We start from the raw sequence: 57,671 nt of genomic DNA on the forward strand, positions 1-57,671 counted from the left end.
AGCGCCGATGGTACTGCACTCGACAGGGTGTGGGAGAGTAGGACACCGCCGAACACCCGTTAACCGGAAGGCCCCCACCAGCATTGGTGGGGGCCTTCCGGCATTTCAGCACCTCTTTCACCGATCCACGCGCGATACCGCCGGCACACACGAGTGCAGGATTCGAAGACGCCAGAAATCCAGGAAGCCCGCCACGACAGCGTCGGGCGCGGCCCTCGCCGTCGACGGTCAGTGCTTCTCGTTGATCTGGAACGGAGCCCGTCGGCCCTGCTCTCTGCCGAGGGCGACCAAATGAGATCAGACGTCTGAGGTCTGTAGACTCCCTGTGGGAGGTGACGGTGATGGCCGGACAGATGCTGCGAAACGGGCCGTTGGTGCCGCAGCTCGAGCAGGTTCTGCGCGGGCGGATCGACTCCGGTGAATGGCCGGTGGGCCGTAGGCTGCCCAGCGAGGCGGAGTTGGCCGCGGAACTCGGGGTGGGGCGTTCGTCGGTTCGGGAGGCGGTGCGTCTGCTGGCGCGGGACGGGTGGCTCGACGTCCGGCACGGCGTCGGAACATTCGTCGCAGAGCCGCCTGCCGCGGCGGCACTCGAGCAGCTGCTGCGCCGTTCCCGGGTTCTCGAGGTGCTGGAGGTCCGTCGTGCCCTCGAAGTCGAGGCGGCGCGGCTGGCCGCCGAGCGCGGCCACTCTGAGGCTCTGGCCGACCTCCGCCGGCAGGTCGAGGAACGGCACGCGAGCCGGTCCGCGAGTGCCTCCGAGTTCGTGTCGGCGGATCTCGACTTCCATAGATCCGTCGTCGTGCTCGCCGGCAATTCGGTACTCACGGCATTGTTCGACTCGGTTCGGCCTGTTCTCCACGCCGCTCTGGTCGACATGGTGGAGAACGAACCGGCGCTGCCGGACACCGGCGGCGCCCACGACCGCCTCGTCGCCGCGCTGGAGCTCGGGGACGGTGCGGCCGCGGTCGACGCGACGACAGCAAACCTCGACCCTATGATCGCGAGCCTGCGTGACGGAAGGAACGGCCAGTGAGTACCGGTACGGATGACAAGGTGGTGCTGAGCACCGAGGGCGTCGATCTGATCCGCGACGGGCGAAAGATCCTCAGCAGCATCGACGTCCGCATCGAGCAGGGGCAGCACTGGGTGCTCCTGGGCGCCAACGGAGCCGGCAAGAGCACGCTGCTGAGTCTGCTCGGTGCCGTCACGCATCCCACCCATGGAACGGTCCACGTGCTGGGGCATCGGCTCGGCCGGGTGGACATGCGTGAGCTGCGATCGCACATCGGGCACGTCAATCCGCGGCACGCGATCGAGCGTCCGCTGACGGTGCACGACGTCGTGCTCACCGGACTGACGAACACTCCCGAGTTCGCGCAGCGGTGGCAGCCGACCGACGCGGACCGGGCGCGGGCCGCGGAACTGATCGCGATGATGGGAATGACGTCGCGTATCGAGGCACGCTGGCCCGTTCTGTCTCAGGGCGAACGCGGCCGGGCGTTGATCGCGCGGGCGCTGATGCCCGATCCGCCGGTGCTGCTCCTCGACGAGCCGGCCACCGGCCTCGACCTCGCGGCCCGCGAGCAACTTCTCACCGCGCTCGACGAGATGCGGGCGCAGCACCCGTTGATGGCGAGCATTCTCGTCACGCACCACATCGAGGAGATCCCGACCACGACCACGCACGCTGTGCTGATTCGGGAAGGTCGCATCACCGCGCAGGGGGATGCGGAGTCGGTGATCACCACCGCGCGCATCAGTGAGTGCTTCGACCACCCCATCAAGATCGTGCGCCACGGCGGCCGGTATTCCGCGCAGTCCCGCACGGCCGTCCCGCCGTCCGCGGACTGACCCCGCCCGCAGGCAGATCTTTCGCAAGGCGTATAAATACATCTTGTGTCTAAGTTGTACTCAGCAGCCGAGTCGGCCTACCGCGAGGTCAAGGAACTGATCCTGTCCGGCGCACTGCCGGGCGGCGAGCTGATCAGCGAGGGCGAGATCGCGTCGCGCATGGGATCGAGCCGAACGCCGGTGCGAGAAGCTTTCCTGCGACTCGAGGCCGAAGGTTGGATGCGCTTGTACCCGAAGCGTGGTGCGTTGATCGTTCCGATCGCCGACGGTGAGGCCGAGCACGTCGTCGATGCCCGCCTGCTCGTCGAGGTGCATGCGGTGGAGGCCGTCGCGTCGAACCCGCGGGCGCGGGATGCGCTGGTCGCGGCACTACGGGAGAACCTGGTGCGCCAGCGCGAGCTGGTGTCGACAGGCGGCGACGCGCCGCAGTTCAGTGCGCTCGACGCGGACTTCCATCGGACGCTTGTGCGTGCGGGAGGAAACCCGTTGCTCGAGACTTTCTACGACGGCCTGCGGGAGCGTCAGCGCCGGATGACGGCGTCGTCGCTCGCTCGGGACCCGGAACAGATCACCAAGATCGTCGAGGACCACTCCCGGCTGACGGACCTGATCGCGGCCGGCGACGCGGCCGGCTTCGCGGCCGCGGTCCGCCGCCACATGCGAGAGGTCCACGCGCTCGGAGAGGGGAGCCGGCGATGACAGCCGTCAGGGAAGACGCAGTCGTCGACCCGCGCTCCGCCGCCCGCCTGCGGCACTGGACGCTGGTCGCGGCGGGGATGTTCGCGGTCGCGTGGGGCGGCAACGAGTTCACGCCCCTGCTGGTGATGTACAAACTGGACCACGGCTTCACCCAGGTGGTGGTCGACACCTTCCTGTTCGCGTACGTGCTCGGCATCGTGCCGGCGCTGCTGATCGGCGGTCCGCTGTCGGACCGGTTGGGGCGGCGTCCGCTGATGATTCCCGCGCCGTTCATCGCGGTCGCCGGTTCACTGGTGCTGGCGACGGGGCCGGACTCGGCGGCGTGGCTGATCGTCGGACGCGTGTTGTCGGGTGTCGCGCTGGGGCTGGGGATGGCCGTCGGCGGGAGCTGGCTCAAGGAACTGTCCACACCGGATCGCGATCCGGCTGCCCGGCCGGGGGCCGGTGCCCGCCGTGCCGCGATGAGCCTGACGGCCGGTTTCGGCATCGGTGCAGGTGTGGCCGGTATCCTGGCGCAGTGGGCGCCGTGGCCCAGTGCGCTTGCGTACCTGGTTCATTCGGCGCTGTCACTGGCGGCGGGCCTCGCGCTGCTGCGGGCGCCGGAGACCCGGCCCGCAGTACCGAAGGCCGAGCGTCGTTCGCTGGCGCGGGATCTGAAGATTCCCGCCGTGGGGCACCGGCGCTTCCTGTACGTCGTCGCGCCGGTCGCGCCGTGGGTGTTCGGGGCGGCCGCATCCGCGTACGCCGTGATGCCGGCGCTCATGACCGGCCGCAGCGGCAGTGCCCCCGTGGCGTTCTCGGCGTTGCTGTGCATGATCGGGCTCGGATCCGGCTTCGCGATCCAGGCCGTCGGCCGCAGGATCGACACCCCGTCGAACGCCCGTGCCGTCGCGGTCGCTCTCGCGGTGCTCGTGCTGGGAATGTCGGTGGCGGCCGTCGCATCGAACGTGCTGACTGTGCCCATGTCGATGATCGCGGCCGCGATCCTGGGCTGCGGTTACGGACTGGCGCTGGTGTCGGGTCTGCAGGAGATCCAGCGGATCGCCGGCCCGGACGATCTGGCCGGACTCACCGCCGTGTTCTACTCGCTGAGCTACCTCGGCTTCGCGGTGCCGGCCGTGATGGCGATGATCGCCGAATCCACCACCTCGCTGACCTATCCGATGATGTTCGTGTTCGGTGCTGTGGTCGCCGCAGCCAGCCTGGTGCTGGTCCTCGTCAAGTGGCGCCGGCACCTGCCCGAGGTGTCAGAGCGCGGGTAGCGGTTTCGCCCCGAGCCAGCTGTCCCACAGCGCCCGCAGCGGCCTGTCGGTGAAATGCGCTGCCAGATCGGTGAACTGCTCGGTGGACACCGTCGCGTGCCGATACTTCGCGGTCCACTGCTGCAACAGGCCGAAGAATGCGTCGTCCCCGAGGTGCTGCCGCAGCGCGTGCAGTGTGAGGGCGCCGCGCTTGTAGATGCGGTCGTCGAACATCAGTTCCGGTCCGGGGTCGCCGAGCAGGATGTCCTGCGGCTTGCCGGCCAGACCTCGATGCGCCTGCGCGGCGTGGGTGTGGGCGTCGGGCCCGCCGGAGTTCTCCGACCACAACCATTCGGCGTAGCAGGCGAAACCCTCGTGCAGCCAGATGTCCTTCCACTGCCCGAGCGTGAGGCTGTTGCCGAACCACTGGTGCGCGAGTTCGTGGGCGACCAGACGTTCCGAGCCCCGTCGGCCGTCGCAGTGGTTGGCGCCGAAGATCGACAGGCCCTGCGCCTCGATCGGGATCTCCAGGTCGTCGCCGGTGACGACTACGGAGTAGTCCTCGAACGGGTAAGGGCCGAAGAGCTTCTCGAAGACCTCCATCATCTGCGGCTGCCGGCCGAAGTCGTGGTCGAACCGGTCACGCAGATCGGGGGGATGCACGGCGTGGATCGGGACCCGGCCGTGGCCGACGCGTCGGCGCTCGTACGGGCCGATCTGCAGCGTCGCCAGGTACGTCGACATCGGCTCGGTCTGTTCGTACACCCACGTGGTGTGGCTGGCCTTGGTCTGCTTGCGGACGAGTTTGCCGTTGGCGAGGGCGTGATACGGCGAATCGGTGGTGATCGAGATGCGGTAGCTGGCTTTGCAACTCGGGTGGTCGTCGCACGGAAACCAGGACGGCGCGCCGTTGGGCTGGCTCGCCACGAGTGCGCCCTCGGTGAGTTCCTCCCAGCCGACGTCGCCCCACTCGGTCACGATCGGTTGCGGGTTGCCCGAGTACTGCACGGAGATCGTGAGCACGCCGCCGGCCGGGATCTTCTGCGCCGGCGCGATCGTGAGCTTCCCGTCGCGGTGGGTGTACTTCGCGACGCGGCGTCCGTTCACCGACAGCTTGGCCACCTGCATCGTCGGCGCGAGGTCCAGCGAGACGCGGGGGCGCACGTCGGTGGTGGTCGCGGTGATCGTGGCCTTGCCGGACAGTCGGTTGCTGTGCACCTTGTAGGTGAGTTCGAGGTCGTACCGGGACACCCGGTAGCCGCGGTTGCCGTTCCGCGGCAGGTAGGGGTCGAGCGGCCCCTCGGACGTCTTGCCGGGCTTCACCTTGCGGCTCCGTCGGCCGCCGAATCGTTCCACGGCATCGAGTCGTTCCACGGCGCAATCGGATTACCCTGCCATCGGGTGGACGCCGGGACGACGTCGCCGCGCATGACGAGCGACGCGGGGCCCACGGTGGCGCCGTCGCCGAGTCCGGCGGCAGGCAGCGCGACGCAGTGCGGGCCGAGGGTGGCGCCCGCGCCCAACGTGACGGTGTCCATGGACATGATCCGATCATGGAACAGGTGCGTCTGCACGACGCACCCTCGTTCGACGGTGGCGCCGTCACCGAGCGTCACCAGGTCGGCCTCGGGCAGCCAGTACGTCTCGCACCACACGCCGCGGCCGATGGTCGCGCCGAGACCGCGTAGCCACACGTTCATGACGGCCGTGCCGTTCGCGGCGCGCGCGAACCACGGGGCGGCGACGGTCTCGACGAACGCGTCGGACACCTCGTTGCGCCATACGAAAGAACTCCACAGCGGATGCTCGACGGCGCCGATCCGGCCGACGACGAGCCACTTCGCGGCCACCGACACCGCGCCCGCCACGGCGCCCGCGAGCATCAGGACCACGCCGCCGCACACAGCGGCGAGCGGGAAACCGCCCACCGAGACCAGCCACGCCAGCGTGAACAGGACCCCGAGGCCGATCCCGAACGTCACCATCACCGGGATCAGTCGGCACGTCTCGACGAACGCGCGGGCGACCTTCAGCCGCAGCGGCGGCTCGAAGGTGCGGGACGCGTCGGACTCGGTGGCGGCCCTGCGCAACCGGACCGGCGGGCTGCCCAGCCACGACGACCCCGACTTGGCCTTGCTCGGAGCGGCCGACAGCACCGCGACGAGCCCGTTCTTGGGGACCCGTCGGCCGGGACCGGCCATGCCGGAGTTGCCCAGGAACGCACGCTTGCCGACCTTGGCGGGTTCGATGCGCATCCAGCCGCCGCCGAGTTCGTAGCTCGCCACCATGGTGTCGTCGGCGAGGAACGCGCCGTCCGCGACGGTGGTGAACTTGGGCAGCACGAGAGCCGTGGAGATCTCGGTGTCGCGGCCCACCTTGGCGCCCAGCAGTCGCAACCACAGCGGCGTCAGCAGACTCGCGTACAGCGGGAACAGGAACGTCCGCGCCGAATCCATGAGGCGCTCGGTGGCCCACGCCTGCCAGCCCACCCGGCTGCGGACCGGGTGGTAGCCCTCGGTCAGCCCGATCGACAGCAGGCGCACGGCGATCACCGTCAGTGCCGCGAAGACGAACAGACTCGCCAGTGTCGCCACCGGCAGGATCACCAGCGCGCGCCGGAAGGCGTCGCCGAGATCGGCGGCGCCGCGGACCCGCAGGCCGACGAGGAGCAGACCGGCGGCCAGACCGAAGATCGGCATGCCCGCCAGGACGACGGAGGTGACACCGAAGATCGGTACCCAGTGCGCGGCGCGGCGCGGCGGGTGATCCGGCCACGGGTGCGTGGCCTTGCCGACCTTGACGGCGGGCGATCCGGCCCAGTGCTGGCCCGCCTTGACCTTCCCGAACACCGCGGAGCCCGGTGCGACCTCGGCGCCCCGGCCGATCCGTGCGCCCGGCAGCAGTGTCGACCGGGCGCCGACGGCGGCACCGGCGCCGATCCGGATCTCGCCGATGTGTACGACGTCGCCGTCGATCCAGTGCCCCGACAGGTCCACCTCGGGCTCCACCGAGCAGCCGTCGCCGAGCACGAGCATGCCGGTGACCGGCGGCAGAGTGTGCAGGTCGACGCCGCGGCCCACCCTCGCGCCGAGGGCGCGGGCGAAGTACAGCATCCACGGCGCGCCGGACAGATTGTCGGCGCCGCTGGCCTCCACGAGTCGCAGCGCGATCCACAGGCGCAGGTGTTCGGGGCCGCCGCGCCGGTACGTGCCCGGTTCCAGGCCGCGCAGCAACAGCCGAGCCCCGGCGACCGCGATGGTCATCCGGCCGAGCGGGGTGATGAAGAGGACGAACGCCAGCGCCACCCACCACCAGGACAGTGTCGGCGCCCAGTCGACGTCGAACCACGCCAGCACGTTTCCGGTGATCGCCAGCCACGTCACCCACTGCAGTCCCGTGAGCGTCATGAGCGGCACCGTGACCGCGATCTGGGCGGCCTGAGCACGGCGGGACATCGGTGCGACATGCCGGGGCGCGGTACTCGCGGCGGGGGAGAGTTCGTCGAGGAAGGCGGCGAGGGAGCCCAGCCGCGGATGGTCGTACAACTGCGCGACGGTCACCTCGGGGAAGCGCTCGCGCAGCGCCGTCACCAGTTGGGCCGCGGACAGCGATCCGCCGCCGAGCTCGAAGAAGTCGTCGCCGGGTCCGGTGATGCTCGCGCCGAGGATCGACGCCCACAGACCCGCGACCCAGGCCGCGGTGCCGTCGAGGCCCAGTGCTTCGCCCGGATCCTCCGCCGCGCCGGGCAGCGGCCACGGCAACGCGTTGCGGTCGACCTTGCCGGACGTGCGGGTGGGGAGTTCGTCGACCAGCGCGAGTCGGGGGACCAGGGCGGCCGGTAGCTGCTCGGCCAGCTGGTCGCGAGCCGCCTTCAGGTCGAAGTCGGGGTCGGTGCTGGCGAGGTAGCCGACGAGGACCGATGTCCCGGCCGCCGTCTTGCGGACCGCGGCGGCGGCGCCACTGACACCGGGAAGGTGCTGCAGCGCGTTGTCGACCTCGCCGAGTTCGATGCGGCGTCCGCCGAGCTTGACCTGGTCGTCGGCGCGGCCCTGGAACAGCAGACCGGAGGTGTCGAGGCGGACCAGGTCGCCGCTGCGGTACGCGCGGTCCCAGCCGAGCGTCGGCATCGGGGCGTACTTCTCGGCGTCCTTCGCCGGATCGAGATACCGGGCCAGCCCGACGCCGCCGATGACGAGCTCGCCGACCTCTCCTTCGGCGACCGGTTCACCGGACGCGTCCACCACCGCCAGATCCCAACCGTCGAGCGGCAGGCCGATCCGGACCGGACCGGTGCCGTTCATGCGCGCTCCGCACGCGACGACGGTGGCCTCGGTGGGGCCGTACGTGTTCCACACCTCGCGGCCGGGGACGGCGAGACGTTCGGCGAGCTCCGGCGGGCACGCCTCGCCGCCGAAGATCAACAGCCGCACCGCCTCGAGTGCCTCCGCCGGCCACAGGGCAGCGAGCGTCGGAACGGTGGAGACGACCGTGACGTCGCGGGAGACCAGCCACGGTCCGAGATCCATGCCGCTGCGTACCAGCGAGCGTGGTGCGGGCACCAGCGTGGCGCCGTGCCGCCACGCCAGCCACATCTCCTCGCACGACGCGTCGAACGCCACCGACAGCCCCGCCAACACCCGGTCGCGGGGGTTGATCGGATTGCCCTGCAGGAACATTCGTGCTTCCGCGTCGACGAATGCGGCGGCGTTGCGGTGCGTGACCGCGACACCCTTCGGGGTGCCTGTGGAACCCGAGGTGAAGATGATCCAGGCGTCGTCGTCGGGGGTGGGCGGGCGGACCTGCGGCACCTCCGTGCGGCGGGGGGCGGTGCCGGGCCGCACGCCGTCGGCGGTGAGGATCGCCGCCACCCGGGCCTCCCCGAACACCAACTCGGCGCGCTCGTCGGGGTCGTCCGCGTCGACCGGCACGTACGCCGCGCCGGCCGCCAGGACCGACAGGATCGCCACGTACAGATCGCGCGAACCCGACGGCATCCGCACGCCGACCCGGTCGCCCGCGCCCACTCCTGCGTCCGCGAGGCCGCGGGCGCCGGCATCGATCTCTGCGAGCAACTCGCGATAGGTGAGGGGGGCCGCGCCGTCGTCGATCGCGGTCGCGTCCGGGTGTTGCGCGGCCGTCGCCTCGAGGATGTCGACGAGGGTGCGGGGTGCGGGCGCGAGGCCCGCCCGCAGGAACTCGGCGGGTATCCGGTGCGACAACTGCTGGTCCGACTGGTCTGTTGCTTGCTGGGCAGACAATCCGGGACGTCCCTCTCTGTGCCTGGTCGGGCGGACATCAGGTTCTCTCACGTCCAGGTGTCCGGAGGATGAACACCCGCCCGGCCGGGCGAATCGCTTCTTCCCGGAGATTCTCCCCCGGATGTGTCGAAATCGGCGCGCCCCCGCACGTCGTGTTGACGAAAGCGGGGTACTCGGCCCCGCGTCGGAGGGAGGATGACGACATGTACTACTTGGCACTGCTCGCCGCCGAGGAGGGCGGACCCGCGTCGGTACCCGGGACCGACGAGTACGCCGCGTCGATGCAGCGGCATCAGGAGTTCTGGACCAGGGCGCAGGAGGCCGTCGCAGGTGGCGGGCTGTATCCGGGTTCGGAGGCCGCGACGATCCGGCACGACGGCGGCGGGAACGCGGTGGTGACGGACGGGCCGTTCGCCGAGGTCACGGAGGTGGTCGGCGGCTACTACGTGTTCGACGCCGCCGACCTGGACGCCGCGCTGAGCATGGTGCGGCAGATTCCCGAGGTCTCGACCGGGCACGTCGAGTTGTGGCCGATGGTGTTCTGGAACTCCCAGGACGAGCCGATGGACACGTGGTGGGCCGCACTGCTGCGCGAACCGTCCGGAGCCGCGAACGAACCCGGATCGGCCGAATGGGAGACGCGGGTGACCGAGCACAAGCGGTTCGTTGAGATCGCGGGCGACCGAATCAAGGGATCCGGCGCACTGTTCCCGCCGGCGTCGGCGACGACCGTGCGGCTGCGCGACGGGGAGATACTGCTGACCGACGGACCGTTCACCGAGGCCGACGAGATCGCGAACGGTATCTACGTGCTGTCCGCTCCCGACCGGGACGCGGCGATCGCGCTCGCCTCGCAGATTCCGGTCGGATCCAAGGGGTGCGTCGAACTCCGGCAGATCGTTGCCGGCTGACCGAGGCACGGCCGAGGTGGCGACGGTGGATCTCACGCGCCCGAACGGCTGCGCGGCGACCGCGAGGTGGACGTGTTCCGGCAGAAGTTCGAGGAGGTCGACGAGGAGATGCCGTCCGTCGCGGACGACCAGTTGCGGTTGATCTTCACGTGCTGCCACCCGGCGCTGTCCGCGGAGTCACAGGTGGCGTTGACGCCCCATCGTCCTCGCCTGCGTGTATCTCGTTTTCACCGAAGGCTACTCGGCGACGGCGGGGGAATCCGCGGTCCGGGCCGAGCTGTGCGACGAGGCGCTGCGGCTAGGGCGTCTGCTGTGCGAACTCGTGCCCGCGGAGCCCGAGGTGTGGGGCCTGTCGGCCCTGATGTGCCTGCAGGACAGCCGGCGTGACACCCGTGTCGACGCGACCGGACGGGCGGTGCCGCTCGACGAGCAGAACCGCGGTCGATGGAACCGCGAGCGGATCGCGGAAGGCTTGGCGTGCATGACCGTTGCCGGTGAGAGTGGCGGCGGACGGTATGCGATCGAGGCGTCGATCGCCGCCGCGCACGCTGTCGCACCGACCTTCGCGGACACCGACTGGGTCGGCATCGTCGGCGCGTACGACCGGCTGCCGGCACTGCGGGAATCTCCGGCAGTGCGAATCAATCATGCTGTGGCGGTGAGTTTTCGGGACGGACCCGACGTCGGGCTGCGGGTGGTCGACGAGTTGGGGACCCCCGGCGCGTATCGGCTCGAGCACGTGGTGGCGGCGTTTCGCGCCGATCTCCTGCGGCGGGCCGGGCGGCCGCAGGAGGCGACCCAGGTGTGACCACCGTCTCATGTTCGAAGGGTTGACGGTGGGTTGACATCGCGAGGACGGCTCTGCCATTCTCGTTGCCAGGTCACGAGTACCAGCGTCAAGCCCCGGCTAGCTGGTCGGCAACCCTCCAACCGCGGTGGGGTGCTCCGGGTGACGACCAGGTCATGGTCCACAAGGACATGGCAAGCGCGGACTCCGATGGCGTCGACTTTCACTGCCGACGAGTCCCAGGACTCGAAGGATTTGTGATGACCGCTGTACTGACCGCCGACGCCTGCGCCACCGCTCCGATCGCCCGGGTGTCCGGCTGTGACTTGCAGGTTCCGCTCGTCGGGGGTGGAACCTGCGTTTACGCAAACTTCGACTACGCAGCCAGCGCCCCGGCGCTGTCGCAGGTCACGGACCGCGTCCAGGAGCTGCTGCCCTTCTACGCCAGCGTCCACCGCGGTGCCGGCTACGCCTCGCGGGTGAGCACCGAGGCCTACGAGAACGCCCGAGGATCCGTCGAGAGCTTCGTCGGCACCGACACCGACCAGGTCGTGGTCTTCACCCGCAACACCACCGATTCACTCAACCTGCTCGCCAGCTGTGTTCCCGGCGACGTCGTGGTCCTCGACATCGAGCACCACGCGAACTTCCTGCCGTGGAAGAACTCTCGCGTCGTCGAGGCCGCCGACACGGTGGCCGAGACCATCCGCCGCATCGTCGCAGAGCTGTGCGCCAAGCCCGCTGCCCTCCTCGCGATCACCGGCGCCTCCAACGTCACCGGCGAGGTCCTCCCGATCGCCGAACTCGCCGAGGTCGCCCACCGCTGTGGTGCCCGCATCCTCGTCGACGGCGCACAGCTCACTCCGCACCGCCGCGTGAACCTGGCCGAGAGCGGTGTCGACTACCTGGCGTTCTCCGGGCACAAGCTGTACGCGCCGTTCGGGGCCGGCGTCCTGGTCGGCCGTCGGGACTGGCTCGACGAGGCCGAGCCCTACCTTGCCGGTGGCGGCGCCGTGCGCGAGGTGACCGTCGACGAGACCTGCTGGGCCCCGGCCCCGGCCCGCCACGAGGCCGGCAGCCCCAACGTCCTCGGTGTCGCGGCGCTCGCTGCTGCGTGTGATGCGCTGGCCGCGTTGGACTTCGACAAGGTGGTCGAACACGAGCAGGTGCTCGCCTCCCGTCTCGCGGAGGGGCTCGCGGAGATCGACGGCGTGCAGTTGCTGCGCCTGTGGTCGGACGCCCCGGACAGCGTCGGCATCGTCACCTTCACCATCGACGGCTACGAGCCCGGTCAGATCGCCGCATATCTGTCAGCCGAGCACGGCATCGGTGTGCGCGACGGCCGATTCTGCGCCCACCCGCTGCTCAACCGCATCGGTCACGCCGGCGGTGCGGTGCGCGCCAGCCTCGGCCTGGGCACCGGCTCCGACGACGTCGAGCGGCTGATCGCCGCCGTCCGCCAGTTGGTCGCCGGCGAGCAGACGTGGAACTACGGCAAGACCGACGGCCTGTGGAACCCGGTTCCGGAGACGCGTGGCTTCTCCAGCAGCACCGACGGTGCCGCCGAGTGCGTCTGACCGTCTCGGAATCGGTCTGATTCGAACTGTGGTGGGGGACAGGATCGGGGGATAGCGTGACGCGCATGCAGTCGACGCACACGCACGGGCAGTGGTCCCGCCGTCATGTCGATCTGTGCCGCACCTCCTCGGACAGTTGTACGCGCTGACGCCCCGCGCCCTCCATCAGCTGTCTTCTCCCGAGGAGTTCGTCATGCCCCACTCCGTTTTCGCCTCCGTCCCGTCCATCGCCCCGCGGCGTCCGCTGCGGGTGGCCGTCGAACTGACCGGTGCCGGGCATCATCCCGCCGCAGCGCGGATCGCCGGCAACGTCCCGCTCACCGGGCCCGACTACTGGGTCGACCTGACCGTCGGCCCCGACATCCTCGACCTCGCCGCCCGGCCCGCCGTGGTGCAGCGCATCCAGGCTGCGGATCTGCGCGACGCGCAGCAGGCCCGCGAACGGATCCGCGCCGAGGTCGCCGCCGAGGGGCGGGATCCGAACAGCGTCACCGTCCTCGTCGACATCGAGGTCCTGATCGCGCCCGATTCGCGAAGCGCGCGTACCGAACTGGCACTGCTCGACGAGACTCTCGGGGTGCCGCACCAGTCGTCGTCGCTGACGTACGTAGGGACCGCGGAGGGACTCGGGAGCCTGCTCGCCGACATCCGTGCCGCCGACGTAGCGGACGGCGTCACACTGCTGCCGCTCGCCCTCCCCAAGGTGCTCGAGCGCATAGTGGACGGAACCATGCCCTGGCTGGAGCGTCGTGGCTTGGCGATCGCGTCGGACGCCGTCGACGAGGCGCTTTCCCGGTTCGGGCGGATTCGCCCTGCTCGCGCGTCCTGAGTTCGCCCCGTCAGCCCGGTTTGCGGGCCTCGATGAGGAACCGGGTGGAGTGGGCGACGAACGACCCCTCCGCTCGGATCCGCCGGTCGAGGTCCCGCAACCGGCCACGGTAGGCGTCGACGGTGAAGCCGGGGACGATCCAGATCACCTTGCGCAGGAAATAGATCGCCGCGCCGACGTCGAAGAACTCCATGCGTAGTCGCTCGAACCGCAGATCCACGACCTCGAGTCCGGCGGCGTGCGCCTCTGCGACGGCCGTGTCCGGATGTCGCAGTTCTCGCGCCTCGGGCTGCGGACCGAGGAAGTACTCGGTGAGTTCGAAGGCGCTCGCCGGCCCCACGTGTTGTGCCAGATAGGTGCCGCCGGGGGCGAGCACACGGGCGATGTCCGGCCACGAGACGACGTTGGGGTGGCGACTGCTGACCAGATCGAAAGCGTTGTCCGCGAACGGTAGTGGCGGCTCGTCCGACGCGTGCACCACCACCACGCCGAGCGGGTGCAGCATCTCGGTGGCCTTCGCGAGGTTGGGCGGCCACGATTCCGTCGCGGCCGTGGTGGGAGCGATCGCCCCCGCGCCGGCGAGGACCTCTCCGCCTCCGGTCTCGATGTCGAGCGCGGCCGACGCTCGCGCGAGACGCGCACCCAGCAGACGCTGGTAACCCCAGGTCGGGCGCTCCTCGGTGGCTCGCCCGTCGAGCCACGAGAATTCCCAGCCCTCCGTCGGGGCGGCCTCCGCCTCGGCGACCAATTCGTCGAATGTGCGCTCCATGACAACGAGTTTCCCAGAGATCAGAGGGTTTTGATCAGTCCGCCGTCGATGACGAAGTCGGCTCCGGTGACGTTGCTGCAGCGATCACTGGCGAGGAACAGCACCAGATCGGCCACCTCGTCCGGGCGGGTGAATCGTCCGGTCTCGGAGCCGGCGGCGGCGGCCTCGACGACCGCTTCGGCGCTGCTGCCACTGACACGCGCGACGGTGGACGCCACCCCGTCCTCGGCCAGCCACAGCGCCGTCGTCACCGGCCCCGGACTGACGGTGTTGACCCGGATATTCTGGCCGGCAACCTCTTTGGACAGCGATTTGCAGAAGTTGGTGAGCGCGGCCTTCGCCGCGCAGTAGTCCACCACCCCGGGATCCGGAAGAAACGCGTTGACCGAGCTGACGGTGACGACGGCTCCGCCGCCGCGGCGAACCATCTGGGGGAGCGCCGCACGGGTGGTGCGCACCGCGGACAGGAACGTCACCGACAGAGACGCGATCCAGTCCTCGTCGGAGACGCTCGTGAAACCACCGGTGCGTGGCGTGACCGCCCCGGCGTTGTTGACCAGGATGTCCACTCCGCCGCGTTCGGCCGCAGCCTCGACCAGCGTGACCGGGCCCTCCGCCGTGGACAGGTCACACGGCACGAACGTCACATTTCCCTGGGCCTCCAGCGATTCGAGTTCGGGAGTGCGAGTGCGAGATCCGGCGACGACGTGGCAATCCTCGGATGCCGATGCGCGCGTCACCGCCAGCCCGATGCCCTTGCTCGCGCCCGTGACCACGACGGTCTTCCCGGCCAGATGCAGGTCCATCACTTCTTGATCCTGTGGATCGGACGGTGTCGGATCCCATGCTACCGGCGTCCTGCCGAGCCAGAGGGCGCTCTTCGCGACGACAGGTGCGCGAGCGGTCCGGTTCGGGAACACTGCCCTCATGGTGGAAGTGCGTGCCGGAATCAAGAGGCAGGTCGGGGCGGTCGTCGTGCTGGCACTGACATCGGTGTTCGTGGCCGGCTGCGCACGCCCTGTCACGTGTGACGGCACGGTCACTGCCCTGCATGCCGATCCGGGTCCGTGCCTCCGATTCGGGGTGAGCACGCCCGGGGGGTCGACGGCGGTCGACGAATTCCTGACGGTTGCCCGCACCGTCGGCAAGGCGCCCAGTGTCGTCCTGTCGTTCTCCGACTTCGCTACGGCGCCGCCCATCGCCGGACTCGATGCCGTGAGCGCGTTCGGTGCCGATCCGATCGTCACGTGGGAGCCGTGGAGATGGATCGAGGGTGGCACCTACGATTCGAGCGGATTCGCGCTGCAGTCGATCGTCGACGGTGTGCACGACGACTACCTGTACCGGTGGGCGGACGAGCTCACCGCGTGGGGGAAGTCGGTGTATCTGCGGTTCGCGCACGAGCCCAACGGCACCTGGTACCCGTGGAGCGTGGCCGCAGGTACCCCCGCCGATGTCTACATCGCGGCTTGGCGGCACGTGCACGATCTGTTCGCGACCCGGCGCGCCCACAACGTCAAATGGGTGTGGTCTCCCAATGTCTCGTTCCCGGGTAGTAGCTCGACGGGCGCGACCTACCCCGGAGACGACTACGTCGACGTGGTGGGTGTGGACGGCTACAACTGGGGAACTTCGCAGCCGTGGAGTCACTGGATCGCGCCGACCGACCTCTTCGTGCCGACCATGGACGAACTGCGCCGGATCGCTCCGGGGAAACCGCAACTCGTGACCGAAGTGGGCAGCGCGGAAGCCGGAGGGTCCAAATCCGAGTGGATCCGGAATCTCGTCCGAATGATCGAGAGTCGACGCGACGTCGCCGGATTCGTGTGGTTCGATCATGACAAGGAAGCGGATTGGAGTATGGCGAGCACCCCGGAATCGGCAGTTGCACTCGCCGAGGCGTTGGGGACGAGGTATCGCTGATGACGACTGTCGGGGCGGGGATTCCGCCGGAGCTGGAACGCGACCGGCTGCGATCGCTGAAGCAACTCGAGCTCATCGACACCCCGCGCGAGGAGCGGTTCGAACGCCTCACCCGCATGGCCCGTCACGTGTTCGGTGTGCCGATGTCGAGTGTGTCCTTGATCGACCAGGATCGGCAGTGGTTCAAGTCGATTCAGGGATTGCCGTTGTCCGAGGTGCCCAGGGAGCGGACGGTGTGCCAGACGACCATCGCCCGCAGCTACGACCACGCCGAGGATCCGGCTCTCGTGTTGGAGGACGCGGCCGCGGATCCGGACTTCGCTTGGATCCCCGGTATCGGTGGCGACGGCGGTATCCGGTTCTATGCGGGGTACCCGCTCTACGGACCCGGTGGCCACCCGGTCGGCACCTTCTGTCTGTACGACACCGTTCCCCGCACGCTCGATGCCGACCAGGTCGCCGCCTTCTCGGAGTTGGCGGCGATGGTGCAGCGCGAACTGCAGTGGGCCGACGATCTGGAGCGGGCCGCGGCGATCCAACGCCAGTTGTTGCCGCGACCGCTGTCCGGGATCGACGGCGTCGACGTTGCGGCCGTGTGCATCCCGGCGTTCGTCGTGGGGGGAGACTTCTACGACCACTATCCGATCCGCGGTGGTCTGGTGGTGACGGTCGCCGATGTGATGGGCAAGGGGATGGGCGCGGCCATCGTCGCCGCGGGCGTGCGGTCGGCCTTCCGGGGCGCGTCCCGACTGTTCGGACGGATCGACTCCGACGGTTCCGTCGCTCTCGACGCCGGGACGGCGACCACCGCTGCGGCCGAGCATCTCTCGGAGGATCTCGAGGACACCGGAACCTTCGCGACGGCGTTTCATGCTGTTCTCGACTGTGAGACCGGCACGGTGACCTACGTCGACGCCGGCCACGGCCTGTCGATGGTTCGCCGCAGTGACGGCACCGTCGAAGCCCTGGGCACGGTCGGATTACCGCTCGGCGTCGTGCAGGGCGATTCGTGGTCGGCTGATCGCATCGTGCTGGAGGACGGGGACATGCTGGTGGTGTGCTCCGACGGATTGCTCGACCTTCTCGACGGAGGCAGCGACTGTCGCGCGGTCCACCGCTTCGTGGCGGACAAACCGAACGCGTCGGCCCTCGTCGAGGCAGTTCGAGCCGTCACGGCCGACGCCCCGCCCCTGGACGATGTCACGGTTGTCGCGATCCGCCGGGGAGGCCGCCGATGACGGCGCTCGACACCGATGCCGCAAAGGCCACCTACCCGTCCTTCGGGTTGCGCGCGCTGATCGTGCTCACCGCCGTCCTGGGTCTGAACTACATCGTGTGGCGATGGTTGTTCTCGGTGAACTGGTCTGCTTGGTGGATCGCCGTCCCCCTGGTCGTGGCCGAGACGTACAGCCTGATCGACTCGTTGCTGTTCGGCTTGACGATGTGGCGGCTGAAGCGGCGGAAGGCGCCGCCCGAGCCCCCGCCCGGCGTGACCGTGGACGTGTTCATCACGACTTACAACGAGCCGCTCGACCTGGTTCTCGGCACCGCGGAAGCCGCGCAACGCATCCGGTACCCGCACACCACGTGGATCCTGGACGACGGAGATCGACCCGAACTCGCCGCCGCTGCAGCACGACTCGGGGTCCGCTATCTCACCCGTTCGGCAGTGTGGGCCGACAAGCCGCGGCATGCCAAGGCCGGAAACCTGAACAACGCCCTCCTGGCCACCGAGGGCGAGTTCCTACTCGTCCTCGACGCCGACCAGGTTCCCGATCCGGAGATCCTCCACCGCACGCTCGGCTACTTCCGGGACGAGAAGATGGCGTTGGTTCAGACGCCGCAGTACTTCGTGAACGTTCCACCGTCCGATCCGCTCGGCAGCCAGGCGCCGCTCTTCTACGGGCCCATCCAGCAGGGCAAGGACGGGTGGAACGCAGCGTTCTTCTGCGGATCCAATGCGGTTCTGCGCCGAGAAGCGCTGATGCAACTGGGGATCACCGGCTACGTGCGGGCGGTCGAGGACGGCGTCCGCCGGACCCTGCGCACCGCGAGCAAGGTGCTCGATCGCGCCCGGATCGAGACCGACGAACCGTCTGTACGGGCCGCTCTGGACTCGGTACGTGCGGCGGTCGTCCGCGCCCGCGAGGATCTGCGCGCCGAGATCCCGATCGCCGACGTGACGTTCGAATTCCAGCAGCGGGTGGATGCTGCCGCCCGCGCCGTCGTCGAGGCCGATGCCGATGCGATGCGCGCCGACCTGGCAGCCATCGAATCGGTACTGGGGGAATCGGATCCGGACGATGCGCCGGGGGTCCTCCTCGACGACACCGTCCTGGGTCGACTCGCGGACCGCGACTGGTCTCCGCTGGGTGCGATCGAGTCGGTGCGCCGCATGATCCGCGCGGTCGACGTCGGCCGGGACGACGAAGCGCAGCCCATGCTCCCGCTGGCGACGATCTCGGTGACCGAGGACATGGCCACCTGCATGCGGCTGCATGCGCAGGGCTGGCGGTCGGCGTACCACCACGAGGTCCTCGCCCACGGTCTTGCTCCCGAGGATCTCGGCACGATGCTGACCCAGCGGCTGCGGTGGGCGCAGGGGACGATCCAGGTGATGCTGCGCGAGAACCCGCTGGTGCAGCGGGGCCTGACACTCGCGCAGCGGTTGATGTACTGGGCCACGATGTGGAGTTACCTGTCCGGGTTCGCCGCCATCGCCTACATTGCGGCACCCGCGGTGTACCTGATCTTCGGCGTCATGCCGGTGGACGCCTACAGCTGGGACTTCTTCGGTCGGCTCGTCCCGTTCCTGGTGCTCAACCAGTTGCTCTTCTTCGTCGTCAGCAGGGGGACGCCGACGTGGCGCGGCCAGCAGTACAGCCTCGCGCTCTTCCCGGTATGGATTCGCGCGTGTACGACCGCGTTCGACAACGTGGTCCGCGGCAAGTCGCTGGGATTCGCAGTGACACCCAAGACGCGTCAGGAGCAGGGCGCGCTGCCGTGGCACCTGGTCCGCTGGCAACTGGGCGCGATGGGAATGCTCGTGGTGGCCTCCGTGATCGGGCTCGTCCAGCTCTACTTCGGTGCCATCTCGGTTCTCGGTGTCGGCGTCAACCTGTTCTGGGTGCTCTTCGACCTCGTGATCCTGAGCGTCGTGATCAAGGCGGTCCGCTACCGTGGGCCGGATTCGGAAGGAGTCAGATGAAGCGGTTCGACATCCGAACCACGGACGCGGGCGTCGTGGTCATCAGTCCACAGGGTCGTCTCAACATGACGGCGGCGCCGATCCTCCGTGAACAGTTGCGCGAACTCGTCGAGGCCGGGTCGACCAGGCTGGTGGTCGACCTGGGCCGGACCGATTTCATCGATTCATCGGGACTCGGGGCTCTGATCTCCGGCCTGAAGACGGCCCGTCAGGCCGGCGGTGACCTGCGTATCGCTGCGCCCACCGCGCAGATCGAGACGGTGCTCGAACTCACGAATCTCAATCGCGTCCTCCGCAGCCACGACAGCGCAGACAGCGCGTTCGATGCCCGGTGAGAGCTCCGGACCCGACGCGGGGAGCAGCAGCGGTGCCGGGCGTTCGCTGAGGCTGGTCACGGCCTCGGACACCCTCGACCGCATCCATGCGTTCCTGGACGAGGCGCTGGCCGGCGAGCCGGTCGACGATCTGGTGCGCATGCAGTTCGAGATCGCGGTGGCGGAGATCGCCGCGAACATCGTCGAACACACAGCACGGGACGCGCCGGTCGGTGTGCATCTGGAACTGCGCCTGCTGCCGGACCGACTCGAGGCGGAGTTCCGGGACGACGGCAGACCGGTTCGGGTCGACTTGGCGTCGGTGGCCCTCCCGGACGACCTGGCCGAACGCGGACGCGGCTTGGCGATAGCGCGCGGGGCGCTCGACGAACTGTCGTACCGGCGCGACGGCGACACCAATCGTTGGCTCCTCGTCCGGCACCGGTAGCCGGGACACCAAACCGACGGACGTCAGTCGATCGGGGTGGCCCGGTGGTAGCGGCCCTCGTGGTACAGCAGGGGAGCGGCGGAGGCCTCGGCGTCGTTCTCGTTGTGCAGGCGGGTGATCAGGCCGATCACCAGGGTGTGGTCGCCGGCCGGGATCAGCTGATGGATGGTGGTGCGCATCCAGATCGGGGTGCCGTGCAGCACGGGCTCGCCGGTCTCGAGGCGCGACCACAGCGACTCGTCACTGAACCGCTGGTCGGCGCTGCGCGAGAACCGCTGCGAGAGGTGCTGCTGGTGCTCCCCGAGCAGATGCACGACAACTGAGTCGGCGGCGTGGAGCGCATTGATGCTCGACGAGTTCAGTGCGATGTTGAACGAGATGAGCGGCGGATTCATCGACAGTGACGCGAACGACGTCGCCGTGAAGCCGACCGGACCGTTCTCCGAATCGAGGGTGACGATGGTGACGCCGGCCGGGTGGCGGCGCATCGCGGCCTTGTACTCCTCGTTGCTGATGCTCTCCACGCCATCGGCGGGGACGACAGCAAGCTCGGACGCGTTCTCGACAGACTGTGACAAGGCATTCTCCGATTCGAACCTGGTGGACTGCCGCCACTATAAGGCCAGGCTCACCGGGCAACCAGGTTCTCGTTCACTGAGCGGGCAACTGCTGTTCCCCTTGCTCCGTCCGGCATCCGACCGATCAGTCCATGTCGACGGCCAGACCGGCCGTGACCCGCAGAAGTTCGGGAAACGTGCTGCGGAAGACCGTGTCGGGATGCCCGGCGGCCGCCCACAGTTCCGGGTGGGCGGCGAGCGCGGAGTCGAGATATGTCGGCAGGTTGGTGGGGTGTCCCAGCGGCGCCACACCACCGATCGGCTGCCCGGTGACCTCCTGCGCGAGATCGAGCGGGGCGCGCGTCAGGGTGCCCTGCAGACGAGCCCCGGTGGCGGCCAGGTCCACCTCGTGTGAGCCCGAGACGAGCAGCAGCACCGGCTCGTCGTCCAGGAGGAAGATGAGCGACTTCACGATCGCGCCGGGATCCGCGCCCAGAGCTTCCGCAGCCTCCAGGGCGCTGCGGGTCGGTGCCGGCTGGGTGACGATGACGCCGTGGTGGCCGCGCGCGATCAACGTGTCGGCGACGTGCGCCGCATTGGGATGCAGCAGCCTGGGCATGGGTTCAGAGTAGGACTACTTCGCGGCCGGGGCAGCCGTATCGGCACTCGAACTGACGGTCCTCCGTGACCGCCACGCCGTGAAGCCGAGGAGCAGTACGGCCCCGACAGCCGTGTACAGCGCCAGCGCCACCGTGGGCTGTCCCAGCCCGACGTTGTCGAAGTACACGATGCTGCGCACCCCCTCGGTGCCCGCGCCGGGCGTGATCCACTTACCGATGGCCGCGTAGAAGCTCGGGATCACGTTGGCGCCGAACGCGCCCCCCGCGCTCGGATTGCCGAGGACCACGAACACCGCGATCGCGAGCGGCACCGCGAGGATGCCGACCGCCGCCCGCAGGCCCAAGGTGAACAGGCCGGTGGCGAACACGACTCCCGTGCCCAGGATCCACAGCGGGAACCAGTGCCCGGCAAAGGTTCCCAGGACGTGTGTCGTGATGAGTGCGCCGAGGGCGCCCGAGACGACGGAGTATCCGAACATCACGGCGACATGTCCCCATGCCTGCCGGAGCGTCGCAGGTGCTCCGATGATCAGGCCGATCGCCGCCGCCAGCAGGTAGCCGCCGACGACCCAGCCGATCGACAGGTAGAAGCCCGACAGTCCGCGGTTGTCGTGTGCCCCGACGGGGATCTCGTCGCGCACGACCAACTGGCGGTCCTGGCTCTGCGCGACCTGTCCGAAGACCGACTCGAGTGCCGAAGCGATGGAACTGCCACCCGCGCTCGCGGTGATGAGGGTGTCGGTGCCGTTCGGTGCGATCACGTACGCACCCTGGATCTCGCGCTCGCGGAGCAGCTGCCGCACCTCGGCGGTGTCGACGGCGGTGCGGGCGTCGACCGGACTTCCGTCGAGCGCGTTGAGCTTGTCGACCGATTGCTGCGGTATCCCGGCGGGCACCCCCGGTCCGGCGACGACGGCGACCGAGATGTCCCGCGGTGTCGGCTGGTGGAAGGCCGCGACGTAACTGAGGATGAATCCGAGTTGCAGAGCCAGCACGCCGACGACGAGCGCGGCCATCACCTTGCGGGAGCCGAAGCGCTCGAGCGGACTGGCAGGCGCCTGGGGGACGGCGGGGGTGGTGGCGGACGACGTCGGAACGTCGGCTGTCTCGGTGGTAGGTGCGGTCACGGGTGTCCTCGGTGTCTGAGTGGTTTCGCGGTCTTGTCGATACCGTGGGTATTGAATACCCTAGGTATCGTGACTGGTAGTCGTCAAGACGAGTTGTCCGCGACTGCGCGGCCGGGGCGGGACGTGGTGCGGGCGCGGATCCTCGAGGCCGCCGCCGACGAGTTCGCCGAACAGGGCTTCGCCGGCGCCAAGCTCGCCGAGATCGCCCGCCGCGCCGGCTTCACCAAGGGGGCCGTGTACTCGAACTTCGAGTCGAAACAGGATCTGTTCGCCGAGTTGTTCGCGCAGCGCTCCCTCGACCTCGCCGGCCGCGTCCTCGCCGAGATCTCCGGCCTGGACCTCGCCCACGCGGTGGGTCGCGGCGGTGCGGAGATCGCGTCCGCGCTCACCGCTGACCCGGGATGGTCGCTGCTGGTACTCGAGTTCGGTGTCCAGGCCGGCCGCGATCCGGTCGTGAAGCAGGCATACCTGCGCGAACGTCGTTATCTGCGCGGCAAACTCGTCGAACTGATCGGCGACCGTGCTCGGGAGTGGGGGGTGGACCTCGACGTCCGCACCACCGCCATCGCCTTGATGGCCCTCATCTCCGGGCTGGTCCTCGAACACTCCGTCGACCCCGAGGAAGTGGACCAACGCGCGATGGGTGAGGTGGTGACCACCCTGTTCGCCGGAGCCGTCGCACGGGCCACGCGGTCTCAGTAGTCCGGAAACCCGCCCTCCGGCCCCAGCATCCGTTCCAGCCGGGTCCGTGTGATCCGCGCGAGTTCCGTTGTCCGGACTTTTCGTTCGGTGTCGACGTCGTGGGTCATCCGCGCCGTCAGGTCGGCCAACAGCGCGCGTCCGTCACGCCCGTCGGAGAACCACACGTACCGGAAGCCGAACAACTCCTCGTACGCCGCGGCGGCGTCCTCGAGGGTGTGCATGACGGCGGCATCCTCGACCCACACGGCGCACTGCTCACGGAACGAGGGTCGGCTGCGGGCCCGGGAACCGATCCGGGGATGACCCTGCAGCGCCTGCTCGATCTCCGGCTCGGGCAGCGCGTGCAGTTCCGCGTCCGCGGCCGCCAGAAGCTCGGTGTACGTCCGGTATTCGCGGCCGTCGGCGATGCGCGTCGACCACGACAGGCAGCAGCAGCACTCGAAGAGCGCGTGCACCGCCCGGCGGCGGGGCAGCTCGTTGAACCGGTCGAGGCCGATTCCCTGATGCATGAGCATGTGCAACCCCTTTCGACGTCGTTGCCACCTGCGGGTACTCAGATCATGCGCGTGTCGCGGCGTGGAACGGGTCCGTGGACGGGGGAATTTCCGCACATTTAACGACCCGCCACGGTCGCCGAGGGTGGGCCGCGCACTGGAATCGCGACTCCGGAGCGCCGGGCCGACCGAACTGGGAGTATCGAGTACGCCCGCGACGCGATGGGACAGGAGGACGACATGCGCGTCACTCGCATAACGGCCAATCTGCATGTCCCCGAGGTCGATGGGGCCAAACGGTTCTACGCCGACTTCCTCGGATTGAGCACCGAGGAGTTCGACATGGGTTGGGTCACGCGCCTCACTTCTCCCGACACCGGCGTGAGTGTCCAGCTCGTCACCGGCGACGCATCGGCGCCCGAGGATTCGGTGGTGTCGGTGCACACGACCGACGTCGACGCCGCGTACGCCGAAGCGCAGGCGGCCGGATACGAGATCGTCCATCCGCTCACCACGGAACCGTGGGGGGTGCGCAGGTTCTTCGTTCGCGCACCGGACGGCAACGTCCTCAACATCGTTCGGCATCACGAATGACGGCACTACATCCGCAACAGAGGAGCGCACATGAGTTCGGTGAATCTCGGCAAGCAGCACCCGGACGCGTACAAACAGTTGATCGCGCTCAACGGGCAGGCCGACGCCGCGGTCGAAGCGTCGGGTCTGGGCCCACTGGTCGGCGATCTCGTGAAGATCAGGATCTCCCAACTCAACGGCTGCGCCTTCTGCCTCCGGATGCACACCCGCGACGCCCTCGAGAAGGGAGAGACCACCGATCGGGTGGCCGTACTGGCGGCCTGGTGGGAATCGCAGTACTTCTCGCCGCAGGAACGGGCGGCGCTCGCGCTGGCGGAGCAGGTGACACGACTGTCGGTGCCGGACGCCCGGGCGTGGGACGACGGATCCCTCACCGACGAGCAAGTGTCGGCGATCAGTTGGCTCGCGATCGTGATGAACGCGTGGAACCGCGTCGCGATCACCAGCCACTATCCCGTCGCGCCCTGACTCTGGTGCGCCCGAGGCCGTCAAGTTACTCTTCGGTAATGACGGAACAGCAGAGCTGGAAGGCGTTCACAGTCGAGCGCAAGGACCACGTCGCGCAGGTGACGCTGATCGGACCCGGCAAGGGCAACGCGATGGGACCGGACTTCTGGGACGAGCTGCCCGGCATCTTCGCCGAACTCGACGCCGACCCCGAGGTGCGGGCGGTCGTGCTCGCCGGATCCGGCAAACACTTCTCGTTCGGATTGGACCTGCCCGCGATGAGTGGAGGCTTCGGCGCCGTGCTCGCCGACAAGGCCCAGGCCGGGCCGCGCACCGACTTCCACAACCTCATCAAGCGGATGCAGTCCGGTATCAACGCTGTCGCGGACTGCCGCAAGCCCGTCGTCGCCGCGATCCAGGGCTGGTGCATCGGCGGCGGCGTCGACCTGATCTCGGCCGCCGACATCCGTTACGCGAGCGCCGATGCGAAGTTCAGCATCCGCGAGGTCAAGGTTGCTATCGTCGCCGACATGGGCAGCTTCGCCCGCCTGCCGGCGATCATCGGCGACGGGCATCTGCGTGAACTCGCGCTGACCGGCAAGGACATCGACGCCGCCCGCGCGGAGAAGATCGGACTGGTCAATGACGTGTTCGAGGACGCCGACGCAGTACTCGCCGCGGCCCACGCGACCGCCGCCGAGATCGCGGCCAACCCGCCGCTCGTGGTGCAGGGTGTCAAGGACGTGCTCGACCACAGCCGATCCGCGGGGGTGAACGACAGCCTGCGTTACGTGGCCGCGTGGAATGCGGCCTTCCTGCCGTCGGAGGACCTCACCGAGGCCATCACGGCGGTGTTCCAGAAGCGTCCACCCGAGTTCCGGGGACGCTGACCGCGATGTGACGAGCGACGGCGGGGGCCGGACATGACCGAGGAACCACGAGGTACCGATCCCGCCGTCGCCCCCGGGCAGCAGGCGACCTTCAGTCACCGTCAGATCCTGGCGATCCTCAGCGGCCTGATGCTCGGCATGTTCCTCGCCGCGCTCGACCAGACGATCGTCGCGACCGCGATGCGCACCATCGCCGACGACCTCGACGGCTACGCGCTCCAGGCGTGGGTGACCACCGCCTACCTGATCACCGCGACCCTCGTCACCCCGCTGTACGGAAAACTCTCCGACATCTACGGCCGCAAACAGTTCTTCATGGCCGCGATAGTCCTGTTCGTCATCGGCTCGGTGCTGTGCACCTTCGCGCAGTCGATGTACATGCTCGCGGTGTTCCGGGCGATCCAGGGCCTGGGCGCCGGCGGCCTGTTCTCCCTCGCCCTCGCGATCGTCGGCGACATCGTCTCCCCGCGCGAGCGAGCCCGCTACCAGGGCTACTTCCTGGCCGTGTTCGGCACGTCGAGCGTCCTCGGCCCGGTGATCGGGGGCCTGCTGTCGGGGCAGCCGTCGATCCTGGGAATCGCCGGTTGGCGGTGGGTGTTCCTTGTCAACGTCCCCATCGGACTGGTCGCGCTCGCCGTGGTGTGGCGGGTTCTGCACCTGCCGCCCGTGCACCGGCCGATGCGGATCGACTGGTGGGGCGCCCTGGTCCTCGCGGTCGGCCTGGTGCCGATTCTCGTGGTCGCCGAGCAGGGGCGCGCGTGGGGCTGGACCAGTCCGGAATCGTTGACCTGCTACGCGATCGGCGTCGTGGGCGTGCTGGGATTCGTCGTCGTCGAGTACTTCATGAAGGACGCGGCGCTGTTCCCGCTGCACTTCTTCCGCGGCCAGACCTTCGCGCTCGGCGTGCTCATCAGCTTCCTGGTGGGCGCTGTGATGTTCGGCGCGATCACCGTCATTCCGCAGTACCTGCAGGTGGTGCAGGGCTCGAGCCCGACGCTCGCCGGATTCCAGATGCTGCCCGCAGTACTCGGCATCGCGATCGGCTCGGTGGTCTCCGGCCAGTTGATCGCCCGCACCGGCCGCTACCGGATCTTCACGATCGTCGGCGCCGTCCTCATTGCGGTGGCCGCGCTGCTGCTGCACTCGGTGACCGCGCACACCAGTCTGTACGTCTTCATGACCTTCATCTTCGTGCTCGGGCTCGGGCTGGGAAACCTGCTGCAACCGTTGACCCTCGCGATCCAGAACGCGCTGCCGCCCAAGGACATGGGCGTCTCCACCGCATCCGCAACATTCTTCCGGCAGATCGGCGGCACGCTCGGCGTCGCATTGTTCCTGTCGATCCTCTTCGCCCAGCTGACGCCGTCGATCACCACGCAACTGCAGGACGCCGCCCGGTCATCCGAATTCCAACAGGCGGTCGCGGCCGGTGCGAGCAGCCCGAACCCGGTGGAGGCCGAGATCGCTCGCGGCCTGATGAGCGGGGACCCGAGCGCCGCGAGCGCCGCGATGAACGACACGTCCTTCATCGAACAGCTGAACCCCACGCTCGCGGCCCCGTTCAAGGACGGATTCGCGATCGCCTTCGAGGCCGTCTACCCGCCGATCGTGGTCCTCGCCGTCGTGTCGCTGGTGCTGATCCTCATCTGGCGGGAAGTCCCGCTTCGGCAGAAATCGGGTGTGGACGCCGACGAGTCCGTCGACAGCTGACACGTCGGCGGCGGTTCGTCCGTCATCGGCCCTGGATGCCGATACCGTTGAGCTTCTGCGGGTTACGGACGAAGTCGATCGAGGTGACCAACCCCTCGGTGATGCCGAGCGCGACGACGCCGTCCAAAGCGTCGCCGACGAAGACCAGGAGTGCCGGGTTGTGGTTGACGACGGTGGCGCGCATGGTCTTGTGCTGTCCCTGCGCCGCGATGCCGGACAGGAAGGCGGCGATCGCCTCGGCGCCGACGACCGGTTCGAGTGCGGCCCGGACGATGCCGCCACCATCGGCGGTGAGGACGGCATTCGGATCGAGGACGCGCAGCAGCCCTTCCAGATCTCCGGACGTCGCGGCCTCGGCGAAGGCGTCGACGACACTGCGGTGCACCGTGGGATCGATCGTGAATCGTGGCTTGCGGGAATCGATGTGGTCGCGAGCGCGCGAGGCCAGTTTCCGACAGGCTGCGGGGTTTCGGCCCAGCGCCGTACCGATCTCGGTGAACGAGAGCCCGAACAGGTCGTGCAGGACGAACGCCGCGCGCTCGGCCGGGGCCAGCGTCTCCAGGACGACCAGCATCGCCCACGAGATGGAGTCGGCCAGGCTGACCGCGTCGGCCGGATCGGCTGCCGTCTCCACCGGCTCCGGCAGCCAGGGGCCGACATAGCTCTCACGCCGGCTCCGCGCCGAGCGCAGCACGTCCAGAGCGAGGCGGGAGGTCGTGGTGACCAGCCATCCGGTGAGGTCGTCGATCTCGTCGAGGTTGCTGCGCTGCAGGCGGATCCAGGCTTCCTGGACCACGTCCTCGGCCTCGGTCACGCTGCCGAGCAGCCCGTAGGCCACGCCGACCAGGCGTGGCCGCAGGGCGTCGAACTCGGATGCGACGGACATGTCAGCCCCACTGACCGGGGGTGTAGCCGCCTGCCGGCGTGGCCGCGATGACATTCATCCGATTGTAGGAGTTGATCAACGCGATCAACCCGACCAGCGCGGCGAGTTGGTCCTCGTCGAAGTACTTGGTGGCGTTGGTCCAGACGTCCTCCGGAACGCCGCCCGCGGCGTCGGCGATGCGGGTGCCCTGCTCGGTCAACTCGAGCGCGGCGCGCTCCGCATCGGTGAAGACGGTGGCCTCTCGCCAGGCTGCGACGAGGTTGAGGCGCAGCGCCGACTCGCCGGCGTGGGCGGCGTCCTTGGTGTGCATGTCGGTGCAGAAGCCGCAGCCGTTGATCTGGCTGGCACGGATCTTCACCAGTTCCTGCGTCGTGGCGGGCAGCGTCGAGTCGCCGATCACCTTGCCCGCCGAGTTGATGTACTTGGTGAACTTGGCGGCAGTGGCGTTGCCGAAGAAGTCGAGTCGAGCGTTCACGGTACTTCCTCCTGATGCGTTGTTTCGCGGTCGGAGGGAGGACGGGGCGGGCGCGACTTGTGTGACCTGTTGTGAGGCAGGTCACAACATAGCCGGCCTCGTGGGGCGGCGGCTCGGCGGGCGTCAGATCCGCCGCATCACCGAGACCACCTTGCCGAGGATCACGGCCTCGTCGCCGTCGATGACCTCGTAGGCGGGGTTGCGCGGCTCGAGCAACACGTGCCCGTTACGGCGTCGCAGCACCTTCACCGTCGCCTCGCCGTCGATCATCGCGGCCACGATCTCGCCGGAGTGCGCCTCCTCCTGGCGGCGCACCACCACGGTGTCGCCGTCGCAGATCGCTGCGTCGACCATCGATTCGCCGCGCACCCGCAGGGCGAAGACGGTGCCCGAGCCGACCAGCTCGCGCGGCAACGACAGCATCTCGTCGGCGTGCTCCTCCGCGAGGATCGGAGCGCCGGCGGCGATGTCGCCGACGACCGGGACCGTCACCGTGTTCTCCGTGGACCGTCCCGGCGCCGAGCCGGCGAGGAACGGGCGCACGTCCAGCTGTCGGGTCATCGACCCGCCCCGGCGCAGGAAGCCCTTGTCCTCCAAGGCCTTCAGATGCTTCGACACCGTCGACGTGGACCGCAGACCCACCACGTCCGCGATCTCACGGGTACTCGGTGGGCACCCGTGCCCGTCCACCCAGTCCCGGATCGTCAGCAGGATCCGCTGCTGACGCGGCGGCAGGGTGGAGGCGTCGAGGCCGCCGAACATGTCGAGATCGTCGTAACCGGTCACCCGGCGAATCGTAGTGGGGGCGTCGGACGGCGCCGGAAGGCAGCAGAAACAGCGAGGGGCGGGACCACCATCGTGGCCCCGCCCCTCGCAGACGAACTCAGTGTCCGCCGTTGGCCTTCAGGCGCTCGACGGCCTCCGTGATGACCTTCTCGGCCTCGGCCCGACCGACCCAGTCGGCGCCCGTGACGTGCTTGTTGGGCTCGAGATCCTTGTAGTGCACGAAGAAGTGCTTGATCGCGTCCAGCTCGAACTGCGCGACATCCGCCAGATCCTGGATGTGATCCCAGCGCGGGTCGCCCGCGGGGACGCACAGCACCTTGTCGTCGCCGCCGGCCTCGTCGACCATCTTGAACATGCCGACCGGGCGGGCCTCGACGATGACGCCGGGGAAGACCGACTCGGGCAGCAGCACCATCGCGTCCAGCGGATCGCCGTCTTCGCCGAGGGTGTTCTCGATGTAGCCGTAGTCGGCCGGGTAGCCGAAGGAGGTGTAGAGGTAGCGGTCCAGCTTCACGCGGCCGGTCTCGTGGTCGACCTCGTACTTGTTGCGCTGGCCCTTGGGGATTTCGATGGTGACGTCGAACTCCACGTCATGTCCTCACTGTCTGGGTCTACTGGCTGTCTGCCTAGCCCGCCTGGATCGACGGTTCGGGAAAAGGGTAGCCGGTCGGCGATACTGTGTGATGCGGGCGCCGGAAGCAGTGGGAACTGCGCGCGAGGCGATCTGGGTGGTCCGCGGAATCAGCGGCGAGAGATTTCGGAGGGACGTTGGCGGGCGACGGGAAGAAGAAGATCGGCGCACTGGCCGGACGCCGCCGCCGAAATGTCCGGATCCTGATGTCGCTGGTCGCCGTGCTGATCGTCGCAGTCGCGGCACTGACGATCGTCCTCGTCCAGAAGGACACCTCCACCGCGGCGGACGGCGCCACCACCACCTCCGCCGAGCCGTCGCCGGTCACCGCGACGCCGCAGGTGGCACCGGTTCCCGACGACGCGCCGATGCCGACTCCGGCCGCGCTCGGTGCGGTCCTCGCCCCGCTGGTGTCGAATCCCGCGCTCGGCGCCTTCACGGGTGTCGTCGCCGACGCCCGCACCGGCACCACCTTGTGGAGTCAGAACCCCGACACTCCGATGACCCCGGCGTCCACCGCCAAGATCCTCACCGCCGCCGCCGCGATGCTGTCCCTGTCACCGGACCATCGGGTCGAGACCCGCGTCGTGCAGGGTTCGCGACCCGGCGAGCTCGTGCTCGTCGGCGGCGGCGATCCGACCCTGACGGCCCAGCCGGTCGGCCAGCCCAGCTACTACCCGGGCGCGCCCCGGATAGCCGACCTCGTCGAGCAGATCCGGCGCGCGGGTGCGGAGGTCGACAGCATCGTCGTCGACATCAGCGCCTACGCCGGCCCGACGATGGCGCAGGGCTGGATGCCCGAGGACGTCGCCGCCGGCTACATCGCGCCCATCGAGTCCGTCATGATCGACGGCGCGCGGAGCGACCCGTTCGCCGAGGAACCGCCGCGCAGCGCCACCCCGGCACTCGACGCCGGTCGTGTCCTCGCGCAGGCCCTCGGCATCGATCTCGCCCGAGTCGCCGTGGGCAAGGCCGAATCCGGCGCCGCCCCCGTCGCGAGCGTGCTGTCCGCGCCGTTGCGTGACCGGCTCGGGCAGATGATGCGTCGCTCCGACAACGTGCTCGCCGAGACGATCGCCCGCGAGGTCGCGGTCGCGAAGAACTCCGAAGCATCCTTCACCGGTGCGACGGAAGCGATCGGGAAGACGCTCTACGACGCCGGATTCAAGACCGACGGGCTCACCCTCCACGACGGCAGCGGGCTGTCCGTCGACGACCGGGTCCCGGCCCGGCTGCAGGCCGACATCCTCACCGCGGCGGCGGGGGAGACCAAGCCGCAGCTGCGGCCGATGCTCGACGACCTGCCCGTCGCCGGTGCCACCGGCACCCTGTCCGACCGCTACGCGTCGGGCGACCGGACCGGCGCCGGCTGGGTGCGCGCCAAGACGGGAACGCTCTCGGTCGCCAGTGCGTTGACCGGGTACGTCGTCGACGTGGACGGTCGGGTACTGACGTTCGCGCTGATGTCCAACGATCGTCCGCCGGAGGTGAGCCGTCCCGCACTCGATGCGGTGGCGGGTGCGCTGCGGCTGTGCGGCTGCAGGTGAGGTAGCAGGTAGCAACCGGAAGTGGGTCGAGAGGTGACGGAGCCCGAGCACGGATTCGCGAACGCAGTGGACTGGGGTGTCGCCGCGCGCGCCGGTGCCCGCCTGGCCCCGGCCGGACCGGCCACGTCCCGCTACACCGCGGAGAGCGTCGTCGCCGAACTCGCGCAGGCGTCGATCCGCGCCGAAGGACCGGTCCGCGACGTCACGAGGCTCGCCGACGGGCTGCCGATCCCCGAGGCTCAGGTCCTCGATCGGGCCGGCTGGATCCGCGCCGCCGCGCAGTCGATGGCACAGCTCACCGGTTCCGATCTCGAGGCCGGGCAGAAGACGCTGCTGGCCGGCAAACCCGGCGGACTCCAGGCCGGGGCGATGCTGGCGTTCCTTTCGTCGGCCATCCTCGGCCAGTACGACCCGTTCACCGGTGAGCACGGCGCACTGCTCCTCGTCGCCCCCAACGTGTTGCAGGTGGAGCGCACGCTGCGGGTTCCGCCCAGCGACTTCCGGCTGTGGGTGTGCCTGCACGAGGTCACGCACCGGGTCCAGTTCTCGTCGGCGCCGTGGATGGGCGACTACATGCGCCGGTCCGTCGCCACGCTCGGCGAGGCCGCCGACGAACCGATGACCGAGATGGTCACCCGGCTCGCGGGTGCGCTGCGCGAACGCCGCCGCGACGACCTGCCCCCGGATCAGCGCGGCATCGTCGGACTGCTGCGCGCGACACAGGCCGAGCCGCAGCGGCAGGCGCTGGACCGGATGCTGATGCTCGGCACGGTGCTCGAGGGCCACGCCGACCACGTGATGGACGCCGTCGGACCCGACGTCGTGCCGTCGGTGGTCCGCATCCGCAAGGCGTTCGACGCGCGCCGTCACCGCAAGAGCAACCCCGTCCAGCGCGTCGTCCGTGCGCTGCTCGGGATCGACGCCAAGATGGCGCAGTACGTGCGCGGCAAGGTGTTCGTCGACACCGTCGTCGCCAAGGTCGGGATGGACGAGTTCAACGCGATCTGGTCCGGCCCCGACGCGCTGCCCGTCACCGCCGAGGTCGACGATCCGGACGCGTGGATCGCCCGGGTCCTCGGGTGAGCGCACCGTCCTCGCCGCCGCTGCTCCCGGAGGAGCCCGCGATTCTCGAGGTCAGGCACGCGGTGCGTGCCTGGCTGGCCCGGCACCACCCGGCGGGAGGTGTCGTCGTGGCGCTCTCCGGCGGCGCGGACTCGCTGGCGCTCACGGCGGCCGCGGTCGCCGAGGCACCGTCGGTGCGGGCCGTCGTCGTCGACCATCGCCTGCAGGACGGGTCCGCCGAGGTCGCCGCCGCCGCGGCCGCCCGCGCACTCGAGTTCGGTTGCGCCGGCGCCGACGTCGTGCCCGTCGACGTCACCGGACCCGGGGGGCTCGAGGCCGCCGCCCGCGCTGCCCGCTACGCAGCCCTCGACGCCGCGCGCGCCGGGCGCCCGGTACTGCTCGGCCACACCCTCGACGACCAGGCCGAGACCGTGCTGCTGGGCCTCGCTCGCGGCTCCGGTGGCCGGTCGATCCGCGGGATGGCCGGCTACGACGCGCCGTGGGGTCGCCCGCTGTTGAGGGTGCGCCGCGACGTCACCCGTCGGGCGTGCGCCGAGCTGGGCCTGGTCGCGCACGAGGATCCGCACAACGCGGACCCGGCGTTCACCCGGGTCCGATTGCGCACCGAGGTGCTGCCGCTGCTCGAGGACGCCCTCGGCGGCGGTGTCGCCGAGGCGCTCGCCCGGACCGCCGAACACCTCCGCGAGGACGGCGAGGTCCTCGACACACTCGCCGAACGGGCCGTCGCGTCCGCACGTGACGGAAATGACCTCGTGATCGAGTACCTGGTCGACGTTCCGGTCGCCGTGCGGCGCCGCGTCCTGCGGCTGTGGCTCCTCGACCTGGGAGCGAAGGCATTGACGGACAAGCAGTTACGTGCCGTCGACGCCCTCGTCGGCCGCTGGCGCGGGCAGGGCGGCGTCGCGCTCGGCGGCGGGAGAACGGGAGTCAGGTTGGTTGCATCCCGGCGGCGTGGCAGGCTGTCCGCGGGGTTCGTGAACGACTGAAGGGAATGCTCCGTGTACGAGGGCGACATCGCATCGGTACTGATCTCCGAGGAGCAGATCGAGGAGCGCACAGCCGAACTGGCCGAGGCCGTCGCCGCGCGCTACGCCGACGAATCGATGCAGGACGACCTGCTGCTCGTGGGTGTCCTCAAAGGCGCGATCTTCTTCATGACCGACTTCGCGCGGGCCCTGCCGATCCCCACCCAGATGGAGTTCATGGCCGTCAGCTCGTACGGCTCGTCGACGTCGTCGTCCGGCGTGGTGCGGATCCTCAAGGATCTCGACAAGGACATCGCCGGCCGGCACGTGCTGATCGTCGAGGACATCATCGACTCCGGACTGACGCTGTCGTGGCTGATGCGCAACCTCCGCACGCGCAACCCGGCGTCGCTCGAGGTCGTCACACTGCTGCGCAAGCCCGAGGCGTGCAAGGTCGACGTCGACGTCGCGCACGTGGGCTTCGACATCCCCAACGAGTTCGTCGTCGGATACGGCCTCGACTACGCCGAGCGCTACCGCGACCTGCCCTACATCGGCACCCTCGACCCCAAGGTGTACGGCGGATAGGTCCCCTGGGACACGACGCGTTCGAGTGCCCGCAGATCCTCCTCGAGCAGGCGGAACAGCCAGTACACGAGGACGAACGCGATGACGCCGCCCACGCACAGCACCCGGACGGCATAGATCACGACGGAGATCTCGTCGGGGGACAGGAACGTCACCCCGGCCACCCCGACCAGCGGCACCGACGCGGCCACCGCCAGGTACATGGTGCTGCGCCGGTCCAGTCCGCGGAGTCGCCGCTCGTCGCTGCTGCTGGTGATGCCGTGCGGCAGCAGTGACGGGTACAGGCAGCGCACGGCGTAGAATGTGACCAGGAAGAACGGGTACGCGACGGCGATCGCGCCGCACACGATCTGGGATCCCAGGAAGTGCACGTACGCGCCCTGCGGGATGCTGCCGGCCGCGATCTGCAGCGACACCGGGAACACGATGCCCGCCACCAGCCACAGCGCGAACACCACGGCGACGATCCGGTCGCCCATCAGCAGCGTGTCGGCGCGGGCGCGGGCGAGGGTGGCGGCGTCGTAGGTGCGGCCCTTGCGCAGACCACGGGGCACGGAGATGACGTAGCGGCAGAAGTAGACGATCAGTACGAACCCGAGCGGGAACAGCACGCTGTTGATCACCCGCGAGACCTCGACGAACCGTTGCTGCGCCTCCGCGGACAGTTCGCTGATGATCAGCGTCTGGTTGTGGTGGTAGTTGTACATCGCCGCCAGCGCGTTCGGGACTCCCGCGCCCAACGCGACGATCGGGATCATCCACGGCCGCAGCCGGTACCGCCAGCTGGTCGGGGGCGGGTCGACGAGGTCGCGGGCGCGTGCGTCGAGGCACAGGTCGAACTGCTGCGCCAGCTCGGCCCCGGTGGCCCATCGACCGTCGGGATCGGGGGCGAGGCACGTGAGCAGGACGCGGCGCAGCGCGGCCGGACAGTCGTCGGGCAGCTCGTCGCGGAACTGTGGGTCGATCTCGCGGCGGCGCAGCCCGAGCATCCGCTCGAGGGAGGTCGCCGACTCGCCTGCGCCGCTCTCGTCCGCGAACGGACGCCGCCCGGTGAGCAGCTCCCACAGCATCACCCCGAGCGCGTAGATGTCGCTGCGCGCGTCCAGATCGGCCGCCGATCCGGGCATCTCCGGGTGGCAGGCCTCGAGCTGCTCGGGGGACATGTAGGCCAGCGAGCCGCCGAAATACGCGACCGGGCTGGTGCCCGCCACGCGATCGCTGAAACTGATGTTGAAGTCCGCGAGCTTGGGCACGCCCTCCGACGTCAACAACACGTTCGCGGGTTTGATGTCGCGGTGCAGCACGCCGTGCTGGTCGGCGTAGTCGAGCGCGTCGGCGAGGCGTCGGCCCAGCCACGCCACCGTCTCGGGCCACGTCAGCGTGGCGATCTCGTCGCGCACGCTCGAATCCGACGGCCGGATCTCGCCCTTGCGCTCGAGGACGGCGTCGATCGACTCGAGCAGCAACCGTCCCGTCCGGGGATGCCCGGGCGGGTGCTCGCGCACCCGGCGCAGCACGTCCAGCAGGGTGCCACCCGGGACGTACTGCATGTACAGCAGCTTCAGCTCGCGGTCGGCCAGTTGGCGTTGGTCGAACACCCGCACGATGTAGTCGTGGTCGAGCTGGGCCAGTGTCTGCGGTTCGGTGCCGTGGTCGTGGGAGATCTTCACCGCTACCAGCCGCTGCATCGACCGCTGCCGGGCCAGGAAGACCCGGGCGAACGATCCGCGGCCGAGCCCGGTCAGCAGGTCGAAGTCGTCGATGTGGTCGCCGACCTCCACCTGGTCGAGCGCATGCTGCGCGCCCGGCTGCGCGACGAGGGTGCTGCGGTAGTCGCCGGCGCCGTCGAGCACGTCCGTCAACCGGTCGGCGTGCTCCGGGAATTCCCGTGCGTACTCCGCGACGTCGACGGTGTGCCCGCCGCGCCGGCGCAGGTGGAAGTCCTCGTAGATGAGGTCGGGGGGCAGCGGCTTCGACCGCAGTTCGGGGAACTCCTCGCAGTACGACGCCAGCGATCTCGGTCGGTCGGCGCGCAGCAACCGGTACTCGAGATCCACCTTGATCAGCTCGACCAGCGCCGCCCGGCGCAGGGCGTCGCCCACCGGCAGACCGCCGGGGAGGAAGTACTCCAGGTCCGGCGGAGTGCCGTCGCCGGGTGCTTCCCATGCGGACGCGAAGCGGGCCACGACATCGGCCAGGAACGACACCGTCCGGGTTCCGGGTTCGGCCGGCTGAACACCGGTGACCGTCGACGCCGCGGCTCTCGTGGCGCCGGCGGTCGATTCGACTGAACCGTCCATCACTCGTCACCGTCCGAAGATGGGGAGTGCAGAAGGGTGGGTACAACTCACCCCTCGGGGTACTCGAAATCTTATCGCCGACGGACGGATACTCGGCAGGTGCGAGATCATCTGGTCGAGGAGTTCACCGCCACGTCGATCGCAGCCCGGGTCCGCGCGGGTGAGCTGTCGCCCGTCGCCGCCGTCGAGGATGCGCTAGGCCGGATCGAGCAACGGGACCCCCGGATCAACGCCTTCGTACGGGTGATGCGGGACCGCGCGCTCACCGAGGCGCGCAGGCTGACCGAACGCGAGGATCTCTCCGATCTGCCGCTCGCGGGAGTGCCCGTCGCGATCAAGGACAACGTGGAGGTGGCCGGCGAACCGATGCGGGACGGCTCGGTGGCCACCAGCCCGATGCCCTCGGCCCACGATCACCCCACCGTCGCGCGGCTGCGGGCGGCCGGGGCGATCCCCGTGGGGCTGACCGCGGTCCCCGAACTGTGCGTGTGGGGCGCCGTCGACTCCCCGGGGCGGATCACCCGCAATCCCTGGAATCCGGCGCTCGTGCCGGGCGGATCGTCGGGTGGCTCGGCCGCGGCCGTCGCCGACGCGATGGTGCCGATAGCGCTCGCCGCCGACGGGATGGGATCGATCCGGATTCCGTCCGCCGCGTGCGGCGTCTTCGGTTTCAAGCCGGGCCGGGGACTCGTCCCGGCCGAACTCGGTGTGCACTCGTGGTTCGGGATGTCGGAGAACGGCCCCATCGCGTCGACCGTCCAGGACGCGGCCCTGATGCTCGCGGTGCTCGCCGATCGGCCGGACCTGGCGCAGGTGCCCGCACCGCGGCCGCTGCGAATCGGGGTCGCGACCAACACGCCGTCGCCGATCGTGCGGTTGGACGGTGAATGGGCCCGGGGTGTGGAGGCGACGGCGGCGCTGCTGGGCGCTGGCGGTCACCACACCGTCGGCACGAAGGTGCCGTATCCGCCGAACATGACCGCGGCGTTCGCCCGCTGGTTCGCCGGCACCGCGGCGGATGCCGCCGAGTTGGACCCGGCGTTGCTGCAGCGGCGGACCCGACGCCACGTCGCGATCGGACGCGTGGTGGAGAGGGCGGGCCTGGTCCGCCCCTCTCAGGTGGAGCGCCTGGAGGCGCGGATGCGCCGGTTCTTCGACGAGCACGACGTGGTCCTGACGCCCTCCCTCGCGCAGCCACCGCTGCCCGCCATCGAGTGGAGTGAGAAGTCGTGGGCGGCCAACGTAGTCGCAAATGTACGATATGCCCCGTTCAGTGCGCTCTGGAACGTCCTCGGCTGGCCGGCCGCGAGTGTTCCGGTCGGCATGCACAGCGGGTCGGGAACACCGCTCGCCGTGCAGATCGCCGCGCCTCCCGGAGGCGAGTCGCAGATTCTCGCGGTGGCCGCCGAAATCGAGCGTCGTCAGGGATGGTCGCGGCACCCCGGTGTGTGAGATGCGGCACGAAACGGATGGCCACGGCCCCCGATCGGCTCCGGCCGGGAACCAGGACGGCACCGTCGTGCGTTGAACGCAATGACCCCACTTCTCGGAGTGGATGGCTGCTACCAGGCATCGAGCATCATCGTTCGCGGTAATCTGAGATGTCCGGACAGCCGGGAGTTGATTTGTCCGGTACGCCGGACTGATGACCCGTGAACCTGCACGAGCGTAGCCCGCACTACCGAAAGGACCGGCCGCCGTGGCCGAACCTGTATGAACCGCAAGACTGTGTTCCGCAACCTGGCGATAGTCGCCGGCGTCCTGTTGGTGATCTACGCCTTCAGCTACTTCGGTAACGACACGCGCGGCTTCAAATCGGTCGACACCTCCGTGGCGATCGCCCAACTCGACGCCAAGAACGTCGACAAGGCGCAGATCGACGACCGTGAACAGCAGGTGCGCCTGTGGCTCAAGAACGGCGACGACGCCACCGACGGCAAGACCGAGATCATCGCGAAGTACCCGAGTGCCGCCTCCGAGCAAGTGTTCGACAAGGTCGCCGGGTCCGGGGCGGAGCAGTACAACACCAGCGTGACGCAGGAGAGCTGGCTGACGTCGATCCTGCTGTTCGTGCTGCCGATGATCATCCTGCTCGGCATCTTCTTCTTCGTCATGAACCGCATGCAGGGCGGCGGGCGCGGCGGAATGATGGGCTTCGGCAAATCGAAGGCCAAGCAGCTGTCGAAGGACATGCCGAAGACGACGTTCGCGGACGTCGCGGGCGCCGACGAGGCGGTCGAAGAGCTGTACGAGATCAAGGACTTCCTGCAGAACCCCGCGCGCTACCAGGCGCTCGGCGCCAAGATCCCCAAGGGTGTGCTGCTGTACGGGCCCCCCGGCACCGGCAAGACGCTGCTGGCGCGCGCCGTCGCGGGCGAGGCCGGCGTGCCGTTCTTCACGATCTCCGGTTCGGACTTCGTCGAGATGTTCGTCGGTGTCGGCGCATCCCGCGTGCGCGACCTGTTCGAGCAGGCCAAGCAGAACAGCCCCTGCATCATCTTCGTCGACGAGATCGACGCCGTCGGCCGCCAGCGTGGCGCCGGACTGGGCGGCGGACACGATGAGCGTGAGCAGACCCTCAACCAACTGCTCGTCGAGATGGACGGTTTCGGTGACCGCCAGGGCATCATCCTGATCGCCGCGACCAACCGCCCCGACATCCTCGATCCGGCCCTGCTGCGCCCGGGCCGCTTCGACCGGCAGATCCCGGTCGGCGCCCCAGACCTGGCGGGCCGCCGCGCGATCCTGAAGGTGCATTCGCAGGGCAAGCCGATCGCGCAGGATGCCGACCTCGAGGGCCTCGCCAAGCGCACCGTCGGCATGTCCGGCGCCGACCTGGCGAACGTCATCAACGAGGCGGCCCTGCTGACGGCCCGCGAGAACGGCACCGTGATCACCGAGGCGGCGCTCGAGGAGTCCGTCGACCGCGTGATCGGCGGCCCGCGCCGCAAGAGCCGGATCATCTCCGAGCACGAGAAGAAGATCACCGCGTACCACGAGGGCGGCCACACACTCGCCGCCTGGGCGATGCCGGACATCGAGCCCATCTACAAGGTGACGATCCTGGCTCGCGGGCGCACCGGCGGTCACGCCATGACGGTGCCCGAGGACGACAAGGGTCTGATGACGCGGTCCGAGATGATCGCCCGCCTGGTGATGGCGATGGGCGGACGCGCCGCCGAGGAACTCGTGTTCCACGAGCCCACGACGGGTGCGTCGTCCGACATCGACCAGGCCACCAAGATCGCCCGTGCGATGGTCACCGAGTACGGCATGAGCGCCAAGCTGGGTGCGGTGCGGTACGGCCAGGAGCAGGGCGATCCGTTCCTGGGTCGCTCGATGGGCATGAACTCCGACTACTCGCACGAGGTGGCCCGCGAGATCGACGAGGAGGTGCGCAACCTGATCGAGGCGGCGCACACCGAGGCGTGGTCCATCCTCAACGAGTACCGCGACGTCCTCGACATCCTGGCGCGCGAACTGCTCGAGCGCGAGACGCTCACGCGCAAGGATCTGGAAGAGATCTTCACGTCCGTCGAGAAGCGTCCCCGGATCACGGCGTTCAACGTGTTCGGCGAGCGCACGCCGTCGGACAAGCCGCCGATCAAGACGCCGCGCGAGCTCGCCGTCGAGCGGGGCGAGACGTGGCCGCCGGTTGCCGAGCCCACGCAGGCGATCCCGCAGCCCGCGTTCGCGCACCGGGAGTCGACGGCTCCGGTGAACGGGCACGACGCGACGGATCCGAACCGGGCGCCACGGCCCGAGCAGTCCTACCCGCCGGGCCAGCCTCAGGCGCAGCAGCCGCCGCACGGCACGATGCCCGACTACGGTGCCCCGGCCGGCTGGTCGGCGCCGGGTTGGCCGCCGAAGGAAGGCGCCGACAGCCGGAATCGGCCTCAGCACGGTGGCTGGCAGCAGTACCCGCAGTGGGAGCCCCCGAATCCGCAGCCGGGCGCCCAGGGTGCCCGACCTGGGACTGAAGGGACCGGACGGTCTGATGACGATGCTCGGACGCAGGCATGGGAGGGGCCGAGCGGCTCGCAGTAGTCGGCTCGCAACTAGGCTTGGCCCTGGCGCACTCCTACCTGGGTGGGCCAGGGCAGTCAGCCCCGATACTGGAGGTGCGGTCGGTTGTCGGTGAATCAGCTGGGGAGCGAGTCGGTCGCCCTCGCCACTGGGAGGCCTTTCGATCAGGCGCGCGCGGAAGCGGCTGTTCGCGAGTTGCTGCTCGCGGTCGGTGAGGACCCCGACCGCCCGGGTCTGCTGGACACCCCGGCGCGCGTCGCACGCGCGTACCGCGAGGTCTTCGCGGGTCTGTACACCAACCCCGACGACGTCCTGAACACGACCTTCGACGAGGGACACCAGGAGCTGGTCCTCGTCCGCGACATCCCCATGTACTCCACGTGCGAGCACCACCTGGTGTCGTTCCACGGTGTCGCCCACGTCGGCTACATCCCGGGTCCGGAGGGTCGCGTGACCGGCCTGTCGAAGCTCGCCCGGTTGGTCGATCTGTACGCCAAGCGTCCGCAGGTGCAGGAACGGCTCACCAGCCAGATCGCCGACGCGTTGATGGCCAAGCTCGCTCCGCGTGGCGCCATCGTCGTCGTCGAGGCCGAGCACCTGTGCATGGCCATGCGGGGCATCCGCAAGCCCGGCGCCAGCACGACGACGTCGGCGGTGCGGGGACTGTTCCAGTCGAACTCTGCTTCGCGTGCCGAGGCGCTGGATCTGATCCTGCGCAAGTGATCGCCTTACCGCGCCCCGGCCGCCCCGTCGTGATGGGCGTCCTCAACGTCACCGCCGATTCCTTCTCCGACGGTGGGCAGTTCCTCGATCGGGACGCGGCCGTCGCGCACGGTGTGCACCTGCACCGGCTCGGTGTGGACATCGTCGACGTCGGTGGCGAGTCCACCAGGCCGGGTGCCGCCCGCGTCGATCCGAAGATCGAAGCGGAGCGCGTGGCCCCGGTCGTCGCGGCTCTGGTGGACGAGGGTGTGACCGTCAGCGTCGACACCATGCGGGCTTCGGTTGCGCAGGCTGCGATCGAGGCGGGCGTCACCATCGTCAACGACGTCTCGGGTGGGCGTGCCGACTCCGACATGGCCCGCGTCGTCGCCGACGCCGGGGTGCCCTGGGTGCTGATGCATTGGCGGCCCGCGGGCGAGTTCGTGCATGCCGGCGGCTCGACCCACTACGACGACGTGGTGCGCGACGTCCGCGACGAGCTGATGGTCCAGGTGGACGCGGCGATCGCGGCGGGGGTGGATCCGTCGGCGCTGGTGCTGGATCCCGGTCTCGGCTTCGTCAAGGACCCCGACCACAACTGGCAGTTGCTGCACGCGCTTCCGGAATTCGTCGAACTCGGCTTCCCGGTGTTGATCGGGGCGTCACGCAAACGTTTTCTGGGATCGCTGCTCGCCGACGCCGACGGGGTGGTGCGGCCGCCGTCGGGGCGGGAGACGGCCACCGCGGTGATCTCGGCGCTCGCCGCGATGCACGGCGCGTGGGGCGTACGGGTGCACGACGCGCAGGCCTCGCTCGATGCGATCGCGGTGGCGTCGGCGTGGGCGCGAGGTGCCCAGAGTTGATTCTCGTTTGTGCCAGGAGGTGGCGGTGAGCGGTGGCGGTAGTGGCCCGGATGTCCCGGAAGTCTCGGGTGATCGCATCGAGTTGCGGGGACTGAAGGTCCGCGGCAACCACGGGGTGTTCGACCACGAGAAGCGGGACGGTCAGGACTTCTACGTCGATGTGACGCTGTGGATGGACCTCGCTCCCGCGGCGGCGTCGGACGATCTCCAGGACACCTTCGACTACGGCGACCTGGCGCAGCGCGCCGCCGCGATCGTGGGTGGCCCGGCGCGGGATCTGATCGAGACGGTCGCCGCCGAGATCGCCGACGACGTCATGCGTGACGACCGCGTTCGCGGCGTCGAGGTGGTGCTGCACAAGCCGTCCGCCCCGATCCCGCTGACCTTCGCCGACGTCGCGGTCGTGGCGACCCGCTCGCGCGCCGGCGCCGGGATCCGCCGATGAGCCGGGCCGTCCTGTCCATCGGATCCAACATCGGTGACAGCCTCGCCCACCTGCAAGGTGTGGTCGACGGTCTCCGGGAACACGTGGTCGCGGTCTCCCCGGTGTACGCGACGGCCCCGTGGGGCGGCATCGAGCAGCAGGACTTCCTGAACGCGATCGTCGTGGTCGACGACCCCGGCACCGATGCCCACGGCTGGCTGCGGCGCGGGCAGGAACTCGAGGCCTCGGCCGATCGTGTCCGCGAGCAACGGTGGGGCCCCCGCACCCTCGACGTCGACGTCGTCACGTGCGACGGCATCCGCAGCGACGACCCGGAACTGACACTGCCGCACCCGCGGGCACACGAGCGTGCCTTCGTCCTCGTGCCGTGGCTCGCCGTCGAACCCGATGCGACGCTCGACGTCGACGGGGTGGACGTGCGGGTGGACGAGCTGCTCGCGCAATTGGACGCGAGTGAAAGGGACGGAGTTCGGCGGACGACGCAGCGACTGGAACTACGGTAACTGTGATGAAGCCGACCCGGATCTGGGACCTGTTGTCACTGTCGCTGCTCGCGGCAGTGGCGACGTGGCTTCTGCTGCGGGTCGCGTACGGCTCGCTTCCCCCGATCCCGGTCTATGCCGGGGCGTCGCTGTACCCGGTTGCGCTCATCGAGACGATTCTCGCTTTCGTCGTCCGCTCACGTGTGCGCGAGCACGCGATCGGTGACGGGCCGAGGCAGCTGCACCCGATCACCGCGGCCCGGGCGGTCGCGCTCGCGAAGGCATCCGCACTGGTCGGAGCGGCGAGCGCGGGTGTCTGGGCAGGGTTTCTGGTGTTCCTGTGGCCACAGAGGTCGCACCTGCGGGCGGCCGTGTCCGACAGTTCGGGCGTCATCGTCGGATTGATTGCGGCCGTTTTGCTGGTGGCTGCCGCACTGTGGCTCGAGCACTGCTGCCGCACGCCCGACGACCACCCCGACGAGCCGGCGCATTGAGCGGCACACACCTCGGATCAAACGGGCATAACGGATTGTTGCCACCGTTGTGTCCGGAGCTGGGAACTCTCCCGGTCCGGCTACCCTGATCGCATGACGGTTCCCGGTCGCGCCAAGCAAGTACGCCGTAATCGGCGTAGTGCGAGCCAGATGATCGTCGCCGGCCTCGTCGTGCTCGCCGTGGTCGCGTCGCTCCTCTTGATTTTCAGTGAAAGTGTCCAGCTCCTGCGCGTGGGGCTGGTCGTCGCGCTGTGGGCCGCCACGCTCGGTGCCATCGCGATGACGAAGTACCGCCGTGAGTCCGCGCTCGACAAGGCCAAGGTTCGCGACCTGCAGAAGGTGTACGAACTGCAGCTCGAGCGCGAGATCACCGCACGCCGCGAATACGAACTCGGTGTCGAGGTGCGGGTTCGCGGAGAACTGGGCGCCGAGGCCGAGACCATCGCTGCGCTGCGCGAGGAACTCGCGGCGCTGCGCAAGAACCTCGAGGTCCTGTTCGACGGCCGCCTGCCCGAAGACCGCGTGGCACTGCGCGCGGAGTCGATGCGCGTCCAGGAAATCGCCGGCGGCTACCAGCCCGCCGCGTCGGGACTGTTCGTTCCCGGGGCGGAGAAGCCGGCACGTAACGACAACCAGCCTCCGGCCCCGCGGGGACCGTCCTTCGCGACCCCGTACGACGAGCCGATGACGGCCGAGACGACGGTCGTGCAGCCCGAACCCCTCGATGTCGAGGCTGTGGACGACGAGGCGGAGAAGGTCGAGAAGGCCGAGAAGACCCAGCCGCAGCCCGCGCCCGAACCGCATCCCGCGCCCGAACCTGAGCCCGAACCGAACCCCGTGCAGGAGCGGAAGCCGGAACCCGAGCCGGAGCCGGAGCCGGAGCCGGAGTCGCAGTCCGAGCTCGACGACTCCGCACGTCCCACCTCGCGACGCTCGCGCCGCCTGTCCGAGGACGCCGAGCCCGCGGGTGCGCACTCGAGCGGACTCTCGGTCGCCGAGATCATGGCCAACATGAAGTCCGCGGAATCGAGCGAGAGCGCGCCGCGCCGGCGCCGGCGGGCAGAGTAACCGTTCTGCGTCGCACGCGAGTGAGCTGTAGATCACGTCTGTAGCCCGTGGCGGCGCCTCTTCGCGCGGCGCTATCCTCTCCGCAGGACGTCTGGTACCCGCCGTGCGGGACTGGAACGAACGAGAGGACAAGTGTGACCTCTTTCGGGATCACCAATGGGCCTGCGCCTGCGCGATTGACGGTCGGAATCGTCTCCGCGGGTCGGGTCGGCACAGCCGTAGGCTCCGCATTGGAGCGAGTCGGTCATCTGGTCGTCGCCTGTTCCGCGGTGTCCGACGCTTCCGTCCACCGTGCCGAGACGCGACTGCCGGACAGCGAGATCCTTCCCGTTCCCGAGGTCGCGGCCCGCGCGGAGCTGTTGGTCCTCGCGGTTCCCGACGACGAACTCGCGGGACTGATCAAGGGTCTCGCCGCGACCGAATCGGTACGCCCCGGCACCATCGTCGTGCACACCTCCGGCGCCAACGGCATCGGTATTCTCGAACCGCTCACCGCGCAGGGCGTCGTCCCGCTGGCGATCCATCCCGCGATGACGTTCACCGGCCATGCCGAGGACACCGCACGGCTGTCCGACGCCTGCTTCGGCATCACCGCCGCCGACGACATCGGCTACGCGATCGGCCAGTCGCTCGTGCTCGAGATCGGCGGTGAACCCGTCCGGGTCCGGGAGGACGTCCGCCCGCTGTACCACGCCGCGCTCGCGCACGGCAGCAACCACCTGGTGACGCTGGTCGTCGACGCCGTGGATGCGCTGCGTGTGGCGCTCGAGGGGCAGGAACTGCTCGGCCAGGAACTGGTCGGCTCCGATCCCAACGGGCTGCCCGAGCGGGTGCTGCAGCCGCTGCTCTCGGCGGCGCTGGACAACGCCCTGCGGCGTGGACAGTCCGCGTTGACCGGCCCCGTCGCCCGGGGAGACGCGGCAGCAGTCGCGAAGCATCTCGAGGTTCTCGAGGGCGTCGACCCGCAACTGGCCGCCGGCTATCGCGCCCTGTCGCGGCGGACCGCGCAACGCACGGGATCCAAGCCCGAACTGATGGAAGTACTCGAGGACCGAAGGTGAGCACTGTGACCGAAGCTTCTGCACTGCAGGGCGGATACAAGCGCGGCGAACTGACCGTGCACCACGACCCCGCGATCCTGACGCGGGTGTCGAAGGCGCTGCGCGGTGTCGGCCGTCAGGTCGCTCTCGTGCCGACGATGGGCGCCCTGCACGCCGGGCACATCGAGCTGGTCCGACAGGCGAAGCTGACCGGTGCTGTCGTGGTCGTGTCGATCTTCGTGAATCCGCTGCAGTTCGGCGCGGGCGAGGACCTCGACGCCTACCCGCGCACCCTCGACGCGGATCTGGAACTACTGCGTGCCGAGGGCGTCGAGTTGGTGTTCGCGCCCACCGCCTCCGCGATGTACCCGGACGGGCCGCGGACCACGGTGCAGCCGGGTCCGCTGGGTGCCGAACTCGAGGGCGGGAGCCGTCCGACGCACTTCGCCGGCATGCTCACCGTCGTCGCGAAGCTGCTGCAGATCGCTGCGCCCAACGCCGCGTTCTTCGGTGAGAAGGATTACCAGCAACTGACGCTCATCCGGCAGATGGTCCGCGACCTCAACTTCGACGTCCGGATCGTCGGGGTGCCGACGGTGCGCGAACAGGACGGCCTGGCGCTGTCGTCGCGCAACCGCTACCTCGACGCCGACCAGCGGCAGCTGGCCACCACGCTGTCGGCGGCGCTCGTCGCGGGCGCCCACTCCGCGGCCGGTGGTGCGGGGGCGATCCTCGGCACCGCCCGTGCCGTGCTCGACGCCGTCCCCGCGATCGAGGTGGACTACCTCGAGGTTCGCGGCGTCGATCTCGGGCCGGCCCCGGAGCGCGGTGACGGTCGTCTGCTGGTCGCCGCCCGTATCGGCACCACCCGGCTGATCGACAACGTCGGTGTCGCAGTCGGCACCGGGTTCCTCGAGCGCGACACCCAGCCGGGCGACCCGGCCGTCGCGGACATCTACTGACCTCCTCCCACAGACACACCGAAGGGCCGAACATGTTGCGCACCATGATGAAGTCGAAGATCCACCGGGCGACGGTCACGCACGCCGACCTGCACTACGTGGGTTCGGTGACCGTCGACCAGGATCTGATGGAGGCGGCCGACCTGCTCGAGGGTGAGCAGGTGACGATCGTCGACATCGACAACGGCGCCCGCCTCGAGACCTACGTGATCACCGGCGAGCGCGGCTCGGGTGTCATCGGGATCAACGGTGCCGCAGCGCATCTGGTGAACCCGGGCGACCTCGTCATCCTCATCGCCTACGGCGTGATGAACGAGGACGAGGTCCGCGAGTACGCGCCGCGCGTCGTGTTCGTGGACGGCGACAACAAGCCGGTCGAGCTCGGCTCGGACCCCGCGCACGCGCCCGAGGGTTCCGGTCTGATCACGCCCCGGATGCTCTCCAGTCTGGTGTAGGACGGTGCTCCTCACCGTCGACGTCCGGAACACCAACATCGTTCTCGGGCTGTTCACCGGCAGCGGCTCGCACTCGAAGCTGGTGCAGGACTGGCGGATGCGCACCGATCCGCGGATGACCGCCGACGAGTTGGCGCTCAAGTTCCGGGGCCTGCTGGGTGCGAACGCCGAACAGGTCACCGGTGTGTCGGCGCTGTCGACCGTGCCGTCGGTGCTGCGGGAGATCCGGGTGATGCTGGGCCGCTACTGGGACCACGTACCGCACGTCGTGGTGGAGCCCGGGGTGCGCACGGGGGTGCCGTTGCTGGTCGACAACCCCAAGGAGGTCGGGGCCGACCGAATTGTCAACAGTCTTGCGGCGCATCATTTCTACGACGGTGCGTGCATCGTCGTGGACTTCGGGACGTCGACGTGCATCGACGTCGTATCGGCGAAGGGGGAGTTCCTCGGTGGCGCCATCGCGCCGGGCCTCGAGATCTCCACGGATGCGCTGGCGTCGCAGTCGGCGGCGCTGCGCAAGGTCGAACTGATCCGCCCCCGATCGGTGGTCGGGAAGAACACCGTGGAAGCGATGCAGTCCGGCGCCGTGTTCGGATTCGCCGGCCTGGTCGACGGTCTGGTGCGCCGAGTTCGCGCGGAGCTCACGGCATTCGGTGGCGCGGACGTCGCCGTCATCGCGACCGGTGACAGTGCGCCGTTGATCATGCCGGAGTGCGAGACCGTCGAACACCACGAGCCCGAGCTGACGCTCGAGGGTCTGCGTCTGGTGTACGAGCGCAATCTCGCGCGTCGTGGAGCGCGTCGCAGCGAGATCTGAGGCGAAGTTGCGCGTCGCCACGCGTGTTCGGGGTTTCCCTGTCGGCGATGTTGTGTCACACTGTTCGACATGTTCCGTTGCATGAGCGCCCAGGAGTGTTGTCGAGGCTGAACGCTGCCTTGACCAATTTCACTTCCTGGAGCTTTGCTCATGCCTTCTTCTTCTTTCGGCGTCTCCACGTCTGCGCTCGACCTCTCCACTCACCCCGACGTCCGTCGTCTCGGATCGTCATTGCCCACGCGACTGCGTCCCGCCGACCTGCTCCGGATCACCGACCAGGGTGCCGCCGACGTCATCGAGGGTCGGCACGACCACCTGCTGCCCGCGGCGTTCCCGACGCACGAGCGCTGGTCCACGCGGCTGTCCTCGGACGACGACGTCGACGTCTGGCTGATCAGCTGGGTTCCGGACAAGTCCACCGAATTGCATGACCACGCAGGATCTTTCGGTGCGCTGACCGTGCTGAGCGGCAGCCTCGCCGAGTACCGGTGGACGGACGGTGATCTGCGTCGCCGCACCCTCGACGCCGGCGATCAGGCTGCCTTCCCGCTCGGGTGGGTGCACGACGTCATGCGTGCTCCCGGCCCTGCCACCGACAGCACCGAACCCACACTGAGCGTGCACGCGTACTCGCCGCCGCTCACCGCCATGTCCTACTACGAGGTCACCGAACACGGCGCGCTGCGCCGCACCCGTACCGAGCTGACCGATCTGCCCGAAGGGGGCTCCAAGTGACCATCGACCAGATGCTCGAGGACGCTCGTTCCCAGCTCGACCGCATGTACGTCTTCGAACTCGTCGAGGCTCACCGCCGCGGCGCGATCTTCGTGGACATTCGCCCGCAGGCGCAGCGTGCGCGTGAGGGCACACTGCCCGGGGCGCTCGCGGTCGAGCGCAACGTCCTCGAGTGGCGGCTCGATCCGTCCAGCGACGCGCACCTCGCGCTCGCGGTGGACCACGACGTCGAATGGGTGATCGTGTGCTCCGAGGGTTACACCTCGAGCCTTGCGGCGGCGTCGTTGCGGCAGCTCGGGCTGCACAAGGCCACCGATCTGGTGGGCGGCTACAAAGCGATCAAGGCGGCAGGTCTGCTCGGCGCGTTGATGGGCGAGCGCCACTGCACCCGTGAACTGGCATCGGTGTCGGCGCACTGACCCCCGACGTCCGGCGGATCCGAAGGCAAGACGTGATACCGGCGCCAAGCTCGACGAGCGCCGCCCTATAGTCTTGTACCCCGTGAGTGAAGCACCCGCGCAGCCAGTAGACGACACCCCCGAGCAACTCCGGATCCGCCGCGAGAAGCGGGAGCGTCTGCTCGCCCAGGGGCAGGAGCCGTATCCGGTCTCCGTGCCACGCACTCACAGCCTCGCGGAGATCCGTGCCAAGTACCCCGATCTCGAGCCCGACTCGAGCACCGGCGAGCAGGTCGGCGTCGTCGGCCGGGTCATCTTCGTCCGCAATACCGGCAAGCTCTGCTTCGCGACGCTGCAGGAGGGCGACGGCACCCAGCTGCAGGCGATGCTGAGCCTGGCGAACGTCGGTGAGGACGCCCTCGCGGCGTGGAAGTCCGACGTCGACCTCGGCGATTTCGTGTTCGTGCACGGCGAGGTCATCAGTTCGCGCCGCGGTGAGCTCAGCGTCATGGCCGACACGTGGCAGATGGCGGCGAAGTCGCTGCGCCCGATGCCGGTCGCGCACAAGGAGATGAGCGAGGAGTCGCGCGTCCGTCAGCGCTACGCGGACCTGATCATCCGTCCCGAGGCCCGCGACATGGCGCGCAAGCGTGTGGCGGTGGTGCGTGAGCTGCGCAACGCGCTCGAGCGCCGTGGCTTCCTCGAGGTCGAGACGCCGATGCTGCAGACGCTGCACGGCGGCGCCGCCGCGCGTCCGTTCGTCACGCACTCGAATGCGCTCGACATCGACCTGTACCTGCGCATCGCGCCGGAGCTGTTCCTCAAGCGCTGCGTCGTCGGCGGTATCGAGAAGGTGTTCGAGATCAACCGCAATTTCCGTAACGAGGGTGTCGATTCGACGCACTCTCCGGAGTTCGCGATGCTCGAGACGTACGAGGCCTACGGCACGTACGACGACTCCGCGAAGATGATCCGCGAGCTCGTCCAGGAAGTCGCGCAGGCGGCGTTCGGCACGCAGGTCGTCACGCTGGCCGACGGCACCGAGTACGACCTGAGCGGCGAGTGGAAGACGATGGAGATGTATCCGTCGCTGTCCGCCGCGATCGGCGTCGACGTCACTCCCGACACCACGGTCGAGGAACTGCTGGCGCTGGCCGAGCGGGTGGGACTCGAGGTCCCGAAGGACAAGGGCTACGGCCACGGCAAGCTCGTCGAGGAGCTGTGGGAGCACCAGTGCGGTGATCAGCTGTTCGAGCCGACCTTCGTGCGGAACTTCCCGGTGGAGACGTCGCCGCTGACGCGTCAGCACCGCAGCCTGCCGGGGGTGACGGAGAAGTGGGATCTGTACGTCCGCGGATTCGAGCTGGCCACCGGCTACTCCGAGCTGGTCGATCCGATCATTCAGCGCGAGCGTTTCATGGATCAGGCGCGCCTGGCCTCGGCGGGTGACGACGAGGCAATGGTTCTCGACGAGGAGTTCCTGGCGGCGATGGAACAGGGTATGCCTCCGACCACTGGAACAGGTATGGGAATCGATCGTCTGCTCATGGCGCTGACCGGATTGGGAATCCGGGAAACGATCCTGTTCCCAATTGTCCGGCCTTCCGCGCGCTGACCGGCGGCTTTATATTAATTCCAATGCTGAGTCATCGAATTCGGTGACTCGGGGTACTATTGCATTCGAGTCGCCGACAGGCGGTTAGCGTCCGAGCAGGTCGCAAGATTCGGAAGGAATTGACCCCATGGCAAAGAAGGTCACCGTAACGCTCATCGACGACGTCGATCAGAACGCGACTGCCGATGAAACTGTCGAGTTCGGCCTGGATGGGGTTCTGTACGAGATCGATCTGTCGTCCGATAATGCTGCGAAACTGCGCGAGCAGCTCGAGGTGTGGGTTTCGCACGCACGCAAGGTGACGAAGAGTCGTCGCGGTGGAAAGAGTTCGGCCGCCGCCGGCGTCACGTCCTCGCGACCGTCCGTCGATCGGGAGCAGAGTGCGGCAATTCGCGAATGGGCGCGTCGCAACGGGTTCACGGTCTCGTCCCGTGGGCGCATCTCCGCCGAAATCACCGAGGCGTACAACAAGGCGCACTGATCACGGGCCGAGCACGGCTCCCGCGAATCGGGTCCACCTCCGCTGACTCGCTGATAACGTCCGCGATGTGCAGCCGAGGTGGATCTTTGCGGGCACGCAGCCCGAGAAATTACCGCTGAATCGTGCTTCGGACGTTGCGCAAGAAGACCGTCCGGTTTTCTGTGACGCTGCGGGAATTTCGCTGATTCTGGGCAATCCCGGTGGGTCGTCGTGCTGCTCGGACGGCTGGGCGGGTAATCCGTGGGCAAGCCATTCGAGCGCGGAAGTGTCGGTGCGACGCGCCGGTGGTAAGTCGTCGCAGAGTAATTGGTCGGCCTTCCTGGCGGCGTCGATCGTCGAGGGCTATTGCGCCTTCCGGTCGCGATACTTCGCTATGCATGATCTCGAGTGGCCGATTTCTGCCGGCGGTGGTATGAAGCGTGTCGAGCCGTGCGTCGCGAAGTCACATCATTTCCGTGCTGGATCGCACGACGCCCCCGTGCCGACCGATTACGCGGTCGGCGCCGTTACAGGTGTGCCTGTAAAAGGCGGGTGGATCCCTAATCCTCGAGACGCGTGTACGGACTTCGCTGTCGGGCCTATCGTCGGAGGCCGACCGGACGGCGGCCCGTCGGACCCTCAGAGACGCATTAATTTGCGTCGGTAAGGTTCCCCGACGGTGACCGGCGGGCTGGAAGGAGTACGCGAGTGCGAACCGTTCCGGAAGCAGGCACGGGCGACCCGACGGCGTCGTCGGACACGCCGACGCGGAACCGTTGGTGGCCGCTTTCCCCACGCCGGGTTCTCGCCGTCGCGGCGGCGCTCGTCGCTCTTCAGCTCGTGGTGCGCGGCATCGTCGCGTTCGCCGGGGACTTCTACTGGGACGACCTGATCCTCGTCAGCCGGTCGGGGCAGTACTCGGTGCCGTCCGGCGCGTTCCTGTTCTACGACCACGACGGGCATTTCATGCCGGCCGCGTTCCTGGCTGCCTGGCTGGCTACGGCTGTGGCGCCGCTGAACTGGACGGTTCCGGCGATCATGCTGATCGTGCTGCAGGCGGGCGCCTCGCTCGCGGTGTTGCGGGTGTTGCGACTGCTGCTGGGCACACGCGCCGTCCTCTTGCTGCCGCTCACGTTCTACCTCTTCTCGCCCCTGACGCTGCCGTCCTTCGCGTGGTGGGCGGCCGGTCTGAACTCGCTGCCGATGCAGATCGGTCTCGCCTGGGTGGCGGGCGACGCTATCCGGCTGTGCCGGACCGGGCGGATGCGGTTCGCGGTGTCCGGCGCGATCGTCGCCGCGCTGTCGCTGGCGTTCTTCGAGAAGTCGGTGCTGGTGCCGATCGTCGCGTTCGCAGTGGTGGTGTTGATGTACCGCGTCGACGACATCGACCACCCGGTGCGCACGGCCCTGGCGAAGGGGCGTGCGCTGTGGATTCCACTCGCCGCGGTCGTCGCGTGCTGGGCGGCGTCGTACCTGGTGTTCACCGAGTCACGATTCGTACTGCCGAGCGCGACGCAGACCGCCGGTCTGCTGCATCACGGAACCTCTCTCGGTGTTATCCCGACGCTGCTCGGCGGTCCGTGGGCGTGGGATCGCTGGCCCCCGAGTCCGCCGTGGGCGACCCCTCCGCTCGTGCTCGTGGTGTTCGGGTGGGTTGCGGTGGCGGCAGCGCTCGCGTGGTCGTTGCGGTATCGCCTGCGCACCGGCGGAGTATGGATCGCGATGGTCGCTTACGTCGCGGCGTCCGAGGCCGCGATGGTGCTCACCCGATCCGGACCCGACACGGCGTACGAGCTGGCGCAGACGCTCCGGTACGTCGCCGACAGCACCGTCGTGCTCGCCGTCGGCTGGGCGCTCATCGTGCGTGCGCCGCGCCGCGAAAGCGTCCGGCCACTACCGAAGGTGCCGCCGGTCGCCGTGGCGGCGCTGACGACGCTGTTCGTCGCGAGCAGCCTGTGGTCGACGGTCACCTTCGTGCAACGGTGGCGCGACAACCCGACCGTCGACTACCTGGCGCACGCCCGTCAGTCACTCGCCGTGAACCCGGACACGCCGCTGCTCGATCAGCCGGTCTCGATCTGGGTACTACTGCCGGTCGCCTACCCGCACAACACCACCAGTCACCTCTTCGCGCCGCTGCGGGACCGTCCGGAGTTCGCCCGGCACACCGGCTACCTGCAATTACTCGACGACTCCGGACGCCTGGTCCCCGCCACGGTGACGCCGACCCGGAATCTCGGCCAGGGCCCCGAACCGGGCTGCGGGTACCGGGTGAAGGGAGACGGTGCGGTCTTGCCGCTCGACGGTCCGCTGATCGACTGGGAGTGGACGGCGCAGCTGAACTACTTCGCGAGCGCGGACGGTGTGGTCGAGGTCGGTCTCGATCGCAGCGACGACACGGTGACGGTTCCCGTCGAGGCCGGACTGAACCAGGTCTTCGTGCGGCTGTACGGCGCCGGCGAGGGGCTACGGCTCACACCGGAGACGCCAGGACTGGAACTGTGTGTGGGCGCGGGACCGGTCGGTTCCGTCGTCGGCGCACCGAAGGCCGGGTCGTGAGCGAGGCGGGCTACATTCGGTCGCTGACGGGCCTGCGGGCCGTCGCGGCACTGCTGGTCGTCGGCGCCCACGCGGCGTTCTGGACCGGCCGGTACACCCCCGATCTGGCCGGTGGCGCGTTCTCCAGGCTCGAGATCGGGGTCGCGATCTTCTTCGTTCTCTCCGGATTCCTGCTGTTCCGGCCATGGCTGCTGACCGCGGCGGGGGAGCGCGCCTTGCCGTCGACGCGGACGTACCTGTGGCATCGCGCGCGCCGCATCCTGCCGGCGTACTGGATCACCGTCGCCGCGACGTACGCGATCTACCTGTTCCGGGACGACGCTGGCGAGACCGGGCTGGGCTGGTCGGGCTTCCTGCGGAACATGACGCTCACCCAGATCTACGGTCCGGGCCATCTGCACACCGGTCTCACCCAGATGTGGAGTCTCGCGGTCGAGGTCACGTTCTACCTTCTGTTACCGGTGATCGGCTGGCTGCTGGTGGTCGTCGTCTGCCGGCGGGAGTGGCACCCCATGCGCCTCGCGATCGCATTGCTCGCCCTCGTCGCTGTCTCTCCGCTGTGGACGTCGATCACCCACGGCACCGACATCACGTTCACCGCCCGGCTGTGGCTGCCCGGATTCCTGGCATGGTTCGCGGGCGGAATGCTGCTCGCGCTGGCGTCGGTGACGATCAGGCGCTGTAACCCGTACGGAATGGGATTGCTCGCGCTCTACTTCCTGCTGCTCGCGTGCACCCCGCTGGCCGGGGAGGCGACCATCGTGCCGTCGAACGCGACCGAGGCGATCAGCAAATCCATGCTGTACCTGCTGTTCGCGACGGCGCTGATGGCGCCACTCGTGATCGGCGATCGCCCCGGCCCGCTGGGGCGGCTGTGCTCGTCGGGCCCGATGGTGTGGCTCGGGGAGATCTCCTACGAGATGTTCCTGGTGCACCTCGTCGTCATGGAATTCGTCGTCGACATGCTCGGCTACCGGACGTTCCAAGGCTCCACGGTCGGCGTATTCGTCGTCACCGTCGCGTTCTCCGTCCCGATCGCTTGGGCGCTGCATCGGACACTCGAACGCGTGATCCCCTCGGGCCCCCGGGTGGAGCGCCGGCCGATGACGGTGGTGCGGCGTGGAGCCGACCGGGTGCCCACTACGAGTCCGGTCGACTGACGGGCGGAGAGTTCGAAGGCTGTGTCACACCTTCCCTCCGGCCGGTGTCTCCATGCCGAGTGCACGTCATCCGAGTGCACACGAGCGGAGGAGAAATCATGACCAGCAGAACCCGGATCCCCCGGGCCGAGTTGCCCGGAATCTACGGCGCGGTGGTCAAGCGCATGTCGCGCAGGATGCTCGGCGACGTGGCCGAACCGGTGGAAGTGACCTGGCACAACCGGACCACCCCCGACGTCGCGGACGACGTCGAGCTGGCCGAGAACGTGTCGATCGCGATGCTGACGGTTCTCGAGACCCTCGGGCCGGTCGAACGGGCGGTGTTCGTGCTGCACCAGGTCTTCGAGATGCCGTACGCGGAGATCGCGGAAGCGGTGGGCCGGACGCCGGCCTCCGTGCGGCAGATCGCGCACCGGGCGCGCGAGCACGTCGGGGCACGCCGACCGCGGATGCAGGTCGACCGAGCCCAGCAGCAGGCGGTGGTCGAGAAATTCCTGGCCGCCGTCTCCACCGGTGATGTGCAGGCGCTGGTCGACGTGCTCGCTCCGGACGTCGTGGTGGTCGCCGACGGCGGCGGCATCGCGACGGCGGCGCGCGAGCCCATCGTCGGCGCCCGCCGGGTGGCGGTCTTCCTGTCCAAGGCGGCATCGCTGCCGGGTTTCGCGACGACCACGACCTGGCTCAACGGGATGCCCGGCATCCGAATCGACGTCGACGGCGAGGCCACCGCGGTGAGCGTGGTCGTCGAGGACGGCCGCATCACCCGCGTCTACGCGATCCGGAACCCGCACAAGCTGGGGTCGCTGGACAGCGTGTGGAATCTGCGGCGGTGACCGAGCCGCGGTGATGTTCGCTTCAGGCGTACAGCGTCCGGGAAACGTTTCCGCGACCTGCGGCGTTGAGAACTTTATGCAGGTCCGCTCCGCACGTTTGACGGGTGGAGGAGCGGCAGGTCGCAAGGCAGCCCACTAGAGTATGAGGTGGGGTCGTGGAACCTTCGTCGGTTCCGGAGGCCGTCAGCCTGTTGTGCCGGAGCGAAACGCGGCGGGAGGACCGAGACGCAGGTCTCGGAACTGATTGCCGGAGAGTGTGAGGGAGAGCGATGTTCGAGAGGTTCACCGATCGCGCGCGGCGCGTCGTCGTCCTGGCTCAAGAAGAAGCCAGGATGCTCAACCACAACTACATCGGCACGGAACACATCCTGCTGGGTCTCATCCACGAGGGTGAAGGCGTGGCGGCGAAGTCGCTGGAGTCGTTGGGTATCTCCCTCGAAGGTGTCCGCAGCCAGGTAGAGGAGATCATCGGCCAGGGTCAGCAGGCCCCGTCCGGACACATCCCCTTCACTCCGCGTGCCAAGAAGGTCCTCGAGCTCAGCCTCCGTGAGGCGCTGCAGCTCGGCCACAACTACATCGGCACCGAGCACATCCTGCTCGGCCTGATCCGCGAGGGTGAGGGCGTCGCCGCCCAGGTCCTCGTGAAGCTGGGTGCCGACCTCAACCGTGTCCGCCAGCAGGTCATCCAGCTGCTGTCGGGTTACCAGGGCAAGGAGCCGGCCGAGGCCGGCGGCAGCCGCGGCGAGGCGGGTACCCCGTCGACGTCGCTGGTCCTCGACCAGTTCGGCCGCAACCTCACGCAGGCCGCCCTGGAAGGCAAGCTCGACCCCGTCATCGGCCGCTCGAAGGAGATCGAGCGCGTCATGCAGGTGCTGAGCCGCCGCACCAAGAACAACCCTGTCCTGATCGGTGAGCCGGGCGTCGGCAAGACCGCGGTCGTCGAGGGCCTCGCGCAGGCCATCGTCAACGGCGAGGTCCCCGAGACCCTCAAGGACAAGCAGCTGTACACGCTGGACCTGGGTTCGCTGGTTGCCGGCAGCCGCTACCGCGGTGACTTCGAGGAGCGCCTGAAGAAGGTCCTCAAGGAGATCAACACCCGCGGCGACATCATTCTGTTCATCGACGAGCTGCACACGCTGGTCGGTGCGGGCGCGGCCGAGGGCGCTATCGACGCGGCCTCGATCCTCAAGCCGAAGCTGGCCCGCGGCGAGCTGCAGACCATCGGTGCCACCACCCTCGACGAGTACCGCAAGTACATCGAGAAGGATGCCGCCCTCGAGCGCCGGTTCCAGCCGGTGCAGGTCGGTGAGCCGACGGTCGAGCACACCATCGAGATCCTCAAGGGTCTGCGCGACCGCTACGAGGCGCACCACCGCGTCTCGATCACCGACAGCGCGCTGGTCGCGGCAGCCACCCTGGCCGACCGCTACATCAACGACCGCTTCCTGCCGGACAAGGCCATCGACCTCATCGACGAGGCCGGCGCCCGAATGCGCATCCGCCGGATGACCGCACCGCCGGACCTGCGCGAGTTCGACGACAAGATCGCCGACGCCCGCCGCGAGAAGGAGTCCGCGATCGACGCGCAGGACTTCGAGAAGGCCGCGAACCTCCGCGACAAGGAGAAGACCCTCGTCGCGCAGCGTGCCGAGCGGGAGAAGCAGTGGCGTTCGGGTGATCTGGATGTCATCGCCGAGGTCGACGACGAGCAGATCGCCGAGGTGCTGGGCAACTGGACCGGCATCCCGGTCTTCAAGCTCACCGAGGAGGAGACCACGCGTCTGCTCCGTATGGAGGAGGAGCTGCACAAGCGGATCATCGGCCAGGAGGACGCCGTCAAGGCCGTCTCCAAGGCGATCCGTCGTACCCGCGCCGGCCTGAAGGATCCGAAGCGTCCGTCGGGCTCGTTCATCTTCGCCGGCCCGTCCGGTGTCGGTAAGACCGAGCTGTCCAAGGCGCTCGCGAACTTCCTGTTCGGCGAGGACGATGCCCTCATCCAGATCGACATGGGCGAGTTCCACGACCGGTTCACCGCGTCGCGTCTGTTCGGTGCCCCTCCCGGCTACGTCGGCTACGAAGAGGGCGGCCAGCTCACCGAGAAGGTGCGCCGCAAGCCGTTCTCGGTGGTCCTGTTCGACGAGATCGAGAAGGCACACCAGGAGATCTACAACACCCTCCTGCAGGTGCTCGAGGACGGCCGTCTCACCGACGGTCAGGGTCGTACGGTCGACTTCAAGAACACCGTGCTGATCTTCACCTCGAACCTCGGTACCTCGGACATCTCCAAGGCCGTGGGTCTGGGCTTCTCGGCCGGAACGGGCAGCGAGTCGAACTACGAGCGC

55 protein-coding genes and 1 riboswitch (1 of these 56 running past the window's edge) are annotated in these 57,671 nt (G+C 68.9%); of the genes, 42 read left to right on the plus strand and 13 right to left on the minus strand.

Features of this window, described 5'->3' with window-relative positions; translation table 11 throughout:
* Positions 1-341 precede the first annotated feature (341 nt).
* From A6I89_RS22385 to A6I89_RS22400, 4 genes are read left to right on the plus strand one after another with little or no spacing between them, the layout of a single operon-like run.
* Positions 342-1,031: a FadR/GntR family transcriptional regulator gene (locus tag A6I89_RS22385; protein ID WP_022593906.1), complete on the plus strand. Its 690-nt coding sequence runs from the start codon at positions 342-344 to the stop codon at positions 1,029-1,031.
* The gene (locus A6I89_RS22390; RefSeq protein ID WP_022593908.1) at positions 1,028-1,849 is read left to right on the plus strand and encodes an ABC transporter ATP-binding protein; all 822 of its coding nucleotides are present in this window, start codon (positions 1,028-1,030) and stop codon (positions 1,847-1,849) included. The genes A6I89_RS22385 and A6I89_RS22390 overlap by 4 nt, the downstream gene beginning before the upstream one ends.
* A gap of 45 nt (positions 1,850-1,894) precedes the next feature.
* Complete coding sequence (locus A6I89_RS22395) at positions 1,895-2,548, plus strand: GntR family transcriptional regulator (protein WP_022593910.1); 654 nt, start codon at positions 1,895-1,897, stop codon at positions 2,546-2,548.
* Positions 2,545-3,810 carry an MFS transporter gene (locus A6I89_RS22400; protein WP_022593912.1) on the plus strand — a complete coding sequence of 422 codons (1,266 nt, stop codon included), beginning with the start codon at positions 2,545-2,547 and terminating at the stop codon, positions 3,808-3,810. The genes A6I89_RS22395 and A6I89_RS22400 overlap by 4 nt, the downstream gene beginning before the upstream one ends.
* On the opposite strand, the gene A6I89_RS22405 is transcribed toward A6I89_RS22400, so the two are convergent.
* The gene (locus A6I89_RS22405; RefSeq protein ID WP_044990461.1) at positions 3,796-5,112 is read right to left on the minus strand and encodes a M1 family metallopeptidase; all 1,317 of its coding nucleotides are present in this window, start codon (positions 5,110-5,112) and stop codon (positions 3,796-3,798) included. The genes A6I89_RS22400 and A6I89_RS22405 overlap by 15 nt on opposite strands.
* Entirely contained in the window at positions 5,109-9,098 is a 3,990-nt protein-coding gene (locus A6I89_RS22410; RefSeq protein WP_390893133.1) for a Pls/PosA family non-ribosomal peptide synthetase, read from the minus strand. The genes A6I89_RS22405 and A6I89_RS22410 overlap by 4 nt, the downstream gene beginning before the upstream one ends.
* Positions 9,099-9,250: 152 nt before the next feature.
* On the opposite strand from A6I89_RS22410, the gene A6I89_RS22415 reads away from it, so the two are divergent.
* From A6I89_RS22415 to A6I89_RS22430, 4 genes are all read left to right on the plus strand, one after another.
* A complete protein-coding gene (locus A6I89_RS22415) occupies positions 9,251-9,958 on the plus strand; it encodes a YciI family protein (protein ID WP_022593918.1) in 708 nt (235 codons plus the stop codon).
* A 214-nt stretch (positions 9,959-10,172) separates the two neighbouring features.
* On the plus strand, positions 10,173-10,766 hold the full coding sequence (locus A6I89_RS22420) for a DUF6596 domain-containing protein (RefSeq protein ID WP_022593920.1): 594 nt from the start codon (positions 10,173-10,175) through the stop codon (positions 10,764-10,766).
* A gap of 71 nt (positions 10,767-10,837) precedes the next feature.
* Positions 10,838-10,952: riboswitch (SAM riboswitch) on the plus strand.
* 53 nt (positions 10,953-11,005) lie between these two features.
* Complete coding sequence (locus A6I89_RS22425; RefSeq protein ID WP_022593921.1) at positions 11,006-12,322, plus strand: aminotransferase class V-fold PLP-dependent enzyme; 1,317 nt, start codon at positions 11,006-11,008, stop codon at positions 12,320-12,322.
* 193 nt (positions 12,323-12,515) lie between these two features.
* Complete coding sequence (locus A6I89_RS22430) at positions 12,516-13,151, plus strand: LLM class flavin-dependent oxidoreductase (protein ID WP_022593923.1); 636 nt, start codon at positions 12,516-12,518, stop codon at positions 13,149-13,151.
* A 10-nt stretch (positions 13,152-13,161) separates the two neighbouring features.
* Here the strand turns inward: A6I89_RS22430 and A6I89_RS22435 are convergent, their stop codons facing one another.
* Positions 13,162-13,920, minus strand: a complete 759-nt coding sequence (locus A6I89_RS22435) for a methyltransferase domain-containing protein (RefSeq protein WP_005515784.1) — start codon at positions 13,918-13,920, stop codon at positions 13,162-13,164.
* 20 nt (positions 13,921-13,940) lie between these two features.
* Positions 13,941-14,726 (minus strand): oxidoreductase, encoded by a 786-nt coding sequence (locus A6I89_RS22440; RefSeq protein ID WP_022593925.1) that lies wholly within the window; start codon positions 14,724-14,726, stop codon positions 13,941-13,943.
* 121 nt (positions 14,727-14,847) lie between these two features.
* On the opposite strand from A6I89_RS22440, the gene A6I89_RS22445 reads away from it, so the two are divergent.
* The 5 genes from A6I89_RS22445 to A6I89_RS22465 are packed head-to-tail and all read left to right on the plus strand — an operon-like array spanning position 14,848 to position 19,813.
* Complete coding sequence (locus A6I89_RS22445; RefSeq protein ID WP_022593927.1) at positions 14,848-15,843, plus strand: glycoside hydrolase family 26 protein; 996 nt, start codon at positions 14,848-14,850, stop codon at positions 15,841-15,843.
* Positions 15,843-17,081: a PP2C family protein-serine/threonine phosphatase gene (locus A6I89_RS22450; RefSeq protein WP_022593929.1), complete on the plus strand. Its 1,239-nt coding sequence runs from the start codon at positions 15,843-15,845 to the stop codon at positions 17,079-17,081. Before A6I89_RS22445 ends, A6I89_RS22450 begins: the two co-directional genes overlap by 1 nt.
* Positions 17,078-19,051: a glycosyltransferase family 2 protein gene (locus tag A6I89_RS22455; protein ID WP_022593931.1), complete on the plus strand. Its 1,974-nt coding sequence runs from the start codon at positions 17,078-17,080 to the stop codon at positions 19,049-19,051. Before A6I89_RS22450 ends, A6I89_RS22455 begins: the two co-directional genes overlap by 4 nt.
* Positions 19,048-19,386 (plus strand): STAS domain-containing protein, encoded by a 339-nt coding sequence (locus A6I89_RS22460; protein WP_005515778.1) that lies wholly within the window; start codon positions 19,048-19,050, stop codon positions 19,384-19,386. The genes A6I89_RS22455 and A6I89_RS22460 overlap by 4 nt, the downstream gene beginning before the upstream one ends.
* Positions 19,376-19,813: an ATP-binding protein gene (locus tag A6I89_RS22465; RefSeq protein ID WP_022593932.1), complete on the plus strand. Its 438-nt coding sequence runs from the start codon at positions 19,376-19,378 to the stop codon at positions 19,811-19,813. The genes A6I89_RS22460 and A6I89_RS22465 overlap by 11 nt, the downstream gene beginning before the upstream one ends.
* Positions 19,814-19,836: 23 nt before the next feature.
* Here the strand turns inward: A6I89_RS22465 and A6I89_RS22470 are convergent, their stop codons facing one another.
* The 3 genes from A6I89_RS22470 to A6I89_RS22480 form a co-directional block, all read right to left on the minus strand.
* The gene (locus A6I89_RS22470) at positions 19,837-20,391 is read right to left on the minus strand and encodes a flavin reductase family protein (RefSeq protein ID WP_005515775.1); all 555 of its coding nucleotides are present in this window, start codon (positions 20,389-20,391) and stop codon (positions 19,837-19,839) included.
* Between the two features lie 124 nt (positions 20,392-20,515).
* On the minus strand, positions 20,516-20,989 hold the full coding sequence (locus A6I89_RS22475; protein ID WP_005515774.1) for a YbaK/EbsC family protein: 474 nt from the start codon (positions 20,987-20,989) through the stop codon (positions 20,516-20,518).
* Positions 20,990-21,004: 15 nt separating this feature from the next.
* Entirely contained in the window at positions 21,005-22,117 is a 1,113-nt protein-coding gene (locus A6I89_RS22480; protein WP_022593933.1) for an ABC-2 transporter permease, read from the minus strand.
* A 69-nt stretch (positions 22,118-22,186) separates the two neighbouring features.
* On the opposite strand from A6I89_RS22480, the gene A6I89_RS22485 reads away from it, so the two are divergent.
* Positions 22,187-22,819 (plus strand): TetR/AcrR family transcriptional regulator, encoded by a 633-nt coding sequence (locus tag A6I89_RS22485; RefSeq protein WP_044990433.1) that lies wholly within the window; start codon positions 22,187-22,189, stop codon positions 22,817-22,819.
* On the opposite strand, the gene A6I89_RS22490 is transcribed toward A6I89_RS22485, so the two are convergent.
* The gene (locus A6I89_RS22490; RefSeq protein WP_022593934.1) at positions 22,813-23,334 is read right to left on the minus strand and encodes a 2-oxo-4-hydroxy-4-carboxy-5-ureidoimidazoline decarboxylase; all 522 of its coding nucleotides are present in this window, start codon (positions 23,332-23,334) and stop codon (positions 22,813-22,815) included. The genes A6I89_RS22485 and A6I89_RS22490 overlap by 7 nt on opposite strands.
* Positions 23,335-23,553: 219 nt before the next feature.
* On the opposite strand from A6I89_RS22490, the gene A6I89_RS22495 reads away from it, so the two are divergent.
* From A6I89_RS22495 to A6I89_RS22510, 4 genes are read left to right on the plus strand one after another with little or no spacing between them, the layout of a single operon-like run.
* Complete coding sequence (locus A6I89_RS22495; RefSeq protein ID WP_172504556.1) at positions 23,554-23,907, plus strand: VOC family protein; 354 nt, start codon at positions 23,554-23,556, stop codon at positions 23,905-23,907.
* Positions 23,908-23,937: 30 nt separating this feature from the next.
* Positions 23,938-24,375 (plus strand): carboxymuconolactone decarboxylase family protein, encoded by a 438-nt coding sequence (locus A6I89_RS22500; RefSeq protein WP_013414768.1) that lies wholly within the window; start codon positions 23,938-23,940, stop codon positions 24,373-24,375.
* A gap of 38 nt (positions 24,376-24,413) precedes the next feature.
* On the plus strand, positions 24,414-25,244 hold the full coding sequence (locus tag A6I89_RS22505) for a crotonase/enoyl-CoA hydratase family protein (protein WP_022593935.1): 831 nt from the start codon (positions 24,414-24,416) through the stop codon (positions 25,242-25,244).
* 33 nt (positions 25,245-25,277) lie between these two features.
* Positions 25,278-26,954 (plus strand): MDR family MFS transporter, encoded by a 1,677-nt coding sequence (locus tag A6I89_RS22510; protein ID WP_022593936.1) that lies wholly within the window; start codon positions 25,278-25,280, stop codon positions 26,952-26,954.
* Between the two features lie 22 nt (positions 26,955-26,976).
* Here A6I89_RS22510 and sigJ read toward each other — a convergent pair whose 3' ends face one another.
* From sigJ to A6I89_RS22530, 4 genes are all read right to left on the minus strand, one after another.
* The gene (gene sigJ, locus A6I89_RS22515) at positions 26,977-27,840 is read right to left on the minus strand and encodes an RNA polymerase sigma factor SigJ (RefSeq protein ID WP_022593937.1); all 864 of its coding nucleotides are present in this window, start codon (positions 27,838-27,840) and stop codon (positions 26,977-26,979) included.
* A gap of 1 nt (position 27,841) precedes the next feature.
* Positions 27,842-28,315: a carboxymuconolactone decarboxylase family protein gene (locus A6I89_RS22520; RefSeq protein ID WP_013414772.1), complete on the minus strand. Its 474-nt coding sequence runs from the start codon at positions 28,313-28,315 to the stop codon at positions 27,842-27,844.
* A 123-nt stretch (positions 28,316-28,438) separates the two neighbouring features.
* The gene (lexA, locus tag A6I89_RS22525; protein WP_022593938.1) at positions 28,439-29,101 is read right to left on the minus strand and encodes a transcriptional repressor LexA; all 663 of its coding nucleotides are present in this window, start codon (positions 29,099-29,101) and stop codon (positions 28,439-28,441) included.
* A gap of 97 nt (positions 29,102-29,198) precedes the next feature.
* Positions 29,199-29,690: an inorganic diphosphatase gene (locus A6I89_RS22530; protein ID WP_005515761.1), complete on the minus strand. Its 492-nt coding sequence runs from the start codon at positions 29,688-29,690 to the stop codon at positions 29,199-29,201.
* 179 nt (positions 29,691-29,869) lie between these two features.
* Here A6I89_RS22530 and dacB point away from each other — a divergent pair, with 179 nt between their 5' ends.
* From dacB to hpt, 4 genes are read left to right on the plus strand one after another with little or no spacing between them, the layout of a single operon-like run.
* The gene (dacB, locus tag A6I89_RS22535) at positions 29,870-31,279 is read left to right on the plus strand and encodes a D-alanyl-D-alanine carboxypeptidase/D-alanyl-D-alanine endopeptidase (protein WP_022593940.1); all 1,410 of its coding nucleotides are present in this window, start codon (positions 29,870-29,872) and stop codon (positions 31,277-31,279) included.
* 33 nt (positions 31,280-31,312) lie between these two features.
* Positions 31,313-32,362, plus strand: a complete 1,050-nt coding sequence (locus A6I89_RS22540) for a zinc-dependent metalloprotease (protein WP_005515757.1) — start codon at positions 31,313-31,315, stop codon at positions 32,360-32,362.
* A complete protein-coding gene (gene tilS / locus A6I89_RS22545; protein WP_232244886.1) occupies positions 32,359-33,348 on the plus strand; it encodes a tRNA lysidine(34) synthetase TilS in 990 nt (329 codons plus the stop codon). Before A6I89_RS22540 ends, tilS begins: the two co-directional genes overlap by 4 nt.
* A gap of 12 nt (positions 33,349-33,360) precedes the next feature.
* Positions 33,361-33,915, plus strand: coding sequence for a hypoxanthine phosphoribosyltransferase (hpt, locus tag A6I89_RS22550; RefSeq protein ID WP_005515752.1), 555 nt, complete (start codon positions 33,361-33,363; stop codon positions 33,913-33,915).
* Here hpt and A6I89_RS22555 read toward each other — a convergent pair.
* On the minus strand, positions 33,876-36,215 hold the full coding sequence (locus A6I89_RS22555; RefSeq protein ID WP_022593946.1) for a serine/threonine-protein kinase: 2,340 nt from the start codon (positions 36,213-36,215) through the stop codon (positions 33,876-33,878). The genes hpt and A6I89_RS22555 overlap by 40 nt on opposite strands.
* Before the next feature lie 99 nt (positions 36,216-36,314).
* Here A6I89_RS22555 and A6I89_RS22560 point away from each other — a divergent pair, with 99 nt between their 5' ends.
* The 20 genes from A6I89_RS22560 to A6I89_RS22655 all read left to right on the plus strand — a co-directional run.
* Positions 36,315-37,667, plus strand: coding sequence for an amidase (locus A6I89_RS22560; RefSeq protein ID WP_022593947.1), 1,353 nt, complete (start codon positions 36,315-36,317; stop codon positions 37,665-37,667).
* Between the two features lie 261 nt (positions 37,668-37,928).
* Positions 37,929-40,262, plus strand: a complete 2,334-nt coding sequence (ftsH, locus tag A6I89_RS22565; RefSeq protein ID WP_005515749.1) for an ATP-dependent zinc metalloprotease FtsH — start codon at positions 37,929-37,931, stop codon at positions 40,260-40,262.
* Between the two features lie 84 nt (positions 40,263-40,346).
* Positions 40,347-40,964 carry a GTP cyclohydrolase I FolE gene (gene folE, locus A6I89_RS22570; protein ID WP_005515748.1) on the plus strand — a complete coding sequence of 206 codons (618 nt, stop codon included), beginning with the start codon at positions 40,347-40,349 and terminating at the stop codon, positions 40,962-40,964.
* A 32-nt stretch (positions 40,965-40,996) separates the two neighbouring features.
* Complete coding sequence (gene folP / locus A6I89_RS22575; protein ID WP_044990435.1) at positions 40,997-41,806, plus strand: dihydropteroate synthase; 810 nt, start codon at positions 40,997-40,999, stop codon at positions 41,804-41,806.
* 25 nt (positions 41,807-41,831) lie between these two features.
* Positions 41,832-42,251 (plus strand): dihydroneopterin aldolase, encoded by a 420-nt coding sequence (folB, locus tag A6I89_RS22580; protein ID WP_022593951.1) that lies wholly within the window; start codon positions 41,832-41,834, stop codon positions 42,249-42,251.
* Entirely contained in the window at positions 42,248-42,754 is a 507-nt protein-coding gene (gene folK / locus A6I89_RS22585; protein ID WP_022593953.1) for a 2-amino-4-hydroxy-6-hydroxymethyldihydropteridine diphosphokinase, read from the plus strand. Before folB ends, folK begins: the two co-directional genes overlap by 4 nt.
* 5 nt (positions 42,755-42,759) lie before the next feature.
* The gene (locus A6I89_RS22590; protein WP_005515741.1) at positions 42,760-43,227 is read left to right on the plus strand and encodes a DUF3180 domain-containing protein; all 468 of its coding nucleotides are present in this window, start codon (positions 42,760-42,762) and stop codon (positions 43,225-43,227) included.
* A 93-nt stretch (positions 43,228-43,320) separates the two neighbouring features.
* The gene (locus A6I89_RS22595; RefSeq protein ID WP_044990436.1) at positions 43,321-44,295 is read left to right on the plus strand and encodes a DUF6779 domain-containing protein; all 975 of its coding nucleotides are present in this window, start codon (positions 43,321-43,323) and stop codon (positions 44,293-44,295) included.
* A 134-nt stretch (positions 44,296-44,429) separates the two neighbouring features.
* Positions 44,430-45,356, plus strand: coding sequence for a Rossmann-like and DUF2520 domain-containing protein (locus A6I89_RS22600; protein WP_005515738.1), 927 nt, complete (start codon positions 44,430-44,432; stop codon positions 45,354-45,356).
* The gene (gene panC, locus A6I89_RS22605) at positions 45,353-46,297 is read left to right on the plus strand and encodes a pantoate--beta-alanine ligase (protein WP_022593958.1); all 945 of its coding nucleotides are present in this window, start codon (positions 45,353-45,355) and stop codon (positions 46,295-46,297) included. Before A6I89_RS22600 ends, panC begins: the two co-directional genes overlap by 4 nt.
* A 32-nt stretch (positions 46,298-46,329) precedes the next feature.
* Positions 46,330-46,752: an aspartate 1-decarboxylase gene (gene panD, locus A6I89_RS22610; RefSeq protein WP_005515735.1), complete on the plus strand. Its 423-nt coding sequence runs from the start codon at positions 46,330-46,332 to the stop codon at positions 46,750-46,752.
* A 4-nt stretch (positions 46,753-46,756) separates the two neighbouring features.
* On the plus strand, positions 46,757-47,569 hold the full coding sequence (locus A6I89_RS22615) for a type III pantothenate kinase (RefSeq protein WP_022593959.1): 813 nt from the start codon (positions 46,757-46,759) through the stop codon (positions 47,567-47,569).
* A 150-nt stretch (positions 47,570-47,719) separates the two neighbouring features.
* Entirely contained in the window at positions 47,720-48,304 is a 585-nt protein-coding gene (locus A6I89_RS22620; RefSeq protein ID WP_005515731.1) for a cysteine dioxygenase, read from the plus strand.
* Positions 48,301-48,723 (plus strand): rhodanese-like domain-containing protein, encoded by a 423-nt coding sequence (locus A6I89_RS22625; RefSeq protein WP_005515730.1) that lies wholly within the window; start codon positions 48,301-48,303, stop codon positions 48,721-48,723. The genes A6I89_RS22620 and A6I89_RS22625 overlap by 4 nt, the downstream gene beginning before the upstream one ends.
* An 82-nt stretch (positions 48,724-48,805) precedes the next feature.
* Complete coding sequence (lysS, locus tag A6I89_RS22630; RefSeq protein ID WP_022593961.1) at positions 48,806-50,317, plus strand: lysine--tRNA ligase; 1,512 nt, start codon at positions 48,806-48,808, stop codon at positions 50,315-50,317.
* Between the two features lie 127 nt (positions 50,318-50,444).
* The gene (locus A6I89_RS22635) at positions 50,445-50,798 is read left to right on the plus strand and encodes a histone-like nucleoid-structuring protein Lsr2 (RefSeq protein WP_022593962.1); all 354 of its coding nucleotides are present in this window, start codon (positions 50,445-50,447) and stop codon (positions 50,796-50,798) included.
* 687 nt (positions 50,799-51,485) lie between these two features.
* On the plus strand, positions 51,486-53,336 hold the full coding sequence (locus A6I89_RS22640; RefSeq protein ID WP_022593964.1) for a hypothetical protein: 1,851 nt from the start codon (positions 51,486-51,488) through the stop codon (positions 53,334-53,336).
* Positions 53,333-54,496, plus strand: a complete 1,164-nt coding sequence (locus A6I89_RS22645; protein WP_044990437.1) for an acyltransferase family protein — start codon at positions 53,333-53,335, stop codon at positions 54,494-54,496. Before A6I89_RS22640 ends, A6I89_RS22645 begins: the two co-directional genes overlap by 4 nt.
* 98 nt (positions 54,497-54,594) lie before the next feature.
* The gene (locus A6I89_RS22650) at positions 54,595-55,329 is read left to right on the plus strand and encodes a sigma factor-like helix-turn-helix DNA-binding protein (protein ID WP_022593967.1); all 735 of its coding nucleotides are present in this window, start codon (positions 54,595-54,597) and stop codon (positions 55,327-55,329) included.
* A gap of 269 nt (positions 55,330-55,598) precedes the next feature.
* Positions 55,599-57,671 carry the 5' portion of an ATP-dependent Clp protease ATP-binding subunit gene (locus A6I89_RS22655; RefSeq protein ID WP_022593969.1) on the plus strand. It continues 483 nt past the right edge of the window, so only the first 2,073 of its 2,556 coding nucleotides appear in the window; the start codon lies at positions 55,599-55,601; its stop codon lies beyond the right edge, outside the window.

The organism is Prescottella equi, from assembly GCF_002094305.1.
Classification (GTDB): Bacteria; Actinomycetota; Actinomycetes; order Mycobacteriales; family Mycobacteriaceae; genus Prescottella; species Prescottella equi.

Coding starts and splice junctions, on each gene's coding strand:
- A6I89_RS22460 (WP_005515778.1), top strand. CDS start 19,048: ATGAAGCGGTTCGACATCCGAACCACGGACGCGGGCGTCGTGGTCATC.
- sigJ (WP_022593937.1), bottom strand. CDS start 27,840: ATGTCCGTCGCATCCGAGTTCGACGCCCTGCGGCCACGCCTGGTCGGC.
- A6I89_RS22400 (WP_022593912.1), top strand. CDS start 2,545: ATGACAGCCGTCAGGGAAGACGCAGTCGTCGACCCGCGCTCCGCCGCC.
- ftsH (WP_005515749.1), top strand. CDS start 37,929: ATGAACCGCAAGACTGTGTTCCGCAACCTGGCGATAGTCGCCGGCGTC.
- A6I89_RS22435 (WP_005515784.1), bottom strand. CDS start 13,920: ATGGAGCGCACATTCGACGAATTGGTCGCCGAGGCGGAGGCCGCCCCG.
- A6I89_RS22620 (WP_005515731.1), top strand. CDS start 47,720: ATGCCTTCTTCTTCTTTCGGCGTCTCCACGTCTGCGCTCGACCTCTCC.
- A6I89_RS22495 (WP_172504556.1), top strand. CDS start 23,554: ATGCGCGTCACTCGCATAACGGCCAATCTGCATGTCCCCGAGGTCGAT.
- panD (WP_005515735.1), top strand. CDS start 46,330: ATGTTGCGCACCATGATGAAGTCGAAGATCCACCGGGCGACGGTCACG.
- folP (WP_044990435.1), top strand. CDS start 40,997: ATGGGCGTCCTCAACGTCACCGCCGATTCCTTCTCCGACGGTGGGCAG.
- A6I89_RS22440 (WP_022593925.1), bottom strand. CDS start 14,726: ATGGACCTGCATCTGGCCGGGAAGACCGTCGTGGTCACGGGCGCGAGC.
- A6I89_RS22590 (WP_005515741.1), top strand. CDS start 42,760: ATGAAGCCGACCCGGATCTGGGACCTGTTGTCACTGTCGCTGCTCGCG.
- A6I89_RS22475 (WP_005515774.1), bottom strand. CDS start 20,989: ATGCCCAGGCTGCTGCATCCCAATGCGGCGCACGTCGCCGACACGTTG.
- A6I89_RS22595 (WP_044990436.1), top strand. CDS start 43,321: ATGACGGTTCCCGGTCGCGCCAAGCAAGTACGCCGTAATCGGCGTAGT.
- A6I89_RS22385 (WP_022593906.1), top strand. CDS start 342: ATGGCCGGACAGATGCTGCGAAACGGGCCGTTGGTGCCGCAGCTCGAG.
- A6I89_RS22415 (WP_022593918.1), top strand. CDS start 9,251: ATGTACTACTTGGCACTGCTCGCCGCCGAGGAGGGCGGACCCGCGTCG.
- A6I89_RS22650 (WP_022593967.1), top strand. CDS start 54,595: ATGACCAGCAGAACCCGGATCCCCCGGGCCGAGTTGCCCGGAATCTAC.
- A6I89_RS22425 (WP_022593921.1), top strand. CDS start 11,006: ATGACCGCTGTACTGACCGCCGACGCCTGCGCCACCGCTCCGATCGCC.
- folK (WP_022593953.1), top strand. CDS start 42,248: ATGAGCCGGGCCGTCCTGTCCATCGGATCCAACATCGGTGACAGCCTC.
- A6I89_RS22510 (WP_022593936.1), top strand. CDS start 25,278: ATGACCGAGGAACCACGAGGTACCGATCCCGCCGTCGCCCCCGGGCAG.
- A6I89_RS22490 (WP_022593934.1), bottom strand. CDS start 23,334: ATGCTCATGCATCAGGGAATCGGCCTCGACCGGTTCAACGAGCTGCCC.
- A6I89_RS22450 (WP_022593929.1), top strand. CDS start 15,843: ATGACGACTGTCGGGGCGGGGATTCCGCCGGAGCTGGAACGCGACCGG.
- A6I89_RS22445 (WP_022593927.1), top strand. CDS start 14,848: ATGGTGGAAGTGCGTGCCGGAATCAAGAGGCAGGTCGGGGCGGTCGTC.
- A6I89_RS22465 (WP_022593932.1), top strand. CDS start 19,376: ATGCCCGGTGAGAGCTCCGGACCCGACGCGGGGAGCAGCAGCGGTGCC.
- A6I89_RS22505 (WP_022593935.1), top strand. CDS start 24,414: ATGACGGAACAGCAGAGCTGGAAGGCGTTCACAGTCGAGCGCAAGGAC.
- A6I89_RS22635 (WP_022593962.1), top strand. CDS start 50,445: ATGGCAAAGAAGGTCACCGTAACGCTCATCGACGACGTCGATCAGAAC.
- A6I89_RS22500 (WP_013414768.1), top strand. CDS start 23,938: ATGAGTTCGGTGAATCTCGGCAAGCAGCACCCGGACGCGTACAAACAG.
- A6I89_RS22455 (WP_022593931.1), top strand. CDS start 17,078: ATGACGGCGCTCGACACCGATGCCGCAAAGGCCACCTACCCGTCCTTC.
- A6I89_RS22430 (WP_022593923.1), top strand. CDS start 12,516: ATGCCCCACTCCGTTTTCGCCTCCGTCCCGTCCATCGCCCCGCGGCGT.
- A6I89_RS22555 (WP_022593946.1), bottom strand. CDS start 36,215: ATGGACGGTTCAGTCGAATCGACCGCCGGCGCCACGAGAGCCGCGGCG.